Consider the following 55,311-nt stretch of genomic DNA (forward strand, 5'->3'; position numbering starts at 1 on the left):
CGCGGGCGGTGAGGATGAGGATCGGCACGGCGTGGCCCTCGGAGCGCAGCCGGCGGGCGACTTCGAGGCCGTCCATGCCGGGGAGTCCGAGGTCGAGCACGACCAGGTCGATGCCGCCCTGCATCCCGGCGTCGAGCGCGGTCGGTCCGTCCTCGCGCACCTCGACCTCGTACCCTTCCCGGCGCAGGGCGCGGGCCAGAGGTTCCGAGATGGACGCGTCGTCCTCGGCTAGCAGTACACGGGTCATGAAGCTGATGGTAGTCCGCACGGGAGGTGGCCAGGGGTGTGATCGCCCTGTCTGTTTCTTACCAAGGGGCAAGACGGGGCATCACGGGCGCGCGAGTCTGGTCCAGACCTTGTGATCCATGCCTCAAACACTTCCATTTCGCCCCCTACTCCGTCGTAAGGTGGCCAAACGCCTGTTGCACTGCGGGGACCTTCGGCGAGAAGCCGGGGGTCCTTTTTCGTGCGTACCGGTGTAAGCGACCTGTAAACAGCAGCAAGGATCCATCATGGCGTCCAGCCTGACGAAGGACTCGGTACGTCCGGGCACCCCCGGCTCCACCGGTACCTTCTTCGGCCACCCGCGCGGCTTGGCCACTCTGTTCCTGACGGAGATGTGGGAGAGGTTCTCGTACTACGGCATGCGGGCTCTGCTGCCGCTGTACCTGGTGGCACCGGGCGGTATGCACCTGAGCGCCGGTACGGCGACGGCGATCTACTCCGTGTATGTCTCGCTGGTGTACCTCCTCGCGCTGCCCGGCGGCTGGTTCGCGGACCGCGTGCTCGGGCCGCGCCGGACCGTCGCCACCGCCGGTGTGATCATCATGGCCGGTCACCTGTGCCTCGCGGTCCCGTCCTCCGCCAGCTTCTACGGCGGTCTCGGCCTCGTCGCGCTCGGCTCCGGCCTGCTGAAGGCCAACATCTCGACGATGGTCGGCCACCTCTACGACGGCCCGGACGACCCGCGCCGCGACGGCGGCTTCACGATCTTCTACATCGGCATCAACCTGGGCGCGTTCGCCGCACCGCTGGTGATCGGCACCATCGGCGAGAACGTGAACTGGCACTTCGGCTTCGCGCTCGCCGCCGTCGGCATGGCGCTGGGCCTCGGCCAGTTCCTGCTGGGTACGCGCCACCTGAGCGAGCGCAGCGACGCCGTACCGACCCCGCTGTCCGCCGCCGAGCGGACGGCCACCCTGCGCAAGGGCCTGACCTGGCTCGCGATCGCCGCCGTCTTCTACGGCGTCGTCGGCTTCAGCGGCCACTACACGCTGAACTGGGCGCTGATCCCGCTGACGGTCGTCGGTCTCGTCGTCCCGATCCTGGTGATCGGGCGGATCAAGCGGGACAAGGACCTCGACGCGACCGAGCAGTCGAAGATGTCCGCCTACATCTGGTTCTTCATCGCCGCCGCCGTGTTCTGGATGATCTACGACCAGGGCGGGTCGACGCTGTCGATCTTCGCGGAGGGCAAGGCCGACAACACGGTCTTCGGCTGGGAGTTCCCGGTCTCCTGGTACCAGTCGGTCAACCCGGTCATGATCATGGCGCTCGCGCCGGTCTTCGCGTGGCTGTGGCTGTGGCTGAACCGGCGCGGTCAGGAGCCGAGCACGATCGTGAAGTTCGCGGCCGGTCTCGTGCTGGTCGGCGCCTCGTTCTTCCTGTTCCTCGCGCCGCTGTCGATCGCCGAGGGCGGGCACAAGGCCGCCGCGCTGTGGATCGCCGGGATCTACTTCGTGCAGACGCTGGGCGAGCTGACTCTCTCCCCGGTCGGCCTCTCCGTCACGACGAAGATGGCACCGGCCAAGTACGCGTCCCAGATGATGGGCGTCTGGTTCCTCGCGGTGACGGCCGGCGACTCCGTGACGGCGCTGCTGTCCAACCCCGCCGTCGGTGGGGTCGACCTGGACAGGATGGGCTTCGTCGCCCTCGAAGCCGTCCTCGCGGTGATCGCGGGCGGCGCCGTCTGGATGTACCGCAAGCGCGTCAACTCCCTGATGGGCGACGTCCGCTGAGGTTGCCGTGCGGTGCGGGAGGGCCGTCCCCGAGGGGGCGGCCCTTCTCCGTGTCTACGGTGTCTACGGCGTCTACGGCGTCTACGGCGTCTACGGCGTCTACGGTGCCTATCGGGTCTTCCGCTTCGGCAGGAACGTGAACACGGCCCCGCCCAGCAGGACCGCCGTCCCGGCCACCAGCCCCAGCGCCTTCAGCGCGCCGTGGTCCTCGGAACCCGTGTTCGCGAGGCCGCCGGTGCTGCTGGAACCGCCGCTCGTGGAGGAGCCCCCGGAGGCGCCGCCTTCCTGCTTCTCGGTCGTCAGCGTCAGGGAGACCAGGCTCCGGTCCGGCGTGCACGTCGTCTTCGTGCCGAGCGCCTCGATGAGCAACACCCCTGGCGCCAGGGTCGATTCACCGGTCGCGCCGGGTTTGTAGGTGCCCTTCAGATCGGGGATCTGGATGGGGTCGCCGGTCTTGATCGCGCCGGAGTTGAGGGCCCCTTCGACGTGGACCGTCCCCGTGTCCGCGCCGCCGAGCTTGACCTCCATGGACGGTTTGACCGAACCGGCCGGAATGTCGGCGGGCGAGTTCATCACCGATTTCTTGAACTGGACGGAGAGGTCGTAACTCCCGCCGTTCTTCTTGGCGTTGATCTGGACGGGCGAGGTCGCCTTCTTCTCGCCGAGGGGTGACTGGCAGGTGTAGGGGACCTCGACGACCTTGCCGGTGAAGTCGGTGGGTTCGGGGGAGGACGTGACGGACGGGGACGGCGTCGAGGTAGCGGTCGGCGTCGACGTCGAGGTGGGCGTCGAAGTCCCGGTGGCCGTAGGCGTGTTGCTCGCGCCCGTCACCGTGATCGTCGCGGCCGGCGACACCGTCTGCGTCGGCGTGCAATCCGTGTTCGTCCCCATCGCGTTGACGACGTACGCGTCCGGCGTCAGCTTCACCTCCCCCGGCGCCGTCAGCTTGACCGTCCCCTTCATGTCGGCGAGGACCATCGCCCCGCCCTTGGGGATCGCCGGGTTCTCGCGCGGCCCGGTCATCGCCACGTCCCCGCTCTGCGCCCCGGACGCCTTCAACGTGCCCGACGGCTGTACGGAGTTGGCGGGCAGGTCGATGATGTCCGGGTTCTTCGACGCGGCCTGCGTGAACTTCCAGACGACGTCCACGGTGTCCCCGACCTTCGCCGTGGCCGGCGCGGTGATCCGCACCTTGGTGGTCCCGTCGACGGGCGGTATCCCGGCCGGGGGGACGCAGTGGGTGGTGTACGACACCTCGGCGGCCATGGCGGGCACGGCCGCGAGCCCGAGCAGCGCGCTCGTCCCGACCGCGACCACTGCGACGGCCGCTCTCCTGGTGGCTCTCACGTCATGCCCTTCCTGCTGGAGGTCGTTCGGTCGTCGTGCGGTGCGGAGAGGCGGCCCTGGGTGTCCGGGGAGAACCATGGCAGGGTCGGGCTCGTGGCGTCCGCGTTCGGCGGCGGCTCCGGCCTGCGGATACGTCCGCGCAGTCGTCGTACGCCGCCCCGCTTGCGGTGTTGACGGGGGCGGACCTTGTCGACGATCGCCATGCCGATGCGGAACAGCGCCGAGGGGACCACGATCGCCGCGAGCGCCCAGAAGAGGACGACGCCCCAGGGGCGGCCCACGTCCCAGGGCCGGTCGGCGAGGACCTTGCCGCCGTATCTCAGGGAGACCGTGTAGTCGCCGTGCGCCCCGCTGCTCAGCTCGAACGGCAGCTCCAGGCGCGCCTTCTGGCCGGGCGCGAGGGTGCCGTCCCACTGGTGGTCGTCCCACTCGGGTGCGAACACGCCGTGTGCGGTGCCGACTTGGAAGACGGGGTTGCGGACGGGCGTCGTCCCGGCGTTCCCGACCGTCACGACCAGCTTGCGGGCGGGGGGTGCCCCGAACCAGGTCAACAGGCCGCTGGAACCCTTGAGTCGAGGGTCCGTCAGGACACGCAGCGCGCCGGTCGGCGACTCCTGGGGCAGCGGCTTCTCCTCGTGCCCCGCGACCTTCAGTACGGCGTCGGCCTGCGCCTTCCGGCCCGTGGCCGTCGCGACGTGGACGACGCACGGGCACGGCACCGGCGGCCCCACGACCGGGAGCCCCCGGCTGAACCTGCCCCGCGCGTCGGTCGTCACGGCCCGGCCGTCCGCGTTGGCACAGGAGTTGGTGCCGCCGAGCACGCCCCTTGAGGGGCTGGCCTGGCCGCACAGCAACAGCGTGAGCAGCGTGTCCGCCGGCCAGCCCGCGCCGCTGACGGTGACCGAACTCCCCTTGCCCGCCACTGATGTGCCGAGCTGGACCGTCGGTCCCGACGCCGCTTGCGCCGTCCCCGGCACGGTCAGGCACAGCGCGAGGGCGGCGAGCAGCGCGGCGCCTCTTCTGACCAGCACGGCCCTAACGAGCACGGCGCGTCAGCCACAGAGCACCGGCGGCGCCGGTCAGCAGGATCGTCCCGCCGAGCGTGCCGAGCGCGACGAAGGAGTCCTCGGGGCCGGTCTGCGGGAGCTGTGGCGCCGGGGTGTCCGGCGAGGACCCCGCCGTCACGTCCAACGTCAGTGACGCGCCGGGTGAGTTGGTCGGCGTACACGTCGTCGTCGTACCGAGCGCGACGATCGTCAGCACACCGGCGGTGAACGTGACCTTCCCGGACGCCTTCGGTGTGTACGTACCGCTCAAGTCGCTGATCTTTATCGGGGTGTTGGCCGGAATCGCGGCCTGGTTCGCGGACCCGGTGACGGTGAGGGTCCCGCTGTCCGCGCCGCCCAGCTCGACGGTGGCCCTCGGCTTCATCGCCCCGGCGCCCAGCTCGACCGGGCTCGACGAGACCCCCTTCTGCCACGACATGGTGATGCGGTAACCGCTCCCGCTCTTCACCCCTTTGATGTCGATCGGCGAGAGGGCGCTCTTGTCCCCGATCGGCGTCTTGCAGGCGTAGTTGACGTCGACGACGGCGGCCGAGGCACCTGGCGCGACCCCCACCACCCCCACCCCGGCAAGAACCGCGCCCGCCGCGAGCACGCCACTCCGCTTCCGCATGGCCACGATTCCTCACCCCTGACGCCTCATCAGATTCGGTGCGCCAAGGTACGCCGGGCGGCTTGAGGAGGGAAGGGAAACAGCGGCGCGGAGTGTGCGGGGCCGGGGCGGCCGTCAAGTCGTCGCGGGGTGGCCAGGACGCCCAGGCGGGTTCCGTGTCAGGCGGGTGCCCCCAGTTCCGCCCACACCGTCTTGCCCGCCACCCCCTGCGCCCGTACGACCCCCCAGTCCAGGCACAGCCTCTGCACGATGAACATCCCGTGCCCCCCGGGCCGCCCCGCGCGGTGCGGCGTGCGCGGTGACGGCTGGCCCGCCCCCCGGTCCACGACCTCGACCCGGATGACCTTGTTGTCGCAGGAGATGCGGATCTCCTCGGGGCCCCCGGCGTGCAGGCACGCGTTCGTGACCAGTTCGGAGACGACGAGGAGCACGTCCTCGGCGGCGGCGCGGCGGTCCGCGCCGGACGCCGGGAGCCAGCCCCACGCGTACAGCGCCTGCCGGGCGAAGTCCCGGGCGAGCGGTACGACGCCGCTCGCGCCGTCGAGACGCAACCGCCGGACACCCTCGCCGGACGGCTCACCACCGGACGGCACAGACGCAGGGGGCCGGGTCGTGCTCATCAGCGCTTCACCTCACCAGGTTGACCGGTTCCAAAGGCACCAGGTCATTCTCAGGGCCGACGGCGCCCGCTCCCGCGCGGGTTCGTACACACGTGCCGCCGACATGTTCACGAAGTCTCCTGCCCGGCGCGGCGTACGGAACACACTCCGGCGGGCGGGCAGTCTCAGCCGTCGGCGTCCTGGCCCGGCAGCGCGTCGGCGACCGTGGCGTGAACGGTGAAGACGGCCTCCGCGCCGGTGATCTCGAAGACCCGGGCGACGGCCGGCCGCATCCCGGCGAGGTGGACGCCACCACCGGCGGCCTCCGCCTTGAGACGGGCGCCGAGCAGCACGTTCAGTCCGGTGGAGTCGCAGAACTCCAGCCGTGAGCAGTCGATGACGAGACGGCTGAAACCCTTCGCCAGACACGCGTCCAGAGGTTCGCGCAGCAGCTCCGCGGTGTGGTGATCGAGCTCACCCGCGGGGGTGACGACCGCGCTGGAGCCCTCTTCCCGCACCTCCACCAGCAGCCGGCCCGACTGTGCGCTGCCGACCGTCCCGTGGTCCATGCCGTCATCTCTCCCGAGGTCGTAGCCGTGTACCGATGCTCCCGAACACTACGCCTTGTACACCATCTCTCGACACTCGAACAACCACACCAAGCTTGACAAAACGGGCATATCATGGTTGCGGTCGGGCCGGGGAAGCAGGTAGGGCTAGTAGCAGCCCCGTTTCCCGGGGGAAAGACCGGACGGCTTCGGAGGCGCCGCACACCGCAGTCCACATGTACTGGCTCCGGCAGCCATTCGCCACACCTGCCGAGAACGATGGAGGACGACATGTCACCCCGGCTCGACGTATCCCGGCCCCCGACGGCGGCGTCGACACCCCCACCGGAACAGCTTGATCCCCACGACCTCGATCCCCTCGCGGATCTTCCGGACATCCCCCCGTACGACGAGATCGGCGCGGTCGACGCCCGCGCGCTGTCCAAGACGCTCTTCGCCCGCCTCGAAGCCCTCGAAGAGGGCACCCACGAGTACGCGTACGTCCGCAACACCCTCGTCGAGCTCAACCTCGCGCTCGTCAAGTTCGCCGCCTCGCGCTTCCGCTCCCGCAGCGAGCCGATGGAGGACATCGTCCAGGTCGGCACGATCGGGCTGATCAAGGCCATCGACCGGTTCGAGCTGAGCAGAGGCGTCGAGTTCCCCACCTTCGCCATGCCGACCATCGTCGGTGAGATCAAGCGGTTCTTCCGGGACACGTCCTGGTCCGTGCGCGTGCCGCGCCGGCTCCAGGAGCTGCGGCTCGAACTCGCCAAGGCGGGCGACGAGCTGTCCCAGCGGCTCGACCGCTCCCCCACCGTCGCGGAGCTGGCCGAGCGGCTCGGCATCTCCGCCGACGAGGTGGTCGAGGGGATGGCCGCGTCCAACGCGTACACCGCCTCCTCCCTCGACGCGCAGCCCGACGAGGAGGAGACGGAAGGCGCGCTGGCCGACCGGATCGGGTACGAGGACCACGGGCTCGAAGGGATCGAGTACGTCGAGTCGTTGAAGCCCCTCATCGCCGGACTCCAGCCCAGGGAACGGCGGATCCTGTCGCTGCGGTTCGTCGCCGGGCTCACGCAGTCGGAGATCGGGGAGGAGCTGGGGATCTCGCAGATGCATGTGTCGCGGTTGCTGGCGCGGACGCTGGTGCGGCTCAGGAAGGGTCTGACCGTGGAGGAGTGACTCCGGTCAGACCTCTTGTGTCCCCTTCCGCCACACCCCCCTCACCAACGGCACTCCCGGCCGGTAGGCCAGGTGCACGTGGCTCGGGGCGTCCAGGAGGACCAGGTCCGCCTGGGCGCCCGGAGTTACGCGGCCCACATCCGTACGCCGCAGCGCCGCCGCCCCTCCCGCCGTCGCCGACCACACCGCCTCGTCCGGGGTCATCCCCATGTCCCGTACCGCCAGCGCGATGCAGAACGGGACCGAGGACGTGAAGGACGAACCCGGGTTGCAGTCGGTCGAGAGGGCGACCGTGGCCCCCGCGGCCAACAGGCGCCGTGCGTCCGGCCATTCGGCTCGGGTCGAGAACTCCGCGCCCGGCAGGAGGGTGGCCACCGTGTCGCTGTTGGCCAGCGCGTCCACGTCCTCGTCCGTGAGGTGCGTGCAGTGGTCCGCGCTCGCCGCGTCCAGTTCCACGGCGAGCTGGACGCCCGGTCCGTACGTGAGCTGGTTCGCGTGGACGCGGGGGTGGAGGCCCTTTTCCCTGCCCGCGTTGAGGATCGCCCGTGCCTGGTCGCCGTCGAACGCGCCCTTCTCGCAGAAGACGTCGACCCAACGGGCGTGCGGGGCGCAGGCGTCGAGCATCTCGCCGGTGACGAGAGCCACGTACGCGGCGGGGTCGTCGGCGTGGTCGGGGGAGACGATGTGCGCGCCGAGGTACGTGACCTCGTCCGTGTGGCGTGCGGCGATGCGGAGCGCGCGGGACTCGTCCTCGACCGTCAGGCCGTAGCCGGACTTGGTCTCCATCGTGGTCGTGCCCTGGCGCAGGGCTTCCGCGAGGTAGCCCGTGAGGTTCGCTTCGAGGGCCTCGTCGGTGGCCGCGCGGGTCGCCGCCACCGTCGTACGGATGCCCCCGGCCGTGTACGGGCGGCCTGACATGCGCGCGTTGAACTCGGCCGTGCGGTCGCCCGCGAAGACGAGGTGGGAGTGGGAGTCGACGAAGCCGGGGAGGAGGGCCCGGCCACCGGCGTCGACCCGATTGTCAGTGGCGGGTGCTTTGCTGGATTCACCGGTCCAGACGACACGGTCGCCGTCGATGACGACGGCCGCGTCGTGGATCAGTCCGAGGGGGGTGTTGTCGCCCAGGGAGGGGTCGTTGGTGACGAGAGTGCCGATGTTCGTGATGACGGTCGTCGTACCGGTCGTGCTGTTCGCCTGGTTCGGCCCGATGGGGCTGCTGGGTGTGGTGGGGGCGTTCATGGCGTCCTCGTGGGTTGCGAAGGTCAGGAGCGCAGGTCGGCGACGGCCGCCGCGAGGGCTCGCGGGACGTCCGGTACGGCGGTGTGGGCCCCGTCCCGTACGACGTGCCGGCCGCCCACGACCGTATGGCGGACATCTGCCGCCGACGCGGCGAATACGGCCGTCTCCGCGCCCAGTCGCGGCAGCGGGCCCGCGGTTCTGACGGAGTCGAGGGCGACCGTCGTGAAGTCGGCCAGGGAGCCGGGGGCGAGGGTGCCGGCGTCGTCCCAGCCGAGCGCGGCGTGGCCGTCCACCGAGGCCGCCCGCAGGAGGGCCGCCGCCGTCCAGTGGCCCCGGGTGCGGCTGCGCAGGCGCTCGTTCAGCTCCATCGCGCGGGCCTCCTCGAAGAGGTCGATCACGGCGTGGCTGTCGGAGCCGAGACAGAGCGGGGAGCCGGCCTGCTGGAGGGCCACGGCGGGTCCGATGCCGTCGGCCAGGTCGCGTTCCGTCGTCGGGCACATGCAGGTGCCGGTGCCCGAGCCGCCGATCAGGGCGATGTCCCCGTCCGTGAGGTGGGTGTTGTGGACGCCGGTGGTGCGGGGGCCGAGGACGCCGTGGTCGGCGAGGAGTCCGGTCGGTGTGCGGCCGTGGGCGGCCTGGCAGGCGTCGTTCTCGGCGGTCTGCTCGGAGAGGTGGATGTGGAGGGGGGCGCGGCGCTCCGAGGCCCAGGCCGCGACGGTCGCGAGCTGGTCCGCCGGGACCGCCCGTACGGAGTGGATCGCCGCGCCGATCCGTGCGTGATCTCGTTCCTTGAGTTCTGAACAGCGTGCCGCCCAGCTCTCCGCGTCGCCGTCGGAGAAGCGGCGCTGGTGCCGGTTCGGTGCCTGGCCGAACCCCGCCGACAGGTAGCAGGCGTCGAGCAGCGTGATCCTGATCCCGGCGTCCGCCGCCGCCTGGATCAGGGCCTCGCCCATCGCGTTGCGGTCGGCGTAGGGGGTGCCGTCCGGGGTGTGGTGGACGTAGTGGAACTCGCCGACCGTCGTGATCCCGGCGAGCGCCATCTCCGCGTACACCGCGCGGGCCAGCGCGTGGTACTTCTCCGGGGTGAGCCGGTCCGCGACGCCGTACATCACCTCGCGCCAGGTCCAGAACGTCCCGGACCCGACCTGGACCGTGCCGCGCAGGGCCCGGTGGAAGGCGTGGCTGTGCGCGTTCGCCAGGCCGGGCAGGGTCAGGCCGCGCAGGACCTCCGCGCCCGGGGGCGGGGTCCCGACGCCCTTGTGTACGGCCGTGATCCTGCCGTCGGTGACCTCCAGGGCCACGCCCGGTTCCACCGCCGGGTCCAGCCAGGCGTGCTCCAGCCAGAACGTCGTCATGCGCGGGCCAGCCCTTCCAGTACGTCGGCGAGCGCCTTCACCCCGGCCACGCAGTCGTCCTCCGTCGCGGACTCCGCCGGGGAGTGCGAGACGCCGGTGGGGTTGCGCACGAACAGCATGGCGGTCGGGATGCGTCCCGACAGGATGCCGGCGTCGTGTCCCGCGCCGGTGCCGAGGACGGGGACGGTGAGGCCGGTGTCCTTGCCGAGGAGTCGGGCCAGTTCGTCGCGCAGGGCGTGGTCGAACTCCACGACCGGCGTGAACGACTCGCGGACGACGTCCAGTTCGACGCCGTGCTCCTGCGCGTAGGTCTGCGCGGCCTTCTCGATGCCGGTGACCACGGTGTCGAGGGCCTCCTGTCCGGCGGCGCGGGAGTCCAGCCAGCCGCGTACGAGGGAGGGGATCGCGTTGACGCCGTTCGGCTCGACGGAGATCTTGCCGAAGGTGGCGACGGCTCCGGCGAGTTGCGCTTCGCGCCGGGCGGCGAGCACGGTCTCCGCGTACGACAGCATCGGGTCGCGCCGGTCCACGAGGCGGGTGGTTCCGGCGTGGTTGGCCTCGCCCCGGAAGTCGAACCGCCAACGTCCGTGCGGCCAGATGGCGCTGGCGATCCCGACCTGGTCGCCGGAGAGGTCCAGCGCCCTGCCCTGCTCGACGTGCAGTTCGACGAAGGCGCCGATCCGGTCGAGGCGCTCGTTGTCGGCGCCGATGCCGTCGGGGTCGTACCCGGCGGCTTCCATGGCCTTCGGGAGGCTGATCCCGTCGCCGTCGGCGAGCTGGTGGGCCTGCGCGCGGGTCAGCTTCCCCGAGGTGAGCCGGGACCCGACGCAGGCGAGCCCGAACCGGGCGCCCTCCTCGTCCCCGAAGTTGACGATGCCGAGGGGCTTGGCGAACCGGACGCCCCGCGCGCGGAGTTCATCGAGCGCGGCGAAGGAGGACACGACTCCGAGGGGGCCGTCGAAGGCGCCCCCGTCGGGGACGGAGTCGAGGTGGGACCCGGTGACGACGGCGTCCCCGGCGGCGGGGTCCCCGAGCCAGGCCCACTGGTTCCCGTTCCGGTCGACCTCGTACGCCAGTCCCCGCAGCTCGGCCTGCTCCTGGAACCAGGCCCGGCAGTCGGCGTCGGCGGGGCTCCAGGCGAACCGCCGGTAGCCGCGGGAGTCGGGGTGGCGGCCGATGGGGTGGAGCTGGCGCCACATCTCCTGGAAGGAGGGGGGAGCCACGGACAGCGTCGCGGCCCCCACCGGAGCGTTCCCGTCGCTCACGCGTCCCCGCCCTCGCGCATCGGGATGCGGACGCCGCGTTCGTCCGCCACCGTCTCGGCGATGTCGTAGCCCGCGTCCACGTGGCGGATGACGCCCATGCCGGGGTCGTTCGTCAGGACGCGGCGGATCTTCTCGCCCGCCAGCTTCGTGCCGTCGGCCACGCTGACCTGGCCCGCGTGGATCGAGCGGCCCATGCCGACGCCGCCGCCGTGGTGGATCGACACCCACGACGCCCCGGACGCGACGTTCACCATCGCGTTGAGCAGCGGCCAGTCGGCGATCGCGTCGGAGCCGTCGAGCATGGCCTCGGTCTCGCGGTACGGGGAGGCCACCGAGCCGGCGTCCAGGTGGTCGCGGCCGATCGCCAGCGGCGCCGCCAGCTCGCCGCTCGCGACCATGTCGTTGAAGCGCTCGCCCGCCTTGTCGCGCTCGCCGTAGCCGAGCCAGCAGATGCGGGCGGGGAGGCCCTGGAAGTGGACGCGTTCGCCGGCGAGCTTGATCCAGCGGGCGAGGGACTCGTTCTCGGGGAACAGCTCCAGGATCGCCTTGTCCGTCTTCGCGATGTCGGACGCCTCGCCGGAGAGCGCGGCCCAGCGGAAGGGGCCCTTGCCCTCGCTGAAGAGGGGGCGGATGTACGCGGGGACGAACCCGGGGAAGGCGAACGCGCGGTCGTATCCGGCGAGTTGGGCCTCACCGCGGATGGAGTTGCCGTAGTCGAAGACCTCGGCGCCGGCGTCCATGAAGCCGACCATGGCCTCGACGTGGCGGGCCATGGACTCGCGGGACCGGGTGGTGAACCCGGCCGGGTCCTTCGCCGCCGCGTCGGCCATGTCGGCGAAGTCGACGCCGACCGGCAGGTAGGAGAGCGGGTCGTGCGCCGAGGTCTGGTCGGTCACGATGTCGATGGGGGCGCCCTCGGCGAGCATCTGCGGGAGCAGCTCGGCGGCGTTGCCGAGCAGGCCGATGGACAGCGGCTTGCGCTGGTCACGGGCCTCGGTGGCGAGCTGGAGCGCGTGCGCGAGGCTGTCGGCCCTGACGTCCAGGTAGCGGTGCTCGATACGGCGCTCGATGGCACGCGGGTCGCAGTCGATACAGATCGCGACACCGTCGTTCATGGTGACGGCGAGGGGCTGGGCGCCGCCCATCCCGCCGAGCCCGGCGGTGAGCGTGATCGTCCCGGCGAGGGTGCCGCCGAACTTCTTGGCGGCGACGGCGGCGAACGTCTCGTACGTGCCCTGGAGGATGCCCTGGGTGCCGATGTAGATCCAGGACCCGGCGGTCATCTGGCCGTACATGGTCAGCCCGAGCGCCTCCAGGCGCCGGAACTCCTCCCAGTTCGCCCAGTCGCCGACGAGGTTGGAGTTGGCGATGAGGACGCGCGGCGCCCACTCGTGCGTCTGCATGACGCCGACGGGGCGCCCGGACTGGACGAGCATGGTCTCGTCCTGCTTGAGGGTCCGCAGCGTACGGACCATCGCGTCGAAGGAGCGCCAGTCGCGCGCGGCCTTGCCGGTGCCGCCGTAGACGACGAGCTTGTCGGGGTGCTCGGCGACCTCGGGGTCGAGGTTGTTCTGGAGCATCCGCAGGGCGGCTTCCTGCTGCCATCCCAGGGTGTTCAGTCCGGTTCCGCGGGGGGCTCGAACGGGCCGGGGTCCTGACATGGGCTGCCTCCTGGGGCACGTCGTCGATATTCCGGTTCTATTCACATAGTCGCCAGCTGAATAGAACTAGTCAATAGGGCGGGGAACCGACACGCCCGCCGTACGGGTGTTTGGCTGAAAGGAGGGGCACACCCACGCACGAGCCGGGGCATGCTCCGGCCGACGGCGACGACACGGCAGTACCGGTACCGGACCACCTCGACGGGGGCTGAAGTGCGGCAGGCGGCAGACGGGCAAGCGGTGGACGACGGACGAGCGGTACGCCGGGACGACGCGGTCCGCGCGGCGGTGGAACAGGGCCTGCTGGGCCCGGACGCCCCGGTCGTGGGCCTCCTGGACGTCACCGGCATCAAGGAGTCGGCGGCGGAGCTGACGGCCGCGTTCGACGCCGTCGTCCCCCCGGGCACCCCGGTCCTGCACGCCTTCGCCGTCAAGGCCACCCCTCTGGTACCGGTACTGCGCCTGCTGCGCGAGGCCGGGATCGGCGCCGAGGTCGCGAGCCCCGGTGAGCTGGCCCTCGCGCGCGCCGCGGGATTCGGCGCGCGCTCGACCGTACTCGACTCCCCGGCGAAGACCCCGGCGGAGCTGCGCGAGGCGCTGGCCCTGGGGATCGCGGTGAACGCGGACAACCCGCAGGAGCTGGCCCGGATCGACGCCCTCCGGCGCGAGGCGCCGAGCACCTCCCCCCTCGGTCTGCGGGTGAACCCGCAGGTCGGCGGCGGCACCATCGAGTCGACCTCGACGGCCACCCCCACCTCGAAGTTCGGTGTCGCGCTGAGGGACGAGGGCGCGCGGGAGTGGGTGATCGGGGTGTACGCGCAGCGCCCGTGGCTGACCCGCCTGCACGCGCACACCGGCTCGCAGGGCGTGCCGCTGACGCTGATGGCGCGCGGCGTGGCGGAGACGTACGCACTGGCCGAGGAGATCAACCGGCGGATCGGCCGCCGCCAGATCGACACCGTGGACATCGGCGGCGGCCTGCCGGTGAACTACGGCTCGGAGGACACCACGCCGACGTACGCGCAGTACGCCCGCCTCCTGAAAGAAGCGGTCCCAGGACTGCTCGACGGCCGGTACGGGCTGGTCACCGAGTTCGGCCGCTCGCTGCTGGCCGAGCAGGGCACGGTGGTGGCGCGCGTGGAGTACGCGAAGAGCGCGGGCGGCCGGCGCATCGCGGTGACGCACGCGGGCGTCCAGGTGGCGACCCGGACCGTGTACATGCCGGGCTCGTGGCCGCTCAGGATCGCCGCGTACGACGCGAAGGGCCGCGCCAAGAGCGGCCCCGAGGCCGTGCAGGACGTCGCCGGTCCGGCGTGCTTCTCGGGTGACCTGCTGGCGCGCGGGCGTTCGCTCCCGCTGCTCGAACAGGGCGACTACGCGGCGGCGCTGGACACGGGCGCGTACTACTTCGCCCACCACTACGCGTACAACTCCCTTCCCCGGCCCGCCATCTACGGGTACGCGCCCGGCGCGGACGGCCGTACCGGGTTCGCGCTCGTCCGTGCGGCCCAGACGACGGCGGAGATCCTCGCCGAGGCCGGAGGGGCGTACGGCGACGCGCTCACCACCCTGGGCGCGCCCGAGCGCCCTTGACGCACGCCTGCGACCTGGGTGTTCGATAAGCCCGAAAAGCAGGCAAACTCACCCACTCTAGCTTGCCGTTGGCATTTTCCAAGGGGAAATGCCAAACACCTCACTCGTCGCACACACGGTCTGTAGCGTCTCTCTCACTCAGCCGTAACCGAGGCGGGAGGGGAACCGCGGTGCCCGGAATCGACGAGTGTCTGCTGGAGGCCATGCGCCTGCCCGGAGCCCGGGGCGCGGCCCTGGTCGACTGGACCAGCGGGCTCGCGCTGGGGTCCGTCGGGGAGTTCCCCGGCGGGGACGCGGAGGCGGCGGCGACGGAGGCTGCGGAGGTGGCCCGACTGACCGTCGAACAACGGGCGTTCGCGCCGGAGACGCCGGAGACGCCGGACGCCGGTGCTGGTGCTGGTGCTGGTGCTGGTGACGATCCCTCGGTCGAGGACCTCATCATCAGCAACCGCGACAGCTACCACCTGCTCCGGTTCGTCCGCACCGACTTCGACAGCAGCGTCTTCCTGCACGTGTGGCTCGGCCGCCGCGACGGCAACCTCGCGCTCGCGCGCATCCGGCTCGAAGAGATGGCCGGGAAGCTGGTGCTGGGGTGATGGCCGTCATGACAGCGCTCCCCGTCCGCGAGCACGTCACCGGCGAGGTGGCCCCGCTCCTCGCCCGGCTCGCGGCCGAGGAGGCGAGCGGGGTGCTGATGCGGGACAGCGGCGCGCTGCACCTGGTCCGGGGGCGGGTGGTGTACGGCGAGAGCGTGGCGGCGCCGGGCCCCGAAGCCCTCATGGGCACCCGCGAGAGCCTCCAACTCCTCGTCCGGGAGGGGCGGTTACCGCACGGCGCCGGTGAACTCTGCCTGCTGGGGGCGCTCTTCGACGCCGCGTACTTCACCCTGACGCCGGGTGACGCCCCCGCCCGTTTCCGGTACGACGACACCGGGTACGACCCCGGCCCCGTACAGCCCGTCGACGCCGGGCTCCTGGAGCGCGAGACGCGCCGGCGCCGGGCCCTGCTCGACCGGCTCTGGCCGGACGCCCGCACGGACGACGCGCCCTTGCGCCTCGTCGACTCCCACCCTCCGCCGCGCTGGCTCCCCGCGCGCAGGCGGGCCGTCCTCGCCGAGGTCGACGGGGAACGCACGGCCACCGGGATCGCGCACCGGCTCGGGCGGCGGGCCTTTCCCACGCTGCTCGACGTACGGCGGCTCGCGGCGGCGGGGTTGGTGACGGTGCAGCCGCTGCCGGTTCCGACAGCGGTGTCGGTCAGGGAAGTTCCGGCCGACGATCCCCAACTCACCCTGCTGAAAAGGCTCAGAGATGCGCTGGAGGCCCTTTGAGCGGCAGCGACCGCAGCCCGAGAGGAGAGATCTGATGGGTGTTCACGAGGCCGAGATACTCGACGAGTTGAGACGGCTGCGGGCCTCCGTGCCCCAGCTCACCGGCGCGCTCACGGCCAGCGTCGACGGGCTGGTGCTCGCCGCGGACACGCCCGGGGTCGAGCCGGAGGGCGTCGCCGCGCTCACCGCCGCCGCGCTCGGCGTCGCCGTACGCCTCGCGGACGAGACCGGGCAGGGGGAGTTGCGCGAGCTGCTCGTGCGGGGGGTGTACGGGTACGTCGCCACGTACGCCGCCGGCGAGGCCGCCGTGCTGACGCTGCTCGCCCAGGACCGGGTGAACGTCGGCCGGTTGCACCTCGAAGGGCGGCGGACCGGGGCTCGGATCGGGGAGTTGGTGGACTCGGCGGCCGGGGAGAACGCCGCCGCGAAGCAAGCCGCGAAGACGAGTGCCGTGAAGAGATCAGGGGCCTCCACCAGTGCCGCGAAAAAGACCGGGGCGGCCGAGAGCACGCCCCTCCCCAAGCTCCCCCCACTCCCCCCACTGCCCGCCCGACCGGCGCGCACCCCCACCGACAACACGCGTGCCACCACCGAGAGTTGAAAGGAACCCAACGACCATGGCCAACACCGAGACCGCCCTCAAGGAAGCCCTCGCGTCCATCGAGGGGGCCACCGCCATCGCCCTCGTCGACTACACGAGCGGCATGGCCCTCGGCACGCTCGGCGGCAGCAAGAGCTTCGACCTCAACGTCGCCGCTGCCGGCAACACGGACGTCGTCCGCGCGAAGATGCGGACGATGGAGCACCTCGGCCTCAAGGCGCAGATCGAGGACATCCTCATCACCCTCTCCGACCAGTACCACCTCCTGCGCCTCCTCAGCGGACGCGGCGGCAACGGGCTGTTCCTGTACCTCGTCCTGGACGCGAAGCGGTCCAACCTGGCGATGGCGCGGCACCAGTTGAAGCGGATCGAGGAGGATCTGGAGGTCTGAGGGGGCTCGCCTCAGGCTCCGACCGTGGTGCGGCGGCGCGCTCCTCCGGGGGCCGCGTCGCCCGCCGCGATGCCGGTGCCGCGGTATCCCTTCACCGCCCTGCCCGCCGGGGCGCCGCCGTATCGGCCCAGCCAGTCCACCCGTACCCAGAGGAGTTCGCCCTCGGTCCGTTCCCGGCGGCCCAGCCAGGCGGACTTCAGGCGCAGGCCGGTTCCGTAGCCGGCGATGAGCATGCCCGCGGCTGCGGGGACGGCGAAGGAGCTGACGATCCCGAGGGCGAGGGCGAGGAGGAGCCACCAGCGGTTGCCGTGGCGCCAGTTGCGTACGGTGACCGCGCGGTCCTGGAGGGCGTCGTGCCTGCCGGCGCGTGCCGCGCTGCGGGCGAGGGCGGCGTACCGCTTGCGGCGGGCGTACGCCGTGACGGCGGCGGCGAGGACGAACAGCGCGGCGCCGGCGAACACGCCGATCCGTCGGCCGGTGATCCCCGGCACCAGCACTCCGACCCCCGCCGCGAACACCCCGCACCACCACCACGGCGCGGCCCCCGCCCTCACGACGACGGCCACCCGCGCCAGCCCTTGTCCTCCACGCACCATGCCACCCGCCTCCTCGTCACCGACGTTCCGCTCCGCGGAAGCTACCGAGCGAACGTGAGACGAACCTGAGAGCCGAGCACCCGCCTCACTCCACGAACAACCCCCGCGCGACCGCCCCCGCGTCGAACTCCTCCAACCGGGCCTGCGCGTCCGGCAGGTCGTCGCACATCGCCTCCAGCAGCACCCGCCCCAGCAGCATCGGCGCACAGGCCGTGTCGAACGCCAGCCCCGTCCCCACCGCCGCCGGAAGCAGCAGGTCCGACGCCTTCGCCACCGGCGCGAACGCCGAGTCGGCGACCGTGACGACCGTGAGGCCCGCCCCCTTCGCGTACGTCAGGGTGTCGAGGACCTCCTTCGGGTGCCGCGGCAGCGCGAAGCACAGGAGTGCGCTCGCCCCCGCGCGGACCGCCGCGTCGATGCGGTCCTGGAGCATCGAGCCGCCCTCGTCGAGGAGCCGGACGTCCGGGTGGACCTTGGCCGCGAAGTACGAGAACCCGTACGCCTGGGAGGCCGCCGCACGCAGGCCGAGGACCGGCAAGGGGCGGGACGCCGCGAGGAGTTGACCGGCCCGGCGGACGGGCGCGGGGTCGGCGAGGACCTCCGCGAGGTGCCGGAGGTTCTCGATCTCGGCCTCGACGGCCTGCTGATAGGCGTTGTAGTCCTGGGAGGAGGCGGCACGGTCGCCCGGCGCGACCTCGCGGAGGTGGCGCCGGAGAGCGGGGTACCCGTCGAACCCGAGGGCCACGGCGAACCGCGTCACGGACGGCTGGCTCACCCCCGCCAGCTCCGCCAGCTCGACACTCGACAGGAACGGCACATCAGCCGCCCGCCGGACCATGCTGTGCGCGATCCTCCGCTGCGTCGGCGTGAGCCGGTGTCCCTCGAAGAGCGTCTGGAGCCGGGCGGCGGGGCCCTCGGACACGCTCATTCTTGTGCTCCCCCTGGCTATTCAGGCTGCATGGTTCCTGCATGTTGTTATACACCCGGGGCCGAGGCCGTCACCCCGTCAAGCCCCCGTATCGGACCGGCGATGATCTGAACACGAAAACACAAAGTGTCGTTAAACAGGCACACACCGTGACGGATCAGGTGCATACCGTGAACAGGCCCTCCGCCGAGGGTTCTTGGTACGACCCCGAGGATGCGTCATGCCCTCCAACCGCCGGGCCTTCCTGACGGCCACCGCCGTCGGCGCCCTGGCCACCGCACCGGCCGCAGCCGCGACCCGCACCCCGCGCAGCCCCCTCCCCACCGGCCCCCCGGCCACGGCGTCCGCCGCCCTGGCCGAACTCCTCGCCGGCAACGAGCGGTACGCCGGGGGCCGCTCCAGCCACCCCCACGAGGACCGCCGCCTGCGCCACACCCTCGCGGGCGCCCAGCACCCGTACGCGATCGTCCTGGGCTGCATCGACTCCCGCGTCCCGCCCGAGCTGATCTTCGACCAGGGCCTCGGCGACGTCCTGTGCATAAGGACGGCGGGCCAGGTCCTGGACGAGGCGGTGCTCGGCTCGATCCAGTACGGCGTGACCGAACTCGGCATCCCCCTCGTCCTGGTCCTCGGCCACGAACGCTGCGGAGCCATCGCCGCCACCCTCGACCACCTCCGCACCGGCGACGAGGTCCCCGGCCACCTCGAACTCCTCGTCGAGGAGATCGCCCCGGCGGCCCACCGCACCCGCGCGACCCCCGGCGACTGGGCCGAACACACCATGACCGCCCACACCACCTGGGTCCGCGACGCGATCCGCACGGACCCCGCGTTCGCCCGGGCCCAGGTGACGGCGGCGCGGTTCGACCTGGACACGGGGCTGGTGTCGCTGCTGCCGTGACCGGCGGAACGACGGTACGGCGTACGGCAGTCCGGCGACGCGATCCGTGAACTGCCGTACGCCCTCGCAGCCCCGGCCACCCCCGACCCACCCCACCGCTCCGCACCCCCGCGAAGAAGCCGCCCCCATGAACCTCCCCCTCCCCACCCTCACCGACCTCCGCACCCTCACCCACGACCCCCGCCGCAACCTCCTCTGCGGCCTGACCGTCGCCGTGGTCGCCCTCCCCCTCGCCCTCGGCTTCGGCGTCAGCTCAGGGCTCGGCGCCGCGTCCGGCCTGGCGACCGCGATCGTCGCCGGCGCCCTCGCGGCACTGTTCGGCGGCAGCGCACGCCAGGTCTCCGGCCCGACGGGCGCCATGACGGTCGTACTGGTCCCGATCGTCCACCACTACGGCACCGACGGCGTCCTCACGGTCGGCCTCCTCGCGGGCCTGATCCTCATCGCCCTGTCCTTCGCGAGAGCGGGCGCGGCGATGGCGTACGTGCCCGCCCCGGTGATCGCCGGTTTCACGGTGGGCATCGCGGCGGTGATCGCCCTCCAGCAGATCCCGAACGCACTCGGGGTCCCCCTGCCGCACGGCGAACAGGTGGCGGCGGTGGCGGCGAGGGCGGCAGAGGAGTTCGAGACGGCCCCCCATTGGCCGGCACTGCTCCTGTCGACGGGTTCGGCGGCGCTGGTGCTGGCGGGGGCAAGGTGGAAACCGACGGTCCCGTTCTCGCTGGCGGCGGTGGGATTGGCGACGGCGGTGACGGAGGCATTGAAGCTGGACGTAACAAAGATCGGCACCCTCCCATCGTCCCTACCGACCCCGTCGCTCGGCTTCCTGGACGTAACCCGAATCCCAACGCTCCTGGCCCCAGCGGTAGCAGTAGCCGCCTTGGCGGCACTGGAGTCCCTACTCTCCGCATCGGTAGCAGACGAAATGTCGAAGAACCGGCGTCCGGCAGAGTCTTTCAGGGGCGCGGGGCTGCATCAATTTGCGGCTCCGCCGCGGGGCGCGACCAGCCACAACGAACCCGCACCCACCCACAACCCCTCCAAAGAACTCTTCGGCCAGGGAATCGCCAACCTGGCGGCCCCCCTCTTCGGCGGAGTCCCCGCCACAGGCGCAATCGCCCGCACAGCAGTGAACGTAAGAACCGGCGCCACCTCCCGCCTAGCAGCGCTAACCCACGCAGTGATCCTCGCCGGAATCGTCGCAGCAGCCGCCCCCCTGGTCTCCCGCATCCCGCTGGCAGCCCTCGCCGGAGTCCTGTTGGCGACAGCCATCCGCATGGTCGAAACAGGCCCAGTACGAGCAATGGCCCGAGCCACCAAGGGCGACGCCCTCGTCCTCGTCCTCACCGCGGCCTCCACCCTCGCCCTGGACCTCGTCCGAGCCGTCCTCATCGGCCTGGCCGTCTCCACGGTCCTCGCCCTCAAGGCCGCCGCGACCACCACCCGCCTGACCCCCGCCGCCACGGACGAACACCCCGGCACGGAGTCGATCAGCCTCCGCTACGACGGCCCCCTCCTCTTCGCCGGCGCCCACAGCCTCCGCCGGGCCCTCACGGACGTACACGGTGTGAACGAGGTGGAGCTGAGGCTCTCGGGACTGACGGCGATGGACGCGACAGGCGCCCTCGCGCTGAAGGACGCGGTGGGAGAGCTGCGCGGCAGGGGCGTCGACGTACACCTCAGTGACATCGGCCCCGCGCACAGGCGCACGCTGGAGTCCGTGGGCCTCCTCCCGGCACCCCCCATGCCGAAGAGGGGGGCTATCCCCCGTGCGGCCGAGGCCCCCGCTCCCTAGCCTGGAGAAGGTTCCAGGGGATTGAGGAGACAACGATGACAGCGGGCCGGGACACCGAACTGAAGAAGGAACTGGACGCGACCCTGCACGCGCGCAGGGAACTGGGCGAGGAGTACGACTCGGCGCTGGTCGAGTCGTTCCTGGAGAAGGTGGACCAGCGGATAGACGGCGCGGTGGAACGCCGGGTACGCCGCCAGTTCGCGGAACAGCAGATGTCGGCGGCGCGGGACTCACGCACCCCGCACGCCACGGACTCGTGGGGCGAACGCTTCGGCTTCGGCATCGTCTCCCTGGTCCTCGCGATCCCGCTCTCGGCGATCGGCGCGGTGAACGCGGACCTCCCGGGCCTCCTGATCACCTGGACGGGCATCGTGGGCGTCAACGCGGTCCACGCGGTCCGCTCCACCCCCGAGCTGCTGGAAGCGCTGCGGGGACGCCGGAAGAAGCGCGGGGAGGACCGCTGGGAGGACTGACCGCCTCGCACAGGTAGTCCTCCAGATCGGCGGCGCCGGACGACAGGTACGCCGACACCTGCGCGAACATCCCGACCGGCACCCGCAGCGTCGCTCCCACCAGATCCGCCAGATCGAGGGCCAGCAGCAGGTGTTCGCGCTGGGCGAGGGCGTCCGCGAGGAAGACGTGATGCAGATCCTCCGAGAGGAGCGTCCCGACCTCGACCCCGTCGTACCGGGAATCGTCCACGCACGTGGCGTCGGCCCCCAGCGCCGTACGCAGCGCTTCCCACGCACGGTCGTCGGTGAAGTCCGTACGCAGGACGAGCGAGGTCAGACCGTTGGGCTGGGGAAGCGGCATACGAAACATCCTCGCAGGCACCCCGTACAAAAAAGTATGCGCGGGGACCGCCGCACCCCCGGTAAGGGGGGCGGGACGACGGCGGTCCCCGCGGGGGACGCGAGCTAGGCCCTGCGTCCTGGCGTCTGTGGAGGTCCGGGAGCCGCTCCGGAGGTCCGTGACGCCGTTTTGGTTGCCGGTTCGGCGGGGAGCCGCTCCCGCCTGCCGACATCCCCTAATGTGCCGGACTCGTGTTAAGCGTGTGCTGCGCGGACGTGACGCGCTCGTACCACTTCCGCGAAGTCCGCCGTGCGGGCGAACGAAGCGGAAGTCCGACGGCCGACCCGGGGGTTCACCGCAGGTTTCCCCGCCGTACACCCCCGGCGCGGGTCGGTCTCACTTGCCGCCCTTCGCGAGGAACGCCAGCAGGTCCTGTCGGCTGACGACCCCTTTCGGCTTGCCCTCGACGAGCACGATCGCCGCGTCCGCCTCACCGAGCACCGACATCAGGTCCTCGACCGGCTCCCCGGAGCCGACCTGCGGCAGCGGCGCGGACATGTGCTTCTCCAGCGGGTCCACGAGCGACGCCCGGTTGTTGAACAGCGCGTCGAGCAGCTCCCGCTCGACGACGGACCCGACGACCTCGGCGGCCATGACGTCCGGGTGCCCGGCGCCGGGCTTCACGACGGGCATCTGCGAGACGCCGTACTCGCGCAGCACCTCGATCGCCTCGCCGACCGTCTCCTCGGGGTGCATGTGCACGAGGGACGGGATCGCGCCGTGCACCTTGTCGTCGAGGACGTCGCTGACGCGGGCGCTGGGGCCCTCGTCCTCCAGGAAGCCGTAGTCGGCCATCCATTCGTCGTTGAAGATCTTCGACAGGTACCCGCGCCCGCTGTCCGGCAGCAGCACGACGACCACGTCGTCGGGACCGAGCCGCTCGGCCACCCGCAGCGCGCCGACGACCGCCATCCCGCAGGACCCACCGACCAGGAGACCCTCCTCCTTCGCGAGGCGGCGGGTCATCTGGAAGGAGTCCTTGTCGGAGACAGCGACGATGTCGTCGACGACGGTCCGGTCGTACGCGGTCGGCCAGAAGTCCTCACCGACGCCCTCGACGAGGTACGGCCGTCCCGAGCCGCCGGAGTACACGGAGCCCTCGGGGTCGGCGCCGATGACCTGGACCTTGCCGCCGCTCGCGTCCTTCAGGTACCGGCCGGTGCCGGAGATCGTGCCGCCCGTGCCGACGCCGGCGACGAAGTGCGTGATCTTCCCCTCGGTCTGCTCCCACAGCTCCGGGCCGGTGGAGTGGAAGTGGGAGAGGGGGTTGTTCGGGTTGGAGTACTGGTCCGGCTTCCACGCGCCGGGCGTCTCGCGCACCAGCCGGTCGGAGACGTTGTAGTACGAGTCCGGGTGCTCCGGGTCGACGGCGGTGGGGCAGACGACGACCTCGGCGCCGTACGCCCGCAGCACGTTGATCTTGTCCGTGCTCACCTTGTCGGGGCACACGAAGATGCAGTGGTACCCCTTCTGCTGCGCCACGATCGCGAGGCCCACGCCGGTGTTCCCGCTGGTCGGCTCGACGATGGTGCCGCCCGGCTTGAGCGCGCCGCTCTCCTCCGCCGCCTCGATCATCCGCAGGGCGATGCGGTCCTTCACGGAACCGCCGGGGTTGAAGTACTCGACCTTCGCCAGAACGGTGGCCTGGATGCCCTTGGTCACGCTGTTGAGCCTCACCAGCGGGGTGTTGCCGACGAGGCTGATCATCGAGTCGTGGAATTGCACCGTTGTCTCCGGTTGCTTGCAAAAAACGTGGTCGTGATGGTCGCCAGCCTAAACGTGTTCACTCCTGGGTGAGATTGACCGACGGGTCGTACGGGGCAAGGAGAGGTTGTACGGCGACGAGGGAGGTGGCGGGCAGGATGACCAGCATGTCGAGGGCGAGGGTGGCCCGGCGGATCGCGGCGGGTGCCGCCTACGGCGGCGGGGGCGTCGGGCTGGCCGGGGCCGCGGCGATGGGGCTGCTCCTCGCGGAGGCCCGGTGGGCGCGCCGCCATGTGGAGAACGGCACGTCCGCGCGGGTACCACAGGCGGACGGCCTGTACGGCAGTGTCTACGCGACCACCGGCGAGGAACCTCTGCGCCTGGTCCTCCTCGGCGACTCCACGGCCGCCGGGCAGGGGGTCCACCGGGCCTCCCAGACGCCGGGCGCGCTGCTGGCCTCCGGCCTGGCCGCCGTCGCCGAGCGCCCCGTGCTCCTGCGCAACGTCTCCCTCCCCGGCGCCCAGTCCGACGACCTGGACCGGCAGGTCGCGCTGGTCGTCGGCTCGGCCGAACAGGTGCCGGACATCTGCGTGATCATCGTCGGCGCGAACGACGTGACGCACCGGATGCCGCCGACCCGTTCCGTACGTCACCTGTCCTCGGCGGTACGGCGCCTGCGCACCACCGGCGCGGAGGTCGTCGTCGGCACGTGTCCCGACCTCGGCACGATCGAGCCCGTCGGGCAGCCGCTCAGATGGCTGGCCCGCAGGGCGTCCCGCCAACTGGCGGCGGCGCAGACGATCGGGACGGTCGAGCAGGGCGGCCGTACGGTCTCGCTGGGCGACCTCCTCGGCCCCGAGTTCGAGGCGAATCCGCGGGAGCTGTTCGGGCCGGACCACTACCACCCGTCGGCGGAGGGGTACGCGACGGCCGCGATGGCCGTCCTGCCGACGCTCTGCGCTGCCCTCGGGCTCTGGCCGCAGGAGGAGGAGCGGCCGGACGTCTCGCGGCGGGAGGGGTTCCTGCCGGTGGCGCGCGCCGCGGCCGAGGCGGCGGCGGAGCCCGGGACCGAGGTCACGGCGGCCATGCCGACCGGGCCCCGGGGGCCGTGGGCGCTGCTGAAGCGGCGGCGCAGGAGGCTGCCGCAGACGGCTTAGGCGGGGCGGAGGTAGAGGTTCAGTACGCCCGTGTCGACGCCGGTGACCGCCGTGACCTTCAGGCCCGCCTCCGCCGCGAGCTCCTCGAAGTGGTCCCGGGGGTACCAGTGCAGCACCCACGGGCGGTCCTCGACGACGCTGTCCTCGCCGTGGTGGCGCTCGTACCGCAGGACGGTCGTCTGCGTACGGGCCCCCTCGTCGCGCCGCTCGGACACGACGGACACGCGCAGTTCGGCGCCGTCGGGGGCGGTGACCGTCCGGACCTTGCCGATCTCCTCCGAGGGGGCCGGCGTGAACAGGGGGATCAGGGCGGTGCCGTCCTCGGCGAGGTGCCGCCTGATGCCGCGCAGCGCCGCGAGGGCCGTGGCGTCGTCGGGGAGCAGGTTGAAGGTCGGGCCCGCGAGGAAGACCGAACGGTAGCGCCGGGGCAGGTCGAGGGCTTCCATGCGCTGGTGGTACGTGGTGACGCCGGTCCCTTGTCCGTCCGCCCTGTGCCGCAGGCGGGCCAGCATGTCGGCGGAGGAGTCGACGCCGTCCACGTCCAGGCCGCGCCGGCGCAGTTCGAGGAGGGGGTCGCCGTCCCCGCAGCCCAGCTCCAGCGCCGGGGTGCCGGCCTGCCGTACGAAGGTGTCGTAGAGGTCGGGGTCCTGGGAGTGCGCCTTCAGGGGGGCGTACAGGTCCGCGACGATGCCGGTGTAGAAGTCAGCTGGGTCCACACGCGGGGACCTTACGCGGGAGGCGTTCGTCTGCTCACCCGAATAAATCACTGTCTCCGTCGTCGCGCCCGGTGCTAAACAGCAGCGTGCACACGACACTCGCCTTCCCCGACCTGCTGCGCCTCCTCGACGAACGCTCCACCGCGTTCCGTACGGCCGTCGCCGCCGCGCCCAGCCTCGACGTACAGGTCCCCACGTGCCCCGAGTGGACGCTGGCCGACCTGGCCCACCACATCGGGGAGGGCCGCCGGCGCTGGGCGATGATCGTGAAGGCGGGGCCTGCGGATGGTCCGCCGCCGGTGACGGCCGAGCTGCCCGAGGGCCGGGAGGCCATCTCGGAGTGGCTCGCGGAGTCGACCCGGCAGCTCCTGGACGCCCTCGCGGAGGCGGGCCCGGACCAGGGCTGCTGGACCTGGTGGGGCCCCTCCCAGTCCCCGCCGACGACGGGCGCGGTGGCCCGGCACCAGCTCCAGCAGCTCCTGGTCCACACGTACGACGCCCAGCTCACCGTGGGTGCCCCGCACGCCCTCCCGGCGGAGATCGCCCAGGACGGCGTGGCGGAGTTCCTCACGACCTGCTGCGCGACGACGGGCCCCTGGCCCCACGCGCCGGCCACCCTGGACTTCCTCACCACGGACGCCCCCGCCTGGCGCCTGACGCTCTCCGCCCAGGGCGCCCGCGCCACCACCCCGCCTCCCGCCACCCCGCCGACCGCCTCCGTCGAGGGCACCGCCGAGGAGGTGGTCCTGTACCTCCACGGCCGCACCCCTGTGACGTCCCTGAAGGTCACCGGGGACATCAAGGTCTTCGGGCAGCTGGAGGAGTGGGAGCCGGAGGTCTAGAGCGGGGCTGCCAGGGGCATCGCCGAGGGGAGGTCGGCTCGGACGATGCCGAACCTCCCGGGACATCGCCAGGGACGGTCGCTGCGCGGGGCTCACCGCCACGAGACCGCCACGGCATCGCCCGGTGCAGGCCGACGAAGGCCATCGGCGATCTCGCGGGCCACCGGCCCCTCGGGGGCGCCGTACAGGTCCCGCCGATCGGCGTGGGTGTCCGGCTCGGGCGGGAACCGTGCGGCTCCGGGCTCGGGCGGCCTCCCGCGCGGAGCGGGATCGCCCGGTGCCGTCAGGCCGGTTTCCCTCCCCGCTCGCCCCCGGGTGTCCCGGCTCGCCGTCCGTCCCGTGTGCGCCGTACGGACCCCGGCCCTGTGTCCGCCGACTCGTACCCGTCCCCGTCGTCAGGCTTGTTCCGCCCGCCCGCCGGCCCTCGTGTCGAACGAGATCCACGTGTCCGGCGGGAGGTCGGGGTGGCCGGGGATCTCGCGGTGTTCCTCCGTCCAGGAATCCGCTGCGGCCGTGGCCACTCGGCGCCAGAAACGGACCGCCTTCGTGTTCGTGTCCTGGAAGGGGACCTCCCAGGGGCCCGGGTGGCGGGAGACGACGTCGAGGGCTGTGGTGCGGCCGAGGCCCTGGCGGCGGGCCGCGCGGACGATGAAGAACGTGTTCATGACGGCCGTGGGGGTGTCCAGGGCACGGACGAAGGAGAAGCCCAGGGGGCGGTCGTCGGGGGTGAGGAAGAGGTACGGGGCCCAGCCGGGGTCCGTGAACGCCGAGTCCACGCGCTCCGCGCGGAACGTGCCGTCGGGGAAGGGGAGGGCGTCGTGGAACTCGGAGAGGTCGTGGCGGAACATCAGCCAGAGGCGGTCGATCAGGGGGCGGTCGGAGGGGACGGCCGTACGGGTCCGGATCTGCGTGTGCGTGGGTGTAGGCATGAAAAAAGCCTCCGCGGCGGGGAGTTCACGCCGGGAGGCTTGTCGGTGGCGTAACCATAGCAGTGCGGCTCAGGCCCGCGTCGTCCAAGCAAGCGCTTGGACAATTGCGGCCAGGGTCACACCACCGCCCCCGTGACCAACCCCCTACGTACGGGTAACTTCCAATCACCAGCTGATCCGTGAACGTCAATGGAGCCGTGATGCCCGAAGCCGTGATCGTCTCGACCGCCCGCTCCCCCATCGGCCGCGCCAACAAGGGCTCCCTCAAGGACCTCCGCCCGGACGACCTCACCGCGACGATCATCCAGGCCGCGCTCGCGAAGATCCCCGAGCTGGACCCGCACGACATCGACGACCTGATGCTGGGCTGCGGCCTGCCCGGCGGCGAGCAGGGCTACAACCTGGGCCGCATCGTCGCCGTACAGATGGGCATGGACCACCTCCCGGGCTGCACGGTCACCCGTTACTGTTCGTCGTCGCTCCAGACGAGCCGCATGGCGCTGCACGCGATCAAGGCGGGCGAGGGCGACGTCTTCATCTCGGCCGGCGTCGAGATGGTGTCCCGGTACCGGAAGGGCAGCTCGGACGGCCTCCCGGACACGACCAACCCGCTGTTCGCCGAGGCGCAGGCGCGTACGGCGGAGGTCGCGCAGTCGACGGGCTCGACGTGGCACGACCCGCGTGAGGACGGCCTCGTACCGGACCCGTACATCGCGATGGGTCAGACGGCCGAGAACCTGGCGCGCGTGAAGGGCGTGACCCGCCGGGACATGGACGAGTTCGGCGTCCGCTCGCAGAACCTCGCCGAGGAAGCGCTCAAGAACGGCTTCTGGGAGCGCGAGATCACGCCGGTGACGCTGCCGGACGGCACGGTCGTGTCGAAGGACGACGGCCCGCGCGCGGGCGTGACGCTGGAGGGCGTGGAGGGCCTGAAGCCGGTGTTCCGCCCCGACGGCCTGGTGACGGCGGGCAACTGCTGCCCCCTGAACGACGGCGCGGCGGCGGTCGTCATCATGTCCGACACGAAGGCGCGCGAGCTGGGCCTCACCCCGCTCGCCCGGATCGTCTCCACCGGCGTCTCCGGCCTCTCCCCCGAGATCATGGGCCTGGGCCCGGTCGAGGCGAGCAAGCAGGCGCTGAAGCGCGCGGGGCTCGGCATCGGCGACATCGACCTCGTCGAGATCAACGAGGCGTTCGCGGCGCAGGTGATCCCCTCCTACCGCGACCTCGGCATCGACCTGGACCGGCTGAACGTCAACGGCGGCGCCATCGCCGTGGGGCACCCCTTCGGGATGACCGGCGCGCGGATCACGGGCACGCTGATCAACTCCCTCCAGTTCCACGACAAGCAGTTCGGTCTGGAGACGATGTGCGTGGGTGGCGGGCAGGGCATGGCGATGGTCGTCGAGCGGCTCAGCTGAGTACTCCGTGGGTAGTCCCCGGGTAGCTCTCAGGTAGCCCTCGGACAGCTCGGACGAACGCCGTACGTAGTCGAATTGACACTTGACGTAGTAGTCGGCCCGGAGTATGGGATTCCCCCGAACTCCGGGCCGATTTGTGATCCAATCTCACCCAGGATGTGACCTATCTCCCTGGCCGCCGCAATTCCCCAGCTCAGGGCCGTTCCACCCACCCTCCCCGGGCCCAAAGTCCTGTCCGTTTCGTGACGTTACGCACTGACAGTGGGAGAGTCCGCCCGCCAAGCTGAGGTAGGAAGTCGGGGGTCGACTTTGAACCGGGAGTACGTCAGTGAGCGCCTTGCCGATCGCCCTGCTGGTCACCACGGCCGCCACCGGTGCCGTGGGTGTCGCCGTCCTGCGCACCCTGCTGGCGCTGCGCCGCCAGGTGAAGGAGCTGAGCCTCCAGCTCGCGGACGACCACGCCGCCCTCGCGCATGGTCTCGTACCCGCCGCGCGCAGCTCCGACACCGACGGGATACGCGCGGCTGTCGCCGAGGCGCTCGCGGAGGAGCGGGAGCGTGAGCTGGCCGAGGCGCGCGCGTTCTGGGCCGCGCAGGAGGCGCGTGACGTCTCCGACGCGCCGTCACTGCTCGGGCTGCCCGACAGCGAGCTGTTCCTTCCCCGGCAGAGCGACTTCGTCGGCTTCGAGCCGCTGGGCCTGGAGCCGGTGGGTGAACTCCCCGCCGACGCGGACGAGTTGACCGCGGGCGACTCCCCCGAACTCGCCGCCGCCCGACGCCGGCACCCGTCCCACCCCGACTTCGTGCCGGTCCAGTCCCCGGTCATGGGGGACCACGAGCGGACGGTGAGCACGCTGGAGGAGCTGGCTGCGGCGCGCGTCGAACTGACCGACGTCCGCCCCGGCCCGCTGGGCACGCTGGACGTCTACGTCTTCGCCGACGGCACGACCCTCTGCATGACGCCGGGCCACAGGGAAACAGCGGAACGCCTGGCATCGGCCCTGACCGCCGGCCACGCGCCGATCCTGCTGGGCGGCTCGGGGATCTCGGGGGCGTACACGCTGACGTTCGAGTGCGGGGAGGAGACGGTGTACATCTTGGCGGACAGGGTGATAGCGAGCTTGTGAGGGGGCGGGGGGTGCGGCTGCGGGTACGTGGTGGTTGCTCGCGTCCCGCAGCGGAGCCGCAAATTGACGCAGTTCCGCGCCTCTGAAAGACGGACCGTGACCGTCGCTTCTCAGCAGACGGCGACCGTCGCTTTTCAACAGGCGGTGACCGTCGTCTTTAGGGGCGCGGGGAACTGCGCGACCGGCCCCCACGGCGGGACAGCCGCGAACGAACCTCAGACCCCCGCCTTCTTCCGCGCCTCCTCCACCACCCGCACCGCCTCACTCACCTCATCCGCACTCTTCAGAACCACCGCCAGATCATGAGCCGCAACAGTGATCTGATCGGCAACAGCGAACATCCCCGCATCAGGCATCACCCGAGCCTCGACCCCCGGCTCCTCAACAGCCTGCGCCCACGAGGCCAACTCCTGCCCCAACCGCAGAGCCTCAGCGGCAGCGCCCCGCTGGAGCCGGCTCTGCGGCGCCGCCCGGAGCCGATCCGCAAACAAATCAACCGCACGCAACAACGGCGTCGTATCCACCACGCGGCGAGCCTACGCCACGCCTCCCCGCCACTCCCCCGGGACGGGACTGTTGCCAACAGGCGAACCCTCAGGCACGGTGACCTGAAGGACCGGCTTACACCCGAACGCCCCGGAGGCGCCGATGTCCCAAGTCTTCTCCGAGGAGACCCATCGCAACCTGCTCGCCCGCATCCCCCACTGCACCGGTCGTGAAATAGCCGACTGGCTGCGCACCGTAGACGAAGGCCCCGCTCTCCGCTTCGAGGAGAAGGTCAGCTGGCTGCGCCACGAACACAACCTGGCGTACGGCCACGCGAAAGCCCTCATCCATGAGTACGACCTGAGGAGGGCCGCGCGCAAACTCCGGTAGCCACGCGCCCACGTACGAAGGGACCCCGCGGATCGCTCCGCGGGGTCCCTCTCAGGTACTACCTGCCGACTACCCCAGGACTAGTCGTCCCCGCCCTGGAGGATCGCCAGGAGCCGCAGGAACTCCATGTAGATCCAGACGAGGGTCATCGTGAGCCCGAACGCCGCGAGCCACGCCTCCTCGCGGGGCGCGCCGTACGCGATCCCGTCCTCGACCTGCTTGAAGTCCAGCGCGAGGAAGCACGCGCCGAGCAGGATGCCGATGATGCCGAAGACGATGCCGAGGCCGCCGCTGCGGAAGCCGAGGCCGTCACCGCCGCCGAAGACGGAGAACAGCAGGTTGATCGCCATCAGCAGCACGAAGCCGAGCGCGGCGGCCATCACGAAGCCGTAGAAGCGCCGGTTGACGCGGATCCAGCCGGCCTTGTAGGCGACGAGGACACCGGCCGAGACGGCCATCGTGCCGAGCACGGCCTGGGTGACGACACCCGCCGAGATGTACGTCGACACCGTCGCCGAGATGACGCCGAGGAAGACGCCCTCGAAGGCGGCGTACGCCAGGATCAGCGCGGGGGCCGGACGCTGCTTGAAGGACTGGACGAGCGCCAGCACCATCGCGATCAGACCGGCGCCGATGGCGATGCCGTACGACTTGTTGAGGTTGGCCTCGTCGACCGGCAGCAGGAGCCACGCGAGGACCGCGGTCACGATGACCGTGCCGAGCGTCATCGCCGTACGCGAGACGACGTCGTCGATCGTCATCGCTCCGGACGCGGCCTGCGGCGGGGCGCCTTGCTGGGTCTGCTGGGCGTACGGGTTCGTCGCGTAGGGGTTACCCGCCTGCTGGGCATACGGGTTCGCCTGCGTGGCGACAGCGGGTCCCCCGGCCTGCGGCGTGGCGTTGAAGCCCGCGTAGCCGTTGTCGCGGCTGAAGCCCCGTCGCGAGAAGACCGGGTTTCTGCTCCTCATTTCACTCCTCCATGGGCCACCTGGCGCGGCCTTGGCCTCAAGAGTAATAGAACGGCAAAGAAATGACCCTAGTGCTTGAGGAGGATCTTTCTTCACCGTGCTTGCGCCAACACGCTACGCGGTTCCTTGATTCCCCGACCTCCCGCCCTCCCTTCATGACCAAGTCGCGACACGTCCGGAACCGGGGGGAGACCATCCGCTTATCCGACCAGTACACACATACCTCCCCACCACCCGGCGTCCCCCTCCGGCCGCCGCCCTGAGACGCCCCGCCCCGGCATCCTCCCTGGCCCCGCAGCCCGTCCCTCCCTCTCAGGTAGCCCCCGCCCGAGTCACCCCTCAGTACGGGAACCCCGTGTACCCCTCCGCCAGCTCAGCCTCCGCCGGGGTGGACTCGGTGATCCGCTCCAGCCGAGCCAGTTGGAGGCGGTCCTCGAAGGGGTCCGTGTCCGGCCCCCGGTGGAGCATCGTCGTCATGTCGTACGAGAAGCGTTCGGCCTGCCAGACGCGATGGAGGCAGTCGGCGGAGTACGTGTCGAGGAGTTCGGGGGAACCGGTCGACTGCTCGTGGGCGAGCGCCCGGGCGAGGGTGACGACGTCGCCGACCGCGAGGTTGAGCCCCTTCGCACCGGTCGGCGGAACTATGTGCGCGGCGTCACCGGCGAGGAAGAGACGGCCGTACCGCATGGGTTCGTGGACGTAGGACCGCATGGGGGTGACGGACTTCTGGGTGATGGGACCACGCCGGAGAACCCAGTCGTCGTCCGTTTCGAGGCGCCGGTCGAGCTCGTCCCAGATCGCGTCGTCGGCCCAGCTCTCCGCGTCCGTACCCGCCGGCACCTGGAGGTAGAGGCGGGAGACGGACGGCGACCGCATGGACAGGAGCGCGAAGCCGCGTTCGTGGCGGGCGTAGACGAGTTCGTCGTGCGAGGGGGGTACGTCGGCGAGGATGCCGAGCCAGGCGTACGGATACGTCCGCTCGAAGACCCGGGCGTAGCTCTCAGGTATGAGCTGCCGGGCGATACCCCAGAACCCGTCGCAGCCGACGACGTACTCGCACTCCAGCGTCTCCTCGACACCCCCGCGCCGGAACCGCACGCGGGGCCGCGCCCCCTCCACGTCGTCCACGGCGATCGCCTCCGCCTCGAACAACAGCGGCCCCCCGCCGTCGAGTTGAAGGGCGATCAAGTCCTTGCAGACCTCGGTCTGGGCGTAGACGGTGACGGACCGTCCGCCGGTGAGCGCGGGGAAGTCGACGCGGTGCCGACGGCGGTCGTACCGCAGCTCGATGCCGTCGTGCCGCAGACCTTCCCGGTCGAGCCGCTCCGCCGCACCGGCCGCGCGCAGGACGTCGACGGTCCCCTGTTCCAGGATCCCGGCGCGCTGGCGGTGCTCGACGTACTCCCGGTCGTGGCTCTCCAGTACTACGGAGTCGATGCCGGCGACGCGCAGCAGCCGTGCGAGGAGGAGTCCGGCGGGTCCGGCTCCGATGATGCCGACGGTGGTGCGCATCGAGCGTTCCCTTCACTCAAATCCGTTCGCACAGTGAAGTTTTCTTCACCAATTTCTGGCCATGAGTCTGCGCCCGCGTTCAGGCAGTGTCAACGGTTCACGGGGGTGAGGCCAACGCCTTGATGGACGGCGCAGTCAACCAAGTGGGACCGCGCGGCCGACGACGGGAGCGGAGGTGCCCAGAGCCGGACTTGAACCGGCACGCCCGCTTCGGGGCAGCGAGGTTTAAGCTCGCCGTGTCTGCATTCCACCATCTGGGCTGGCCAAGGGCTCCGCGTCGTCGCGCCCCGAGCCTATCGGGACGCCCCTCCCCAACAGCGGCCGGGGGAACCGATGTTGTCTTATTTTATTGATGTCTGAGGGAGCATCAGACCATGGAACAGGCCATCCGCACTTGCCAGTAGCCTTACCGGCGATCACCGCGCGTGTACGCGGAATGACGGAATTTCACCGTCTGAACGAGGGCGCTCCACCGGTTCTCGACAAACGCTTCCCGCCGCACACCGTGTTCTCACCGTCACCTCCGGTGTCAGGGTCGGTGGTCATACCCAGGTATGACAAGACCGCCGCGTGTCACTCCGGAGTCTGGTGCGGAAAGCAGAACCGAGGAGTGACTACAACCACGAGGTGCTCCGCCGACGATGGACGAGTCCCGACCCCGTCCTCAGGAGCGACTTCCGTGACCACCACTCCCCTCGCAGCTCGGCCGACCGCCGCCGTGGCCGCCCGAGCCACGGATCTCTCGAAGATCTACGGACAGGGCGAAACCCGGGTGGTCGCCCTGGATCAGGTCTCCGTCGACTTCCACCAGGCCCAGTTCACCGCGATCATGGGCCCCTCGGGCTCCGGCAAGTCGACGCTCATGCACTGCGTAGCCGGACTCGACACCTTCTCCTCCGGCTCGGTCCGCATCGGCGAGACGGAGCTGGGCTCGCTGAAGGACAAGCAGCTCACGAAACTGCGCCGCGACAAGATCGGCTTCATCTTCCAGGCGTTCAACCTGCTGCCGACCCTGACGGCGCTGGAGAACATCACGCTGCCGATGGACATCGCAGGCCGAAAGCCCGACAAGCAGTGGCTGGAATCGGTCATCGCGATGGTCGGTCTGTCGGACCGTCTCAGCCACCGCCCGTCCCAGCTCTCCGGCGGCCAGCAGCAACGCGTCGCCGTGGCCAGGGCGCTGGCCTCCCGCCCGGACATCGTCTTCGGCGACGAGCCGACCGGAAACCTCGACTCCCGCTCGGGCGCGGAGGTCCTCGGCTTCCTGCGCAACTCCGTCCGGGAGCTGGGCCAGACGGTCGTGATGGTGACGCACGACCCGGTCGCCGCGTCGTACGCGGACCGCGTGATCTTCCTGGCGGACGGCCGGGTGGTCGACGAGGTGTACGGCCCGACGGCCGACGCGGTCCTCGACCTGATGAAGCAGTTCGACGCGAAGGGCCGTACGAGCTGATGTTCCGCACCGCCCTGCGCAACGTCCTCGCGCACAAGGCCCGCCTCCTGATGACCGTCCTCGCGGTCATGCTCGGCGTCGCCTTCGTCTCGGGGACCCTGGTGTTCACGAACACCCTGTCCAACGCCCTGGAGAACAGCTCCGCGAAGGGCTTCGACCAGGTCGACGTCGCCGTACAGCCCCGGGCCCAGAAGGCCACGGACAACCGGGTCGCCAAGGACCCCGAGCTGACGGACGCCCTGCTGAAGCGGGCCGCCTCCGTCAAGGGCGCCGCGTCCGCGACCGGCGTGGTGACCGGCTTCACCGCGATCGCCGGCAAGGACGGCGACCTGATCGGCAACGGCTTCTCCTCCCAGGGCGCCAACTACTGGGGCGACGAGGACACCCGCTACCCGCTGACCAGCGGGAAGGCCCCCCAGGGCGCCGACGAGATCGCGATGGACGCCGGTACCGCCAAGCGCGCCGGCTACCAGGTCGGCGACACCGTCCGCATCTCGGTCGACGGCCCGGTCCTGACGCCGACGATCTCCGGCATCTTCACGACGAAGGACGGAAACGTCGCGGCGGGCGGCAGCCTCACCCTCTTCGACACGGCGACGGCCCAGAAGCTCTTCGGCAAGACGGGCACGTACGACGAGATCGACGTCAAGGCCGCCTCCGGCGTCTCGCAGACGGCCCTGAAGTCGGCCCTCGACAAGGCGCTCCCGACGGACAAGGTCGAGACGACGACGAGCGACCAGCTCGCCGCGGACCAGGCGCAGATGATCTCCGCGTCGATGAGCGGCCTCAAGCAGGGCCTGCTGGTCTTCGCCGGGATCTCCCTGTTCGTCGGCACGTTCATCATCGCGAACACCTTCACCATGCTGGTGGCGCAGCGCACGAAGGAGCTGGCCCTGCTGCGCGCGGTCGGCGCCTCCCGGCGTCAGGTGACGCGGTCGGTGCTGATCGAGGCGTTCGTGGTCGGCGCGGTCGCCGGGGTGACCGGCCTGGTCGCGGGCATCGGCATCGGCGCGGGCCTGCGCGCGCTGCTGAAGCAGACCGGGGCGATCATCCCGGACGGCCCGCTGATCATCTCGTCCAGCACGATCGCCTCCGCGCTGGTCGTCGGCGTCGTCATCACGATGCTCGCCGCCTGGCTGCCGGGCCGCCGCGCCGCGAAGATCCCGCCGGTCGCCGCGATGAGCAGCCTGCACGCGCAGGCGACGACGCGCTCCCTCGTCGTCCGCAACACGCTCGGCGCGCTGGTCTCGGCGGCGGGCGCCGGGACGGTCCTGACGGCGACGACGATGAGCGGCACCGACGCGCAGTCGGCCATGGGGATCGGCGCGGTCCTGCTGATCATCGGCGTCTTCATCCTCACCCCGCTGCTGTCCCGCCCGCTGATCGCCGCCACCGCCCCCCTGATGCGCGGCTTCGGGATCTCCGGCAAGCTGGCCCGCCAGAACTCCGTGCGCAACCCGCGCCGTACGGCCGCCACGGCGTCCGCGCTGATGATCGGCCTCACGCTGATCACGGGCATGACGGTGATCGCCGGCAGCCTCCAGAAGGCGATCGAGAAGATGGCGTCCGACTCGATCCGCGCGGACTACGTCGTCTCCATGGTCAACGGCAACAGCCTCACTCCGGACGTGGAGAAGAGGCTCAAGACCGCGTCCGGTGTCGAGGCGACCAGTCCGATGCGCAACTCACCGTCCCGGGTCGACGGCGACCAGGAGTACCTGACGGGGGTGGACGGCTCCACGATCGGCGGGCTGGTCAGCCCGAAGGTCGCGGAGGGCCGCTTCGAGGTCGGCGGTACGAAGGTCGTCGTCGACAAGCACACGGCCGACTCGCACGACTGGAAGCCGGGTTCGGCGTTCACCGTCCACTACGAGGACGGCAAGAGCCAGCGGCTCACGGTGAACGGGGTCTACGAGGGCAACGACTTCCTGCGCGGCATCCTCCTCGACACGGCGACGCTCGCGCCGCACCAGACCGACATCACCGACATGAAGGTCATGGTCAAGGCCGACGGGGGCACGTCGTCCGAGGCGAAGTCCGCCCTGGTGAAGGCGCTCGGCGAGAACCCCGGGATCCAGGTCCAGAGCAAGAAGGACATCTCCAACCAGATCGCCCAGTTCTTCACACTGCTGCTGAACATGCTGTACGGGCTGCTCGCGATGGCCGTCATCGTCGCCGTCCTCGGGGTCGTCAACACCCTCGCGATGTCCGTCTTCGAGCGGTCCCAGGAGATCGGGATGCTCCGTGCGATCGGGCTCGACCGGCGTGGCATCAAGCGGATGGTCCGCCTGGAGTCCCTCGTCATCTCCCTCTTCGGCGGGGTCCTCGGCATCGGCCTCGGGGTGTTCTTCGGCTGGGCGGCGGGCGAACTGATGGGGACGAGCCTGCCGACGTACGAACTCGTCCTCCCCTGGGCGCGGATCGCCGTCTTCCTCGCGCTCGCGGGTGTGGTGGGCGTCCTGGCGGCCCTGTGGCCGGCGCGGCGCGCGGCACGGCTGAACATGCTGGGGGCGATCAAGTCGGAGTAGCGGGGGCCGAGGTGGGGCGGGGCGGTCTCCCGAACGGGGGTGGAGACAGACCGCCCCGCTTCCTTTTATGGGGGCGGGCGTCCGAGGGCTCGCGCCCCTATTCCGGCTCCGGCTAGCCCGCCCAGACCCGGGACCGTAGCCGGAGCCCGGAGTCGCCGGTCTCCGAAGGCCGTACCGCCAGAACCTGGTTGACCCCTATGCGGTTGCGTTCGAAGGCGAGGGCGGAGGCGGCCATGTAGAGCTGCCAGACTCTCGCCCGGCCCGGCCCGGCGAGCTTCACCGCCCGTTCCCACCCGGCCTCCAGGTTCCGCACCCAGCGCCGCAGGGTCAGCGCGTAGTGCTCCCGGAGCGACTCGACGTCCCGCACCTCGAACCCGGCGCGCTCCAACTGCGTGACGGTGGTGCCGATCGGCGCGAGTTCGCCGTCGGGAAAGACGTACGCGTCGATGAACGCGTCGATCTGGTACGAGGTCTCGTCGCCCTGGGGCCGCCGCGCGATCTGATGGTTGAGCAACCTGCCGCCGGGGGCGAGGAGTTGGTGCAGCTGACGGGCGTACTCCAGATACTTCTCGGCGCCCACGTGCTCGGCCATGCCGATGGACGAGATCGCGTCGTACGGGCCGTCGTCCACGTCCCGGTAGTCCTGCACCCGGATCTCGACGAACTCGGTCAGCCCGGCGTCGGCGACCCGCTTGCGCGCGAGCGCGGCCTGCTCCTGCGAGAGCGTCACGCCGACGACCCGGGCCCCGTACTCCCGCGCGGCATGCATCGCGAACGACCCCCACCCGCACCCGACGTCGAGCACCCGCTGCCCCTCCCGGACCCCCAGCTTCCGGCAGACGAGATCGAGCTTGTCCCGCTGGGCGTCCTCCAGGGAGACCCTCTCGTCCCAGTAGGCGCAGGAGTAGACCATGGAGGGCCCGAGGACGAGCGAGTAGAACTCGTTCCCGACGTCGTAGTGGTGGCTGATGGCCCGCCGGTCCGTGTTCCGCGTGTGCAGATGCCGTACGCGCCGGGCCTCTTCCTTCGGCGGCGCGGGCGGGAGGGGTACGCCACCGAGCCGCACGAGCCCGGCCACTCCCCGCCGGACATCACCCCGCCGCAGCAACCGCCCCAGCCCCGGCGCGTCCTCGTCCCGCTCCCAGATGACCTCCGACAGCAACTCCAGCGCCCGGTAGAAATCGCCCTCGATATCGATGTCCCCCGCCACCCAGGCCCGGGCCAGCCCCAGCTCCCCCGGCTTGAACAACAGCCTCCGCAGGGCCCGCCGATTCCGCACCACGAGCGTAGGCGCCCCCTCCTTCCCGGCCTCGGACCCGTCCCAGGCCCGAACCCTGACCGGTACCTCCCCACCCATCACCAACTCCAGCGCCTCCACCAGCCGCACAGCGGCACCGCGCATGGCCACCCACCTCCGTGACAACACTCCCGGAACGACCTGTCACCACGTAAACACAGGCAACCCCTCGATCCAGTCCCACACAACCGACAGATCTCAGCCGATCACTCCCCCACCATCAGCTCGTAGGGCTCGGTGACGCCTCCGGCCCGAACGCCCCCTCAGTACACTCAGACAATTTCTCAACTTGATTCGCATAATCACCAATAATGCGCCTCATCGCGTCGGCATCTTTATGCCCACCCCCCCAGAATTGGAACCCGACGTACAGCTCCTGACCATATCGAGTATCCACGCAAGTTCGCGTCTTCCCGAAAGCTTCATTTCCCGAGTATACGTACCTCCCCCCCTCATCCACCTCTTTGAGGGTTTTCAAGGTATTCAGCGCAGCGAAGTACGAAGTCGCCTTCCCCTTCTCCACCCATCCCCTGCTGGCCGTCGCGACAACCTTGTTATCGACGATCACCTTGCACAGATCCGTCGTTTCATACTTCCTCTCCTGAACCGTGATCGATTTTCCGTCAGGCAGAAACGGCTCGACATCTTCAGGGTTGATCAAAATTCCGCAAAGTTTTCGCGGAGTGGCATAGTCCCGCCCCTCTCCCGAATTTGAGCAGCTTGAAACAAGGAGGGCGGAGAGCGCCATGAAAGCAAATACCCCAAAGCGGACAGGGTGCACTTTTTGAGATTTCATGAGGGAATCTGCACACTTCCTGGGGCTGCCCCCATCAGAATGGATTGAGCGTTGAGATAACCCTGCGTCGTAGACGCTCCAGCGAAAGCAGCGGCATCCGATCCATCCATCTCCAAATGGTATTTTTCAGCCGCCGCCCTAGCGGCTTTCTGGGTGATCTCCTGGTTCCTGAGCTTCCCCTCCTGCCAAATTTCTCCACCTTCGTCCTGAGCTTTATCCATAGCGTGTTCTTCGGCATCACTGAACACCGATTCCAGTGCCACACTCGTGGCAGTTCCTGCGGCTCCGCCGACTACAGCACCGACCCACGGCGTAGCAATGAAGGAAGTACCCACTCCAACCGCAGTTCCGACCAGACCGCCAGCCAAATTCTTCTTCTGCGCCACCATCTGTTCGAAATCCTTCTTCTCATTGGCGCCCGATTCTAGGACCTCCTGCTGCATCCCAAGCCTGACCGTTCCGGAAATCTCACCCGACTTCTCGCTAATCTGCCTAATAAGCAATTCATGGTCGTTGGAAGCCCTCAGGTCGGAACTCAGCTCCGGGCTCAGATGGTAATCCATGAGGCGCCCCATGTATTCCTTCTGGCCGACCTCGATCGCAGCATATCCTTCCGGATTATGTCCGACAGTAAAGAGGAATTTTCGGATATCGATATCCTCCGGCTTCGCGTCGGAACCGACGATGGGATACCGCTTCACAAGGTCCTGCCAGTCCTTCGATTCCGGATCAGGAGTCACATTGCTCATGGCGCGGTTGATGTCGGGAAGATACTCGGAAGCGATCTGCCCCATGCTGTCTGACATGTAGCTATGGTCGGTGAGGCGTTTATCCTCATCTGCGATCGACGAGACAATGGACTCGAAGAGTTTGGTCTGCTCAGCGTTGTGGGCCGGTGTGTCCAGCGTGGGCATCTCGCCTGCCGGGTGTCCTGTGGTCGCCGCCTCCAGGGCCATACCCAGGTAGTTCTGCCCAGTGTGGAGGTCGTCGCCTTCGAGGCTTGTTTCCTCGGGCCAGTCTCGTTCCTCGAAAAGGTACTGAAAGTTGGAGAGGCCGACCTTGCCCTTGTAGTCGTTCTCGTCGTCCGAGTCCCGCTCGAAGGGGTTGTCGGGGTCGTCCTTGGTGACGTAGTCCTCGTTGAAGAAGGCGGTCGCGGCGTCGGGGCTGTTGGCGAGGCCGCGCATGTAGCCGGTGAGGGGGTCGGCACCCATGTCGTCGCCGAGGAAGTTGAGGCGTTGGCCGGTGCCCATGGCGCCGCCGAACTGCCAGAAGCGGTTGGGGTGTTCGCCGTTGCCGGTGATTTGCCTTTCCGTGGCCATCATGCGGCTGCCGTAGTCGGTGAGGAACTTGTCGTCGTAGTCACCGACACGCATCAGGTTACTCATGACCTGGAAGCCCATGGGCCCGCCGTCGCCGCCGATCCTCTTCGCGCCGAGGCCGGTCATGTCGTTCTTCCAGGCGCTCATCGCGGCGGAGTCGCTCTGCGAGGCACCGGCGAGAGTGAGGCTCAGCCCGCGTTGGAGGTCGTCGAGCTGGTCGCGCCGCTTGTCGACGAGGTCGTAGTTACGGCCGTCCGTGAGGCCGGACCAGAACTCCAGCGTCTTCTGCGGCCCGAGACTCGTGGCGAACCGTTCGGCGAACAGCGGATCGGCGCCGTACTTCTTGAAGCCCGCGTTGAGCTGGTCGAACTCCTTGACCGTGAGGTCGTGGGGGTCCTTCTTCGCCAGCCTGGCCAGGTCGTCGGCCTCTTTGACGGCTGCGGCGGCGGTGTCCCGGTCCTTGTAGTCGGCTCCCGAGAAGCCCAACTCGCTCTGGTCAGCGAGGGCCTTGAGGACGGTGGCTGCTGAACTGTCGCTCGTGGACGCCTGGTTGAGGATCTTCTGGATGTCGTCGCGGACGCCCGTCATCTCCGCGGTGCGGTCGGGTTCCTTGCCGGCGGGGTCCTGGGGGCGGGTCGTCAGGGTGACCATGAAGCCGTCGCCGGAGGGGAGGACGGTGAAGCCCTTGGTGCGGGCGCCCTCCACTGCCGTCGTCAACTGCTGGTGGAATCCCTTGAGTTCGCCGAGGGTGTCGTTCAGGATCCGGTAGATGCTGTTCGCCTGCGTGTGGGCGTCGGCGAACTCGCCGGCCGTCTTGCCGATGAACTCCCTGCTGACCTGGGAGTTCACGCCGGCCCAGTTGGCCTTGTTGGCGGCCTTGTGCAGGCCGTCCTCCGCGTCCTTCTGGAGCTGTTCGAGGCTCTGGACGAGCGTTCCCCAGTCGGTGACGGCGTCGGAGAGGAGTTTGAAGTTGGCGTGGTAGAGGGCGTCGAATTTCACGAGGGGCCATTCCTGGGTGAGGAGGTCGGGCGGCGGGGCAGGACGGCCGGGCCGTCCGGGAGTGCGCCGCTCCTCACTCCTTCTTCTTCGGCTCGCCGTAGACGGGGTTGGGGGCGCCGGGGGCGCCTACCCGTTCGTCGAAACCGGCGTCCAGGACGCTGATGCTGCTGGCCATCCGCGCGATGTAGTCGTCGGCCCCCGCGTGCAGCTTCTTCGTCACGTGCATGTGGTTCGAGATGTGCGAGCACGCGTCCATCAGGGACTTGAGCTGTGCCTCCCAGCGGTTCGACACGTGCTGGAGCGCGCCGCCGAGCGCGAAACCCTGCTGGGTGAGGTCGGTCGCCGCGGAGTCGCTGGACGGCACCGAGACGCGGGCCTTGTTCCAGAGGTCGTCGAAGAGGGTGTGCGCCGACTTGCCGATCGCGGCGAGGTCTTTCTGGGAGACCGCGAGGACGCCGTACGAATCCGGCATCGACGGTGCGTCGCCCTGCCGGCCTGTGCCGTTGTCCACACCGTTCAGCTGCATCCCGGAGCCGTGCTGTCGCTCCAGCGCGCCCGCCTTGAGCTGCTCCCACTCGTCCCAGGCCATGGGCCCGCCACCTTCCCCGTGTGCGGCTCGCCGCCGCGGCTGTCCTCCGTACGGCACCACTCACGTGGCCACGCGTCCCCGAGCTCCGGTACAAGTTAGCAACTCGGTAAGAGAATCAGCGATGGGCGTTTGGAGCTGATCGGCTTGCGGGTGTGAAGTATTCGGGGAGGTGTTTCCGATTCCGGGTACGCGGAGGGGCTGGGAGGGACTTGGGTGTCCGGTCTCTGCAAGTGAGGGCTGTAGAAGGTAAGGACAGGTTCGGGGTTCGCGAGAGGGCAGCACGGACGGGCCATCGCGTCCTGGCGGACGTCAGCGAGGGGCCGTGGGCCTCACGCGTTCAGGAAGGGCCGGGGCCTTGGTTCGGGGGGACGTTACCCGGCATGGGCGGGGGTGGACCGAAACCCTGAGGTGGGGGGCCGAAGCCCTGTTGGGGTGCTGGGTACGGCTGGTTCTGGGGGTGCTGCGGGGTGGGTGGGGTGCGGCGCTTTCGGGCTACGACGGTTGCTGCCGCGCCGGCTGCTGCGAGGGCGGCTGCGCCGAGGCCGATGCCGAGCCAGGGGGTTCCGTCGTCGTCCTTCGTCGCGGCGACTGCCTTTGCCGGTTCGCTCGCCTTCGCCGACGGGGCCGGGGAGGGGGATTCCGCTGCCGCGAGGTCGGGGAGGGGGTAGACGTTCGCCGGGCCCGGGTCGCCGGGGTTCTGGAGGGCGATGCGGGGGCGGACGATGCCGTAGCCGATGGCGTCGTTGCGCTTCGCGCCGTCGGTCGGGCCGCCGATCGTGTTCAGCATGACGCGCAGGACCTGATTGTTGGTCCAGGTGGGGTGGACCGACCAGATCAGAGCGGCGCTGGCGGAGGCGAGGGCAGTGGCGTCACTGGTACCGCTCGTGGTGCAGAGGCCGGTTTTACCTCCGCAGGCGTGCAGCATGTCCTCGCCGGGGGCAGCGATGTCGACCTGGGGGCCGTACTGGGAGATGGCGGTTCGGCGGAGGTCTTTGCCGACCGCTGCGACACCGACGACTCCAGGCGTGGCCGCCGGGTACATCAGTAGGTTGCCTTCCTCCGCATCGTTGCCGACACCAGCGAAGATCAACGAACCCTTCTTCAGAGCGTAGTTGACCGCCTCGGTCACTTCCGGTGTGGTCCCCCGGGCGGCCTGGGAGATGTTGATGACCTTCGCGTCGTGATCGGCGGCATAACGGATCGCGGGGGCCAGCGCCTCATTGAAGAGCTTGTCCCCCTCGGCCAAGTTGGCAGCCTCAGCGGTATTGGGCAGACGGATCGGAAGGATCTTGGCGCCGGGAGCCAGGCCGAAGGAACCGTTCCCTCCCAGGTCGGCGCCGGTCGCCGCGATCAAAGCGGCCATGCTGGTGCCGTGGCCGAACGTGTCGTAGTTCGTGTGTTCGTTGCCAGGCTGGCCCGCGGCGTAGTCCTTGCCCGGGAGGACGCGTCCGACGAGATCGGGGTTAGTGGGATCTACACCCGTGTCGATGACCGCGACCGTGATGCCCTTGCCGGTGCTGGTCTTCCACATGCTCTCGGCCTGCATCCGGTCGAGGTACCACTGCCGCTGGCGGATCGTCTCGGCGCCCACCGCAGGCGTTGCGGCAGCGACCGCCAACAACAGCCCCAGGACCGTCGCAGCGGTAACGCGACGAGACCTGCGTCGAGTACCCATGAAGCGCATGGACTTCGCTCTCCTTGATCCCTAAACGCGTCAGTCGACAACCGGAGGAACGGTAGGACGGTGATTCCGGCGCCACGTTTCCTCGTCCTCGGTCACACCGTACGGTCGGCTGCTTCCGCTTCTCGTCTGTGCCGAGGGCGTCGCCTGGGAAGGTCGGGACACAGTTCCTCCCGCGCTGTGCCCCTCATTGGAGCGTCCCGCAGCCGTCGCCCCGCCCGTGATCGCGTTCCGGGTACCTGTTCCACTTCCACCGGAGCTCACTGCTCCGGAACCGGGTACCCGTACTCCCGAACGCCTCTGCTGCTGGGCAGAACCACCGCCTACTACACCGGTGTTGGAAGCAGGACGCCCGCCAACGATGCCTCCAGAACCGGAAGGAGAGACAGGCCGGCCGCCCGAGGGTGTGCCCGTCGTCCGGCCGACGGGGTTGGCCATGCCAGAGGTCGTCTGGCCCATCGGGCCTCGGGCGTGCATGCTTTCCCCGCCCACGACCGTGCCACGGGGGATGGCCCCGGTAGGCCTGCCCTCGGAAGGGAGGACAGGGCGACCGCCGACGATGCCGTTGCCACCACCGGAGACGCCGGGAGAGCGGCCGAAAACTGACCCGGGCCCCTGTCCGACCGGAGGCATGGGAACCCTGCCTCCGCCGGGCGTCCGGCCCTGCGGCAGCGTCGAGCTATTGACAGGGAGGGCCTGTCCGCCACCGAACAGCGGGGGTACAGGGCCGGAATGCGGTACCGCCCCTCTCGCCGGACCGGAATCGACCGGCATACGCGGGGTCTCTGCCGGAGTCTGCGCCGGCAGGGTACCGACCGAGTCGATACCCGTCCGAACCGGAGACAAGGTCTCACCCGAGATAGGCGGCTGGACTGCGGGAGTGTTCGAGACATGCCCCGCAGGGGAAACGACAGCCGAACCGCCTTCCTCAGACGCACTGCCGGCTGTGTGGACCGTTCCGGTGGAGGATGCCCCGGAAGATGCAACGGACTTGGAGGTGTTGCCTACCGCGCCATCAATGGACTGGACGTCAGTAGGCACGAACGCCTCGGGCGGCGGTGGGAGCTTCGGTCTCTCCAACGCGTTCAGCTGCGTGGCCGACCACGAATAAGACTGCGCCAGCTTCGTCATCTGCGACGCCGCCTCCAGCCGCACCTTCTCCCGGTCAGCGGTCAAAGCCGCCAGCTCCGCGGAGGACTTCGAGGCGATACCCGCCGCATCGGGATCGTTGTGGGCCGCCTCGGCCGCAGCGAGATTCGCCGTCGCGCTCGGCATGTCACGGGGGATCGACGACTGAGCCAGCGAGATCGCGTCCGAGGCGTGGGTCAGCCACGTACCGGAGTCCTTGCTGAAATCACTCAGCCGCAGCGTCGCGTTCGCCAGATCCGCCGCCCAGGTACGGAAGGCATCCGCACCCTCGCCCTTCCACGCCACCCACTGCGGACGGACCTTCAACTCCTCGGCGATGCTCAGGATCTCCGTAGCCGCCGTCTCCAGCCGGCTCGCGGCACCACTCACCACACCCGCGTTCGCCTGATCCAGCCACGCCAGCATCTGCTCATGACTCATACCGTCGAAGAACGTACCGCCCGAACTCTCCGCCTCACGCATCAGATCGCCCCGCCCTTCGCGTTCTTCGTGGCGTTCCCGGACGACGGCTGGCCCGACGCCGTCTGTGGCGGCTGGCCCGGGTCGTAGACGCCGCCGTACTCCTTCGTCGTCTCCGCGCTGATCGCGGCCATCCGCTGGCGGACGTCGAGGTCGATGTTCTCGTAGCCCTTGTGGGAGGCGAGGACGGCGATGCCCATGCCTTCCATGGAGTCGGAGAGGAGCTTGGAGAGGTTCTCCAGCTCGCTGATGACCGTCTCGTACGCCGTGAAGAGGCCCGCCGCCTCGATCCATCCCTCGTTCCCGCCGCCGAACTGGTGGCGGGTGAGCTGGTCCTGGGCCAGTTCGGTGGGGCCGGCCGAGGAGCCCTTGAGGGTACGGATCAGTTCATCTATACGCGTGCGGAAACCCGTGAACGACGCGTACTCCGCGGCCATGTCGGCCTGCGCCTGAATCGCGTTCCGCGTCGTATCGACCGACGAGTTCTCCCCGCCCTCCAGCAACATCCCGTCATCCTCCCCGTACGGATCACACAGCCAACTCTAACCACCACCACCGACAACCGGCCCCCGAGGGCCACCACCGTCCATCCAACCCCCACATCCGCGCCCCCGCATGAGCACGCCTACTCAGCTCACACCACCCCGCCGGGGAACGCCAGCACGTTTCGGGCACGGCACCCCGGTCGCACCCCACGCCCCGGCCACACCCCCCGACACACCAAAGGGGCCGCCCGCACCACGGATGGCGGACGGCCCCTCAGGCAAGGACCGGTAACAGGCCCCGAGCCCCGTGAACAAACTCAGCCCCGGCGAACACCGAGGGCTCGGCCCCCGTCGTTCAGGAAGCCTTCGCCTCGGTCTTCGCCGCCGCAGGCGCCGGCTTGGCCGCCTCGTAGAACTCCTCGCGAGGAGTCTCCAGCGCACCGAGCGCCACGACCTCACGCTTGAGGAACATCCCCAGCGTCCAGTCGGCGAAGACGCGGATCTTCCGGTTCCAGGTCGGCATGGCCATGCCGTGGTACCCACGGTGCATGTACCAGGCGAGCCGCCCGCGCACCTTGATCTTCATCTTGCCCATGACGATCATCGCGACGCCCTTGTGCAGGCCGAGCCCCGCGACCGCGCCCTTGTTGGAGTGCGCGTACGTCTTCTGCGGGAAGCCCCGCATGCCGGAGACCACGTTGTCGCCGAGGACCTTGGCCTGGCGCAGCGCGTGCTGGGCGTTCGGCGGGCACCAGGCGTTCTCGACGCCGGCCTTGCGGGCGGCGACGTCGGGGACCTGGGCGTTGTCGCCGGCGGCCCAGATGTAGTCGGTGCCCTGGACCTGGAGGGTCTCGGAGGTGTCGACGTGGCCGCGCGGGCCGAGGGGGAGGCCGTAGCGGGCCAGGACGGGGTTGGGCTTGACGCCGGCCGTCCACACGATCGTGTTGGAGTCGACTTCGAGGCCGTTCTTGAGCACCACGTGGCCGTCGACGCAGGAGTCCATCGAGGTCGAGAGGTAGATCTCGACGCCGCGGCTCTCCAGGTGCTCCTTGCCGTACTGGCCGAGCTTGGGGCCGACCTCGGGGAGGATCTTGTCGGCGGCGTCGACGAGGACGAAGCGCATGTCCTCGCGGGAGACCGTCTTGTAGTACTTGGCCGCGTCCCGCGCCAGGTCCTCGACCTCGCCGATGGTCTCCGCGCCGGCGAACCCGCCGCCGATGAAGACGAAGGTGAGCGCCTTGCGGCGGATCTCCTCGTCGGTCGTGGAGTCGGCCTTGTCGAGCTGTTCGAGGACGTGGTTGCGCAGGCCGATGGCCTCCTCGACGCCCTTCATGCCGATGCCCTGTTCGGCGAGGCCGGGGATCGGGAAGGTGCGGGAGACGGCGCCGAGCGCGATCACCAGGTAGTCGAAGGGCAGCTCGTACGCCTCGCCGACGAGCGGCGCGATCGTGGCGACCTTGCGGTCCTGGTCGATGGTGGTGACCCGGCCGGTGAGCACCTCCGCCTTCGGCAGCACGCGTCGCAACGGGACGACGACATGGCGCGGGGAGATGTTGCCGGCGGCGGTTTCGGGGAGGAAGGGCTGGTAGGTCATGTACGACCGGGGGTCGACGACCGTGACGGTCGCCTCGCCGTAGCGCATCTTCTTGAGAATGCGCCGAGCTGCGTACAGGCCTACGTACCCACCGCCTACTACGAGGATCCTGGGACGCTCCGTGGTGCTCATGCCATCGAGTATCCACCCGGGTCAGGGGGGTCGCTCGTGCGCCCCTTCACAAGCTTCATCGGGGGGTGTGTTATCCTCCGCGACCCACGTGATCCATGTCATGTCCGCGAGCGGGAACCCACTCCCCCGCGGTGCCGTTGTCAATGGCCCCCGACCTGCTTCTCCGGCCGCCCGAGCGGTCCGCGAGGGACCGGTACGATGCCTCCGCGACCCCTTCGCGATACGTCCCCGTACCCCCGTTTTGAACGTGTTCACACGGGCGTTGGGCCCCGGAAGGGCCAACCGGGCCACGTTCCTCGCCCAACGGGACCCTTTTCCTTGTGAAGAACTTCACGAACTTTCTCGCAGCGGCCCGCCACACCCCCCTGGGACCCCGCTCAAACGGTGTTCCCCCAGCTCAGCGGAGCCCCCTCGGCAAAGCCCACAGCCCACGCACAACTTCCCCGTTCCATGGGGGCTTTTTGTGCCCAGTAGGCCGATTTCGCACCCTCAGTCTCCACAGTTGGCTGAAAACCGCCTCTCCTCGGCCTCCTCCTGACCTGAATGATGTGGCTCCTTCACAACATCAACTCTGTGAGACGAGGTCACACGTGAAGACACGGGGCAGGAGAGCGGCGTCCGTAGCCGCCTCAGCGATGGCACTGGCGACCGGTCTGGTTCTGGCCGGTCCGGCGAACCCGGCGAGCGCCGCGCCGAACGTCTATTTCCTCAGCTACACGTTCAGCAACGGAGCCGGCCGCATCGACGTCTACAACGACGGCACGTACGCCGGGACCGCCCAGTGGGCGGCCGATCCCGGTGACTTCGGCTCCTCCACCGGGGACACCCTGATCGCCTCCGACCAGCTCGCGGACGGCTACGGCATCGAGGCCCACCTCAGCGACGGCCGCACGGCCACGACGCGCGGCCAGTCCGCGCCGTACACCGACAGGACGACCGGCAACCTGGACGAGGGCGCCACCCGGAAGATGTGGGTCTGCTACGTCCAGGGCTCGTTCAGCGACTGCAGCGGCAAGATCGACGTCCACGCCTGACACCCACACGAGGCCCCGGCCCACGGCGAATTCAAGGGGTCGTGGCAACACTGCTGGTCAAGCGGCTGTTGTCAGTAGCTTAGCGAGGCGCTCGGCTGGGGTTTCCCAGCCGAGCGTTTTGCGTGGGCGGCCGTTGAGTTCGGCGGCGACGGCGTCCAGGTGCTCGCGGCTGTGTTGGGCCAGGTTGGTGCCCTTTGGGAAGTACTGCCGCAGCAGGCCGTTGGTGTTCTCGTTGGAGCCGCGCTGCCAGGGGCTGGAAGGGTCGCAGAAGTAGACCGGCATGCCGGTGGCCGGGGAGAACTCGTCGTGGCGGCCCATCTCCGCGCCCTGGTCCCAGGTCGGCGAACGCCGCAGACGGGCCGGGAGCGTGCTGACGGTGTCGGCCAGCGCGTCGCGGACGGTGGCGCTGTCACGGTTGCCCGGTAGGTGGACCAGCATGACGTAGCGAGTGGTCCGCTCGACCAGGGTGCCGATGACCGATCCGTTGTCCTTGCCGATGATCAAGTCTCCCTCCCAGTGACCCGGGACAGCCCTGTCCTCGACCTCGGCGGGCCGCTCGCTGATCATCACCATCGGAGCCGGGAAGCGGGGAGTCCGCTGGTCCGGGCGCCGTTGTGGCTTGCGCAGGGTGCGGCCAGTGCGCAAGGACTTGGCCAGTTCGCGGCGTAGTTCGCCACGGCCCTGGACGTAGAGGGCCTGGTAGATCGTCTCGTGTGACACGTGCATCTCCGGCTGGCCGGGGAAGTGCAGGCGCAGGCTCCGGCTGATCTGCTCGGGGCTCCACTTCAGGCCCAGCCAGGACTGGATGGTGTCACGCAGCCGCAGGCTCGTCGCGATCTTCCCCGTTCTGGCCCGTGGGCGTCTGGCTCGGGCGCGGCGGTGAGCGGCGTGAGGACGGTAGTCCCCGCTGACGGGATGCCGGTTGCGGCGGATCTCCCGGCTGATCGTGGACGGACTGCGGTCCAGCTCGGCCGCGATCGCGCGGACTGTCGCCTTCTCCCGCAGCCGGTCGGCTATGTGGATGCGTTCGTCCTCGCCCAAGTACCGCGAGTCGCCTCGTACTTCCACCCGCGCCTGCCAGGGCTCACGAGTGAAGACCGCGACCGCCGGCGCGTCTTGCGCCCGCAGTCGCGGCCTCTTCTTGCGTCCCTCGGGCCGTCCGTAGCGCCAGTCCCGGCCCGTCCGCTCGTGCACTCCCACGATCCGGCATGCCTGAGCGTTGCCCATTCCTTGATCCACAAGAGAAAGGTAGAGCTCACGCTCCTTCAGGAGCTTCCTGGGCCCCTGCGGCCTCCGGTCCTCTCGAACCTCGAAGTCCATCGCGTCCCCCTACATCGGGGTGTTGCAACGACCTCTTGAACTGAAGACACCCGGGGCCTCGCCCTGTCCGGTGCCGCGTGTACACACATGCGCGTCGCCTACCGGATCAACGGCGGCGAACTCGTCGTCCTCGCCGTCAAGTACCGCAACCCGTAGCCGGTCAGGCCAGAGACCATCCGATCCCGTCCAGGATGTCGTGCTCGCTCACCACGACCTCCGCCGCGCCGGTCCGCTCCATGATCGACAGGAGTACGAGGGCCCCGGCGCCGATGACGTCCACGCGCCCGGGGTGCATGGAGCCGATCGCCGCGCGTTCGGCGTGGGTGGAGCGCAGGAGCCACTCGGTGAGGTCGCGGACCTTCTCGTAGCCGATCCGGGAGTGGTGGATCGCCTCGGAGTCGTACGCGGGCAGGTCCTGCGCGATCGCCGAGAGCGTCGTGACGGACCCGGCGAGACCGACCAGCGTGCGCGCCTCCCGCAGCGGGACCGTCTCCTCCGCGAGGTCGAGGGCCGCCTCGATGTCCGCCCGCATCGCCGCGATCTGCGCCTCGGTGGGCGGGTCGGTGACGGTGCCGTCGTGGACGAGGTGGCGCTCGGTCATCCGTACGCAGCCGACGTCGACGGAGCGCGCGGCGCGGACGTCCGTGTCCCCGACGACGAACTCCGTCGAGCCGCCGCCGATGTCGACGACCAGGTAGGGCGTCGCGAGGTCCGCGCGCCCCGTCAGCTCCCTGGTGGCGCCGGTGAAGGAGAACAGGGCCTCGTCGTCCCCGCTGACGACCTCGGGCTCGACGCCGAGGATCTCCAGCACGCCCCGTACGAACTCGTCCCGGTTCTCGGCGTCCCGCGAGGCGGAGGTGGCGACGAACCGGACCTTCTCGGCGCCGAACTCCTTGATGACGGCCGCGTACTCCCGACAGGCCGCGAACGTCCGCTCCAACGCCTCCGGCGCGAGCCGCCCGGTCCGGTCGACCCCCTGCCCGAGCCGCACGATGGTCATCCGCCGGTCCAGATCGACGAGTTCCCCGGTAGCGGGTTCGACGTCGGCGACGAGCAGCCGAATGGAGTTGGTACCGCAGTCGACGGCGGCGACGCGGGTCATGGGAACACCTCTCTGGGAAGTTTTCGAACGCCGGGAGTTGCTCTCGGGGGCGAGATCACTCGGCGGGAACCACGCACGCGCCCTTCCCCCACCACTCCGGCAACATCGCCAACGCCTCGTCCCCCAGCGGATTCACCCCGGGCCCCGCAGCCAGCGAGTGCGCGACCAGCACGTGCAGGCACTTCACCCGGTCCGGCATCCCCCCGGCACTCGGGAACCCGGCCAGCACCTCGATCTCGTCCCGCCGCCGGATGTAGTCCTCGTGCGCGGCGCGATACGCAGCCGCCAGCTCGGGGTCCTGACCGAGCCGCTCGGTCATCTCCTTCATGACCCCGTTCGCCTCCAGCGTCCCGATCGCGGAGTTCGCCTTGGGACACGTCAGGTAGTACAGCGTCGGGAAGGGCGTCCCGTCGGGAAGGCGGGGGGCGGTCTCGACGACGTCCGGCTGCCCGCAGGGGCACCGGTGGGCGATCGCGCGCAGCCCGCGAGGGGGCCGGCCCAACTGCTGCCGGAACGCCTCGACGTCCGCGTCGGTCGGCTCGGTGCGCTCGGTGATCGGGGGAGGCGTTTGCATGGCGTACGGAAGTCTCTCTGCTGTCGGTAAGAGGTGGGGCGGGCGCATCCAGTATCGCGGGACGCCGCCCCCGGCCTCACCTGCCGACCGCGTCGGCCTTGTCCACGCCGTCCCAGACGTTCGCGTACCAGGGCCGGTCGGCGGCACCGGCGTCGACGCGGGCCTGCTTCGCGGCGTCCGGATCGATGACGACGTACCCGGTCTCCCCCGGCAGGACGTAGTGGAGCCGCTGCCGGATCTGCTGCTCGGCGTACGCGTCGTCCTGCCAGCGGGCCTTGAGGTCGCGGAGCTGCTCGACCTTCTGCCGGGCCTGCTCCTGCCGGCGTTCGAGGTCGGCGATCTCGGCGCGCTGGGAGACGTACTGCCGCATCGGGTAGGCGAGGGCGACGACGAGGGTGCACAGGACGAGCGCGAGGAGCGCGGCGCGGCCGGTGAGGCGGGAGCGGCGCTGCTGGCGTTTCGTCTGGGAGCGGTAGACGCGGGCGGCGGTCTGCTCGCCGAGGGCGCGGAGCCTGGTCGCTGTGGAGAACCGGTCCTTGTCCTTGACGGCCATGCCGGCGCCTCCCGTTCCCGTTCATACGTGCGTACGTCCCCGCACACGGTACGGGACCGGGTACGGGGACGTACTAACGACTTGGCTAAGCCTTAGCCCTTGAAGCGGGGGAACGCACTGCGACCGGCGTACACCGCCGCGTCGTCCAGGATCTCCTCGATGCGCAGGAGCTGGTTGTACTTGGCGACGCGCTCGGACCGCGCCGGGGCGCCCGTCTTGATCTGGCCGCAGTTCGTGGCGACCGCGAGGTCCGCGATCGTGACGTCCTCGGTCTCGCCGGAGCGGTGGGACATCATGCACTTGAAGCCGCTGCGCTGGGCCATCTCGACGGCGTCCAGCGTCTCCGTGAGGGAGCCGATCTGGTTGACCTTGACGAGGAGCGCGTTGGCGGCGCCCTCCTCGATGCCGCGGGCGAGGCGCTCGGGGTTGGTGACGAAGAGGTCGTCGCCGACGATCTGGACCTTGTCGCCGAGGCGGTCGGTGAGGACCTTCCAGCCGGCCCAGTCGTCCTCGAAGAGCGGGTCCTCGATGGAGACGAGCGGGTAGGCGGCGACCAGCTCCTCGTAGTACTCCGTCATCTCGGCGGCGGAGCGCTCCTTGCCCTCGAAGAGGTACTTGCCGTCCTTGTAGAACTCGGAGGCGGCGACGTCGAGCGCGAGGGCGATCTGCTCGCCGGGGACGTACCCGGCCTGCTTGATCGCTTCGAGGATGAGGTCGAGGGCGTCGCGGTTGGAGCCGAGGTTCGGCGCGAAGCCGCCCTCGTCGCCGAGGCCGGTGGACAGGCCCTTGGTCTTCAGCACCTTCTTGAGGGTGTGGTAGACCTCGGTGCCCCAGCGCAGGGCCTCGGAGAAGGACTCGGCGCCGATCGGCGCGATCATGAACTCCTGGATGTCCACGTTGGAGTCGGCGTGCGAGCCGCCGTTCAGGATGTTCATCATCGGCACCGGCAGGAGGTGCGCGTTCGGGCCGCCGAGGTAGCGGAAGAGCGGCAGGTCGGACGCCTCGGAGGCGGCGTGCGCGACGGCGAGGGAGACGCCGAGGATGGCGTTCGCGCCGAGCGAGCCCTTGTTGTCGGTGGCGTCCAGGTCGAACATGGCCTGGTCGATCAGGCGCTGCTCGGTCGCGTCGTACCCGACGAGCTCCGGGCCGATCTGCTCGATGACGGCGAGGACGGCCTTCTCGACACCCTTGCCCTGGTAGCGGTTGGGGTCACCGTCGCGCAGCTCGATGGCCTCGAAGGCACCGGTGGAGGCGCCGGACGGGACGGCGGCACGACCGGTGCTGCCGTCGTCGAGGCCGACCTCGACCTCGACGGTGGGGTTGCCTCGCGAGTCGAGGATTTCCCGGGCTACGACGACGTCGATGGACGGCACGAGCATCTCCTTCAGTGTGACGCGGGTACGCAGACCTCGTGGGCGCTGCGAGGACGAGCCTAACCGGCTCCGGGGCTCAGGCCAGCCGACCGCCCGCCCCATGGGACAGAACCGACCGTACTCATTGTTCATACCCGGAACAAAGAGGGGGTGGCCGGACGGCGAACAACGAGGGCGGACCAAGGGGGCGAACCAGGGGGCAGGCAAGGGGGCAGGCAAAGGGGGCAGACAAAAAACCCGCTCCGGTGCGTACGGGGGAACACGCACCGGAGCGGGGGCCCGTGGGGGACGGGGGGGGTGACCCTCACGGTGTCTTCACTGTGAGGTCCACGGATGTGAGCGGCCTGTGGTTCAGCTGAGCGTCAGCCGGTCACTTGAGGTGGAGCTGCTGACCCGGGTAGATGAGGTCCGCGTCCTGGACGATGTCCTTGTTGAGCTGGAACAGCTTCTGCCAGCCGCCGGCGACCTTGTGCTCGGCCGCGATGGAGCTGAGGGTGTCGCCCTTGACGACCTTGTACTCGCCGTCGCCCTTCTTGACCTTCTGGCCGGTCGGGGTGGTGACGGTCTTGGAGGACGTCGTCTTCCTGGGGGTGCTCTGCTTGGGGGCGGCCTGGCGCTCGGTGGAGCGGGAGGAGGCGGACGACTCCGTACGGCTGCTGGAACCACTCGACGAGGAGCCCGAGTTGGAGGACGAGCCGCCGCTGTAGGACGCGCCCGACAGGCCGACGCCGCAGCTCGGCCAGGCGCCCTTGCCCTGGGAGGCGAGGACCTTCTCGGCTATCTCGATCTGCTGCGACTTGGTGGCCAGGTTGGCGGTCGAGGCGTACGCGGTGCCGCCGTACGCGGCCCAGGTGGAGGCGGAGAACTGGACGCCGCCGTAGTACCCGTTGCCGGTGTTGATGGACCAGTTGCCGCCGGACTCGCACTGCGCGACGGCGTCCCACTCGGAGGCGGTCGCGGCGGAGGCGCCGCTCGCGGCCATCAGGGGGGCGGCGACGGCGACACCGGTGACACCGGCGAGCGCGACGACACGGGTGGCCTTGGACGGGCGGCGGTGCTTGCCCTTGCCGGAGAACAGCATGGATCGATCCCCTCACCGACGCCTGCGAGGTGAGCTGTCGGGTTGGGGCCGGTTGAGTTGCCCCGTCACTTCCGTGACTTCACCCCTAGCCGGGCACGGCGTCAACCACCGTTCCCAGCGCTTACCTTGGGTCCCCCGCTCCTGCCTACGGCGCTTGCGCGACGACTGTTCCCGGACGGCCGCTGGCAGGATTCGGCGTTCGCGGCAGCCGGGGCTCGGGGTGCCGAGCGTCACGACCGTAGGCATGCGCTCAGCGGATTTTCAAAGACGATCAGGGCTTCTGAGACTCATCCCACACTTTCACCAAACTGGGACATTCGCCGCGAACGGGTACGCCGAACTGCCGTGATTCCGCCCGCTTTTACGCCTTTGCCGTACGCCGGTCACTTGCCGAGAGACAGAGTCTGACCGGGGACGATGGCGCTCGGGTCGGCCCCGATGAGGTCCCTGTTCGCGGCGTAGAGGGCTCGCCATCCGCCGTCAAGCTCAAGGGAGTCGGCGATGGAGCTGAGCGTGTCCCCGACGCGGACGGTGTACGACGCCGGCTCGTCCGCGCTGACGCCGCGGTGCTTGCCGGTGCCGGCGGTGGAGAGGGTGGACACGGGCGCGGGCGGGGTGATGAGGATCGGCGAGGCTCCGACGGCCGCACCGACGCTGGTGTCGA

General features: G+C 69.9%; 52 protein-coding genes, 1 tRNA gene and 1 riboswitch (2 of these 54 cut by a window edge). Of the genes, 19 read left to right on the forward strand and 34 right to left on the reverse strand.

Annotated features, from left to right (window positions below; all coding sequences use genetic code 11):
* A protein-coding gene (locus ACQCO7_RS16825; protein WP_075824826.1) for a response regulator transcription factor crosses the window boundary here: on the reverse strand, positions 1–247 show its beginning. Its footprint begins 431 nt before the window's first position; only the first 247 of its 678 coding nucleotides appear in the window; the start codon lies at positions 245–247; its stop codon lies off the left edge, out of view.
* A gap of 265 nt (positions 248–512) precedes the next feature.
* Here ACQCO7_RS16825 and ACQCO7_RS16830 point away from each other — a divergent pair, with 265 nt between their 5' ends.
* Positions 513–2,018, forward strand: coding sequence for a peptide MFS transporter (locus ACQCO7_RS16830; RefSeq protein WP_464072598.1), 1,506 nt, complete (start codon positions 513–515; stop codon positions 2,016–2,018).
* 108 nt (positions 2,019–2,126) lie between these two features.
* Here ACQCO7_RS16830 and ACQCO7_RS16835 read toward each other — a convergent pair whose 3' ends face one another.
* The 5 genes from ACQCO7_RS16835 to ACQCO7_RS16855 all read right to left on the reverse strand — a co-directional run bounded on the left by ACQCO7_RS16835 (position 2,127) and on the right by ACQCO7_RS16855 (position 6,210).
* On the reverse strand, positions 2,127–3,284 hold the full coding sequence (locus ACQCO7_RS16835) for a hypothetical protein (RefSeq protein WP_464077220.1): 1,158 nt from the start codon (positions 3,282–3,284) through the stop codon (positions 2,127–2,129).
* 77 nt (positions 3,285–3,361) lie between these two features.
* On the reverse strand, positions 3,362–4,396 hold the full coding sequence (locus tag ACQCO7_RS16840) for a hypothetical protein (RefSeq protein ID WP_464072599.1): 1,035 nt from the start codon (positions 4,394–4,396) through the stop codon (positions 3,362–3,364).
* Between the two features lie 4 nt (positions 4,397–4,400).
* Entirely contained in the window at positions 4,401–5,048 is a 648-nt protein-coding gene (locus ACQCO7_RS16845) for an LPXTG cell wall anchor domain-containing protein (protein WP_464072600.1), read from the reverse strand.
* A gap of 152 nt (positions 5,049–5,200) precedes the next feature.
* On the reverse strand, positions 5,201–5,662 hold the full coding sequence (locus ACQCO7_RS16850) for an ATP-binding protein (protein WP_464072601.1): 462 nt from the start codon (positions 5,660–5,662) through the stop codon (positions 5,201–5,203).
* A 164-nt stretch (positions 5,663–5,826) separates the two neighbouring features.
* The gene (locus ACQCO7_RS16855; protein ID WP_464072602.1) at positions 5,827–6,210 is read right to left on the reverse strand and encodes an STAS domain-containing protein; all 384 of its coding nucleotides are present in this window, start codon (positions 6,208–6,210) and stop codon (positions 5,827–5,829) included.
* A 270-nt stretch (positions 6,211–6,480) separates the two neighbouring features.
* Between ACQCO7_RS16855 and ACQCO7_RS16860 the strand changes: the two genes are divergently transcribed.
* A complete protein-coding gene (locus tag ACQCO7_RS16860; RefSeq protein WP_464072603.1) occupies positions 6,481–7,371 on the forward strand; it encodes an RNA polymerase sigma factor SigF in 891 nt (296 codons plus the stop codon).
* 6 nt (positions 7,372–7,377) lie between these two features.
* Here ACQCO7_RS16860 and hutI read toward each other — a convergent pair whose 3' ends face one another.
* The 4 genes from hutI to hutU form a co-directional block, all read right to left on the reverse strand.
* The gene (gene hutI / locus ACQCO7_RS16865; RefSeq protein WP_464072604.1) at positions 7,378–8,610 is read right to left on the reverse strand and encodes an imidazolonepropionase; all 1,233 of its coding nucleotides are present in this window, start codon (positions 8,608–8,610) and stop codon (positions 7,378–7,380) included.
* A gap of 23 nt (positions 8,611–8,633) precedes the next feature.
* Positions 8,634–9,965: a formimidoylglutamate deiminase gene (locus tag ACQCO7_RS16870; protein ID WP_464072605.1), complete on the reverse strand. Its 1,332-nt coding sequence runs from the start codon at positions 9,963–9,965 to the stop codon at positions 8,634–8,636.
* Positions 9,962–11,164 (reverse strand): allantoate amidohydrolase, encoded by a 1,203-nt coding sequence (locus ACQCO7_RS16875; RefSeq protein ID WP_464077221.1) that lies wholly within the window; start codon positions 11,162–11,164, stop codon positions 9,962–9,964. The genes ACQCO7_RS16870 and ACQCO7_RS16875 overlap by 4 nt, the downstream gene beginning before the upstream one ends.
* A gap of 62 nt (positions 11,165–11,226) precedes the next feature.
* The gene (hutU, locus tag ACQCO7_RS16880; RefSeq protein WP_464072606.1) at positions 11,227–12,891 is read right to left on the reverse strand and encodes a urocanate hydratase; all 1,665 of its coding nucleotides are present in this window, start codon (positions 12,889–12,891) and stop codon (positions 11,227–11,229) included.
* Positions 12,892–13,041: 150 nt separating this feature from the next.
* Between hutU and ACQCO7_RS16885 the strand changes: the two genes are divergently transcribed.
* From ACQCO7_RS16885 to ACQCO7_RS16905, 5 genes are all read left to right on the forward strand, one after another.
* On the forward strand, positions 13,042–14,484 hold the full coding sequence (locus ACQCO7_RS16885) for a type III PLP-dependent enzyme domain-containing protein (RefSeq protein ID WP_464072607.1): 1,443 nt from the start codon (positions 13,042–13,044) through the stop codon (positions 14,482–14,484).
* Between the two features lie 170 nt (positions 14,485–14,654).
* Positions 14,655–15,080: a hypothetical protein gene (locus ACQCO7_RS16890; RefSeq protein ID WP_464072608.1), complete on the forward strand. Its 426-nt coding sequence runs from the start codon at positions 14,655–14,657 to the stop codon at positions 15,078–15,080.
* Between the two features lie 8 nt (positions 15,081–15,088).
* A complete protein-coding gene (locus ACQCO7_RS16895; protein ID WP_464072609.1) occupies positions 15,089–15,814 on the forward strand; it encodes a transcriptional regulator in 726 nt (241 codons plus the stop codon).
* Between the two features lie 34 nt (positions 15,815–15,848).
* The gene (locus tag ACQCO7_RS16900) at positions 15,849–16,415 is read left to right on the forward strand and encodes a roadblock/LC7 domain-containing protein (protein ID WP_464072610.1); all 567 of its coding nucleotides are present in this window, start codon (positions 15,849–15,851) and stop codon (positions 16,413–16,415) included.
* Positions 16,416–16,431: 16 nt separating this feature from the next.
* On the forward strand, positions 16,432–16,806 hold the full coding sequence (locus ACQCO7_RS16905; protein WP_464072611.1) for a roadblock/LC7 domain-containing protein: 375 nt from the start codon (positions 16,432–16,434) through the stop codon (positions 16,804–16,806).
* Between the two features lie 11 nt (positions 16,807–16,817).
* On the opposite strand, the gene ACQCO7_RS16910 is transcribed toward ACQCO7_RS16905, so the two are convergent.
* Positions 16,818–17,402, reverse strand: coding sequence for a hypothetical protein (locus tag ACQCO7_RS16910; RefSeq protein WP_464072612.1), 585 nt, complete (start codon positions 17,400–17,402; stop codon positions 16,818–16,820).
* A gap of 85 nt (positions 17,403–17,487) precedes the next feature.
* A complete protein-coding gene (locus tag ACQCO7_RS16915; protein ID WP_409115018.1) occupies positions 17,488–18,330 on the reverse strand; it encodes a MurR/RpiR family transcriptional regulator in 843 nt (280 codons plus the stop codon).
* 220 nt (positions 18,331–18,550) lie between these two features.
* On the opposite strand from ACQCO7_RS16915, the gene ACQCO7_RS16920 reads away from it, so the two are divergent.
* The 3 genes from ACQCO7_RS16920 to ACQCO7_RS16930 all read left to right on the forward strand — a co-directional run bounded on the left by ACQCO7_RS16920 (position 18,551) and on the right by ACQCO7_RS16930 (position 21,499).
* The gene (locus tag ACQCO7_RS16920; RefSeq protein WP_464072613.1) at positions 18,551–19,231 is read left to right on the forward strand and encodes a carbonic anhydrase; all 681 of its coding nucleotides are present in this window, start codon (positions 18,551–18,553) and stop codon (positions 19,229–19,231) included.
* 127 nt (positions 19,232–19,358) lie between these two features.
* Positions 19,359–21,026: a SulP family inorganic anion transporter gene (locus ACQCO7_RS16925; protein ID WP_464072614.1), complete on the forward strand. Its 1,668-nt coding sequence runs from the start codon at positions 19,359–19,361 to the stop codon at positions 21,024–21,026.
* Positions 21,027–21,061: 35 nt separating this feature from the next.
* Positions 21,062–21,499, forward strand: coding sequence for a hypothetical protein (locus ACQCO7_RS16930; protein WP_464072615.1), 438 nt, complete (start codon positions 21,062–21,064; stop codon positions 21,497–21,499).
* Here the strand turns inward: ACQCO7_RS16930 and ACQCO7_RS16935 are convergent.
* Positions 21,405–21,839 (reverse strand): DUF6924 domain-containing protein, encoded by a 435-nt coding sequence (locus ACQCO7_RS16935; RefSeq protein WP_464072616.1) that lies wholly within the window; start codon positions 21,837–21,839, stop codon positions 21,405–21,407. The two genes, ACQCO7_RS16930 and ACQCO7_RS16935, sit on opposite strands and share 95 nt — an antisense overlap.
* Positions 21,840–22,214: 375 nt before the next feature.
* Positions 22,215–23,603 (reverse strand): cystathionine beta-synthase, encoded by a 1,389-nt coding sequence (locus ACQCO7_RS16940; protein WP_464072617.1) that lies wholly within the window; start codon positions 23,601–23,603, stop codon positions 22,215–22,217.
* A 137-nt stretch (positions 23,604–23,740) separates the two neighbouring features.
* On the opposite strand from ACQCO7_RS16940, the gene ACQCO7_RS16945 reads away from it, so the two are divergent.
* A complete protein-coding gene (locus tag ACQCO7_RS16945; RefSeq protein ID WP_464072618.1) occupies positions 23,741–24,739 on the forward strand; it encodes an SGNH/GDSL hydrolase family protein in 999 nt (332 codons plus the stop codon).
* Here ACQCO7_RS16945 and ACQCO7_RS16950 read toward each other — a convergent pair.
* Positions 24,736–25,455, reverse strand: coding sequence for a class I SAM-dependent methyltransferase (locus tag ACQCO7_RS16950; protein WP_464072619.1), 720 nt, complete (start codon positions 25,453–25,455; stop codon positions 24,736–24,738). The two genes, ACQCO7_RS16945 and ACQCO7_RS16950, sit on opposite strands and share 4 nt — an antisense overlap.
* Positions 25,456–25,541: 86 nt before the next feature.
* On the opposite strand from ACQCO7_RS16950, the gene ACQCO7_RS16955 reads away from it, so the two are divergent.
* Positions 25,542–26,297: a maleylpyruvate isomerase family mycothiol-dependent enzyme gene (locus ACQCO7_RS16955; RefSeq protein WP_464072620.1), complete on the forward strand. Its 756-nt coding sequence runs from the start codon at positions 25,542–25,544 to the stop codon at positions 26,295–26,297.
* Between the two features lie 395 nt (positions 26,298–26,692).
* On the opposite strand, the gene ACQCO7_RS16960 is transcribed toward ACQCO7_RS16955, so the two are convergent.
* On the reverse strand, positions 26,693–27,226 hold the full coding sequence (locus ACQCO7_RS16960; RefSeq protein WP_464072621.1) for a GNAT family N-acetyltransferase: 534 nt from the start codon (positions 27,224–27,226) through the stop codon (positions 26,693–26,695).
* A 200-nt stretch (positions 27,227–27,426) separates the two neighbouring features.
* Between ACQCO7_RS16960 and ACQCO7_RS16965 the strand changes: the two genes are divergently transcribed.
* The gene (locus ACQCO7_RS16965; RefSeq protein WP_464072622.1) at positions 27,427–28,647 is read left to right on the forward strand and encodes an acetyl-CoA C-acetyltransferase; all 1,221 of its coding nucleotides are present in this window, start codon (positions 27,427–27,429) and stop codon (positions 28,645–28,647) included.
* A gap of 328 nt (positions 28,648–28,975) precedes the next feature.
* The gene (locus tag ACQCO7_RS16970) at positions 28,976–29,773 is read left to right on the forward strand and encodes a hypothetical protein (protein ID WP_464072623.1); all 798 of its coding nucleotides are present in this window, start codon (positions 28,976–28,978) and stop codon (positions 29,771–29,773) included.
* A 215-nt stretch (positions 29,774–29,988) separates the two neighbouring features.
* Here the strand turns inward: ACQCO7_RS16970 and ACQCO7_RS16975 are convergent, their stop codons facing one another.
* Complete coding sequence (locus tag ACQCO7_RS16975; protein ID WP_409115029.1) at positions 29,989–30,300, reverse strand: hypothetical protein; 312 nt, start codon at positions 30,298–30,300, stop codon at positions 29,989–29,991.
* Between the two features lie 121 nt (positions 30,301–30,421).
* Between ACQCO7_RS16975 and ACQCO7_RS16980 the strand changes: the two genes are divergently transcribed.
* The gene (locus tag ACQCO7_RS16980) at positions 30,422–30,649 is read left to right on the forward strand and encodes a DUF4287 domain-containing protein (RefSeq protein ID WP_010352317.1); all 228 of its coding nucleotides are present in this window, start codon (positions 30,422–30,424) and stop codon (positions 30,647–30,649) included.
* 80 nt (positions 30,650–30,729) lie between these two features.
* On the opposite strand, the gene ACQCO7_RS16985 is transcribed toward ACQCO7_RS16980, so the two are convergent.
* The 3 genes from ACQCO7_RS16985 to ACQCO7_RS16995 form a co-directional block, all read right to left on the reverse strand.
* Entirely contained in the window at positions 30,730–31,617 is an 888-nt protein-coding gene (locus tag ACQCO7_RS16985) for a Bax inhibitor-1/YccA family protein (RefSeq protein ID WP_464072624.1), read from the reverse strand.
* Positions 31,618–31,956: 339 nt separating this feature from the next.
* Positions 31,957–33,129, reverse strand: a complete 1,173-nt coding sequence (locus ACQCO7_RS16990; protein ID WP_464072625.1) for a 4-hydroxybenzoate 3-monooxygenase — start codon at positions 33,127–33,129, stop codon at positions 31,957–31,959.
* 176 nt (positions 33,130–33,305) lie between these two features.
* Positions 33,306–33,389, reverse strand: a tRNA-Leu gene (locus ACQCO7_RS16995).
* 419 nt (positions 33,390–33,808) lie between these two features.
* Here ACQCO7_RS16995 and ACQCO7_RS17000 point away from each other — a divergent pair.
* Together ACQCO7_RS17000 and ACQCO7_RS17005 are read left to right on the forward strand one after the other, a co-directional pair.
* Positions 33,809–34,582 (forward strand): ABC transporter ATP-binding protein, encoded by a 774-nt coding sequence (locus ACQCO7_RS17000; RefSeq protein ID WP_464072626.1) that lies wholly within the window; start codon positions 33,809–33,811, stop codon positions 34,580–34,582.
* Entirely contained in the window at positions 34,582–37,110 is a 2,529-nt protein-coding gene (locus tag ACQCO7_RS17005) for an ABC transporter permease (protein ID WP_464072627.1), read from the forward strand. The genes ACQCO7_RS17000 and ACQCO7_RS17005 overlap by 1 nt, the downstream gene beginning before the upstream one ends.
* Positions 37,111–37,222: 112 nt before the next feature.
* On the opposite strand, the gene ACQCO7_RS17010 is transcribed toward ACQCO7_RS17005, so the two are convergent.
* The 5 genes from ACQCO7_RS17010 to mycP all read right to left on the reverse strand — a co-directional run bounded on the left by ACQCO7_RS17010 (position 37,223) and on the right by mycP (position 43,794).
* Positions 37,223–38,512: a class I SAM-dependent methyltransferase gene (locus ACQCO7_RS17010; RefSeq protein ID WP_464072628.1), complete on the reverse strand. Its 1,290-nt coding sequence runs from the start codon at positions 38,510–38,512 to the stop codon at positions 37,223–37,225.
* Between the two features lie 115 nt (positions 38,513–38,627).
* Complete coding sequence (locus tag ACQCO7_RS17015; RefSeq protein ID WP_464072629.1) at positions 38,628–39,155, reverse strand: hypothetical protein; 528 nt, start codon at positions 39,153–39,155, stop codon at positions 38,628–38,630.
* 44 nt (positions 39,156–39,199) lie between these two features.
* Positions 39,200–41,521: a hypothetical protein gene (locus tag ACQCO7_RS17020; RefSeq protein ID WP_464072630.1), complete on the reverse strand. Its 2,322-nt coding sequence runs from the start codon at positions 41,519–41,521 to the stop codon at positions 39,200–39,202.
* 73 nt (positions 41,522–41,594) lie between these two features.
* Positions 41,595–42,110: a hypothetical protein gene (locus tag ACQCO7_RS17025; protein ID WP_464072631.1), complete on the reverse strand. Its 516-nt coding sequence runs from the start codon at positions 42,108–42,110 to the stop codon at positions 41,595–41,597.
* A 337-nt stretch (positions 42,111–42,447) separates the two neighbouring features.
* Complete coding sequence (gene mycP, locus ACQCO7_RS17030) at positions 42,448–43,794, reverse strand: type VII secretion-associated serine protease mycosin (RefSeq protein ID WP_464072632.1); 1,347 nt, start codon at positions 43,792–43,794, stop codon at positions 42,448–42,450.
* Positions 43,795–45,136: 1,342 nt separating this feature from the next.
* Here mycP and ACQCO7_RS17035 point away from each other — a divergent pair.
* Positions 45,137–45,328 carry a hypothetical protein gene (locus ACQCO7_RS17035; RefSeq protein ID WP_464072633.1) on the forward strand — a complete coding sequence of 64 codons (192 nt, stop codon included), beginning with the start codon at positions 45,137–45,139 and terminating at the stop codon, positions 45,326–45,328.
* A gap of 73 nt (positions 45,329–45,401) precedes the next feature.
* Here the strand turns inward: ACQCO7_RS17035 and ACQCO7_RS17040 are convergent, their stop codons facing one another.
* Positions 45,402–45,905 (reverse strand): hypothetical protein, encoded by a 504-nt coding sequence (locus ACQCO7_RS17040; RefSeq protein ID WP_464072634.1) that lies wholly within the window; start codon positions 45,903–45,905, stop codon positions 45,402–45,404.
* Positions 45,906–46,239: 334 nt separating this feature from the next.
* Positions 46,240–47,610 (reverse strand): NAD(P)/FAD-dependent oxidoreductase, encoded by a 1,371-nt coding sequence (locus tag ACQCO7_RS17045; protein ID WP_464072635.1) that lies wholly within the window; start codon positions 47,608–47,610, stop codon positions 46,240–46,242.
* Between the two features lie 635 nt (positions 47,611–48,245).
* Here ACQCO7_RS17045 and ACQCO7_RS17050 point away from each other — a divergent pair.
* Positions 48,246–48,644, forward strand: a complete 399-nt coding sequence (locus tag ACQCO7_RS17050) for a hypothetical protein (protein ID WP_464072636.1) — start codon at positions 48,246–48,248, stop codon at positions 48,642–48,644.
* A gap of 57 nt (positions 48,645–48,701) precedes the next feature.
* Here the strand turns inward: ACQCO7_RS17050 and ACQCO7_RS17055 are convergent, their stop codons facing one another.
* The 7 genes from ACQCO7_RS17055 to ACQCO7_RS17085 all read right to left on the reverse strand — a co-directional run.
* The gene (locus ACQCO7_RS17055; protein WP_464077222.1) at positions 48,702–49,871 is read right to left on the reverse strand and encodes an IS30 family transposase; all 1,170 of its coding nucleotides are present in this window, start codon (positions 49,869–49,871) and stop codon (positions 48,702–48,704) included.
* Between the two features lie 253 nt (positions 49,872–50,124).
* Positions 50,125–51,066: a Ppx/GppA phosphatase family protein gene (locus ACQCO7_RS17060; protein WP_464072637.1), complete on the reverse strand. Its 942-nt coding sequence runs from the start codon at positions 51,064–51,066 to the stop codon at positions 50,125–50,127.
* Positions 51,067–51,121: 55 nt separating this feature from the next.
* On the reverse strand, positions 51,122–51,640 hold the full coding sequence (locus ACQCO7_RS17065; protein WP_464072638.1) for a DUF501 domain-containing protein: 519 nt from the start codon (positions 51,638–51,640) through the stop codon (positions 51,122–51,124).
* A 76-nt stretch (positions 51,641–51,716) separates the two neighbouring features.
* Positions 51,717–52,193, reverse strand: coding sequence for an FtsB family cell division protein (locus tag ACQCO7_RS17070; RefSeq protein ID WP_464072639.1), 477 nt, complete (start codon positions 52,191–52,193; stop codon positions 51,717–51,719).
* Positions 52,194–52,285: 92 nt separating this feature from the next.
* Positions 52,286–53,572 (reverse strand): phosphopyruvate hydratase, encoded by a 1,287-nt coding sequence (gene eno, locus ACQCO7_RS17075; RefSeq protein ID WP_464072640.1) that lies wholly within the window; start codon positions 53,570–53,572, stop codon positions 52,286–52,288.
* A 364-nt stretch (positions 53,573–53,936) separates the two neighbouring features.
* Positions 53,937–54,647 carry a transglycosylase family protein gene (locus tag ACQCO7_RS17080; protein WP_464072641.1) on the reverse strand — a complete coding sequence of 237 codons (711 nt, stop codon included), beginning with the start codon at positions 54,645–54,647 and terminating at the stop codon, positions 53,937–53,939.
* Positions 54,648–54,651: 4 nt separating this feature from the next.
* Positions 54,652–54,810: riboswitch (cyclic di-AMP (ydaO/yuaA leader) on the reverse strand.
* A gap of 220 nt (positions 54,811–55,030) precedes the next feature.
* A protein-coding gene (locus tag ACQCO7_RS17085; RefSeq protein WP_464072642.1) for a LysM peptidoglycan-binding domain-containing protein crosses the window boundary here: on the reverse strand, positions 55,031–55,311 show its final stretch. The gene runs 790 nt beyond the window's last position; 281 of the gene's 1,071 nt are visible here — the last part of the coding sequence; its start codon lies beyond the right edge, outside the window; it ends in the stop codon at positions 55,031–55,033.

This window comes from Streptomyces saintjeani (assembly GCF_055409605.1).

Excerpts from the sequence above, each read along its gene's own strand:
- ACQCO7_RS16885 (WP_464072607.1), top strand. The coding sequence starts at position 13,042 with ATGCTCCGGCCGACGGCGACGACACGGCAGTACCGGTACCGGACCACC.
- ACQCO7_RS16960 (WP_464072621.1), bottom strand. The coding sequence starts at position 27,226 with ATGCCTACACCCACGCACACGCAGATCCGGACCCGTACGGCCGTCCCC.
- mycP (WP_464072632.1), bottom strand. The coding sequence starts at position 43,794 with ATGCGCTTCATGGGTACTCGACGCAGGTCTCGTCGCGTTACCGCTGCG.
- ACQCO7_RS17040 (WP_464072634.1), bottom strand. The coding sequence starts at position 45,905 with ATGTTGCTGGAGGGCGGGGAGAACTCGTCGGTCGATACGACGCGGAAC.
- ACQCO7_RS16895 (WP_464072609.1), top strand. The coding sequence starts at position 15,089 with ATGACAGCGCTCCCCGTCCGCGAGCACGTCACCGGCGAGGTGGCCCCG.
- ACQCO7_RS16990 (WP_464072625.1), bottom strand. The coding sequence starts at position 33,129 with ATGCGCACCACCGTCGGCATCATCGGAGCCGGACCCGCCGGACTCCTC.
- ACQCO7_RS17055 (WP_464077222.1), bottom strand. The coding sequence starts at position 49,871 with ATGGGCAACGCTCAGGCATGCCGGATCGTGGGAGTGCACGAGCGGACG.
- ACQCO7_RS17070 (WP_464072639.1), bottom strand. The coding sequence starts at position 52,193 with ATGGCCGTCAAGGACAAGGACCGGTTCTCCACAGCGACCAGGCTCCGC.
- ACQCO7_RS17010 (WP_464072628.1), bottom strand. The coding sequence starts at position 38,512 with ATGCGCGGTGCCGCTGTGCGGCTGGTGGAGGCGCTGGAGTTGGTGATG.
- hutI (WP_464072604.1), bottom strand. The coding sequence starts at position 8,610 with ATGAACGCCCCCACCACACCCAGCAGCCCCATCGGGCCGAACCAGGCG.
- ACQCO7_RS17005 (WP_464072627.1), top strand. The coding sequence starts at position 34,582 with ATGTTCCGCACCGCCCTGCGCAACGTCCTCGCGCACAAGGCCCGCCTC.
- ACQCO7_RS16830 (WP_464072598.1), top strand. The coding sequence starts at position 513 with ATGGCGTCCAGCCTGACGAAGGACTCGGTACGTCCGGGCACCCCCGGC.
- ACQCO7_RS16835 (WP_464077220.1), bottom strand. The coding sequence starts at position 3,284 with ATGGCCGCCGAGGTGTCGTACACCACCCACTGCGTCCCCCCGGCCGGG.
- ACQCO7_RS16915 (WP_409115018.1), bottom strand. The coding sequence starts at position 18,330 with ATGAGCGTGTCCGAGGGCCCCGCCGCCCGGCTCCAGACGCTCTTCGAG.
- ACQCO7_RS16870 (WP_464072605.1), bottom strand. The coding sequence starts at position 9,965 with ATGACGACGTTCTGGCTGGAGCACGCCTGGCTGGACCCGGCGGTGGAA.
- ACQCO7_RS16985 (WP_464072624.1), bottom strand. The coding sequence starts at position 31,617 with ATGAGGAGCAGAAACCCGGTCTTCTCGCGACGGGGCTTCAGCCGCGAC.
- ACQCO7_RS16930 (WP_464072615.1), top strand. The coding sequence starts at position 21,062 with ATGACAGCGGGCCGGGACACCGAACTGAAGAAGGAACTGGACGCGACC.
- hutU (WP_464072606.1), bottom strand. The coding sequence starts at position 12,891 with ATGTCAGGACCCCGGCCCGTTCGAGCCCCCCGCGGAACCGGACTGAAC.
- ACQCO7_RS17080 (WP_464072641.1), bottom strand. The coding sequence starts at position 54,647 with ATGCTGTTCTCCGGCAAGGGCAAGCACCGCCGCCCGTCCAAGGCCACC.
- ACQCO7_RS16860 (WP_464072603.1), top strand. The coding sequence starts at position 6,481 with ATGTCACCCCGGCTCGACGTATCCCGGCCCCCGACGGCGGCGTCGACA.
- ACQCO7_RS16900 (WP_464072610.1), top strand. The coding sequence starts at position 15,849 with ATGGGTGTTCACGAGGCCGAGATACTCGACGAGTTGAGACGGCTGCGG.
- ACQCO7_RS16935 (WP_464072616.1), bottom strand. The coding sequence starts at position 21,839 with ATGCCGCTTCCCCAGCCCAACGGTCTGACCTCGCTCGTCCTGCGTACG.
- ACQCO7_RS17025 (WP_464072631.1), bottom strand. The coding sequence starts at position 42,110 with ATGGCCTGGGACGAGTGGGAGCAGCTCAAGGCGGGCGCGCTGGAGCGA.
- eno (WP_464072640.1), bottom strand. The coding sequence starts at position 53,572 with ATGCTCGTGCCGTCCATCGACGTCGTCGTAGCCCGGGAAATCCTCGAC.
- ACQCO7_RS16965 (WP_464072622.1), top strand. The coding sequence starts at position 27,427 with ATGCCCGAAGCCGTGATCGTCTCGACCGCCCGCTCCCCCATCGGCCGC.
- ACQCO7_RS16920 (WP_464072613.1), top strand. The coding sequence starts at position 18,551 with ATGCCCTCCAACCGCCGGGCCTTCCTGACGGCCACCGCCGTCGGCGCC.
- ACQCO7_RS16910 (WP_464072612.1), bottom strand. The coding sequence starts at position 17,402 with ATGGTGCGTGGAGGACAAGGGCTGGCGCGGGTGGCCGTCGTCGTGAGG.
- ACQCO7_RS16980 (WP_010352317.1), top strand. The coding sequence starts at position 30,422 with ATGTCCCAAGTCTTCTCCGAGGAGACCCATCGCAACCTGCTCGCCCGC.
- ACQCO7_RS17045 (WP_464072635.1), bottom strand. The coding sequence starts at position 47,610 with ATGAGCACCACGGAGCGTCCCAGGATCCTCGTAGTAGGCGGTGGGTAC.
- ACQCO7_RS16875 (WP_464077221.1), bottom strand. The coding sequence starts at position 11,164 with ATGTGGCGCCAGCTCCACCCCATCGGCCGCCACCCCGACTCCCGCGGC.
- ACQCO7_RS17050 (WP_464072636.1), top strand. The coding sequence starts at position 48,246 with ATGGCACTGGCGACCGGTCTGGTTCTGGCCGGTCCGGCGAACCCGGCG.
- ACQCO7_RS16925 (WP_464072614.1), top strand. The coding sequence starts at position 19,359 with ATGAACCTCCCCCTCCCCACCCTCACCGACCTCCGCACCCTCACCCAC.
- ACQCO7_RS17015 (WP_464072629.1), bottom strand. The coding sequence starts at position 39,155 with ATGGCGCTCTCCGCCCTCCTTGTTTCAAGCTGCTCAAATTCGGGAGAG.
- ACQCO7_RS16850 (WP_464072601.1), bottom strand. The coding sequence starts at position 5,662 with ATGAGCACGACCCGGCCCCCTGCGTCTGTGCCGTCCGGTGGTGAGCCG.
- ACQCO7_RS16905 (WP_464072611.1), top strand. The coding sequence starts at position 16,432 with ATGGCCAACACCGAGACCGCCCTCAAGGAAGCCCTCGCGTCCATCGAG.
- ACQCO7_RS16855 (WP_464072602.1), bottom strand. The coding sequence starts at position 6,210 with ATGGACCACGGGACGGTCGGCAGCGCACAGTCGGGCCGGCTGCTGGTG.
- ACQCO7_RS17065 (WP_464072638.1), bottom strand. The coding sequence starts at position 51,640 with ATGCAAACGCCTCCCCCGATCACCGAGCGCACCGAGCCGACCGACGCG.
- ACQCO7_RS17060 (WP_464072637.1), bottom strand. The coding sequence starts at position 51,066 with ATGACCCGCGTCGCCGCCGTCGACTGCGGTACCAACTCCATTCGGCTG.
- ACQCO7_RS16945 (WP_464072618.1), top strand. The coding sequence starts at position 23,741 with ATGACCAGCATGTCGAGGGCGAGGGTGGCCCGGCGGATCGCGGCGGGT.